This is a genomic window from Streptosporangium sp. NPDC002607 (assembly GCF_053592655.1).
The window spans coordinates 1-45,870 of sequence record NZ_JBSFWD010000064.1; the positions used below are offsets into that span (position 1 = coordinate 1).

The window sequence follows — 45,870 nt, forward strand, 5'->3', positions numbered from 1 at the left end:
CGTCCGGGTTGCCCGAGGTGGCCCGGATGGTTCGCGAGCCTCAGCCCACCGACCGGCGGCAGTTCCAGGAGATTCAACTGCTCGCCCGCAAAGCCCAGGCAGGGGCTGTCTGACCGAACACATGACCGCATCCAACCTGTCGGACGGGGAGCCGTCAGGCTCCAGGCGTCGACTCGTGATCAGGGCTCACCGCCCGTTCGAGCTCCGATTCGGTCGAATGCGGGGACTCCGAGGAACACCTTCGATGACCTGCGCTCCTGGCGGGCATCGAGCTGAGCGATCTTCTCTGCTGCCCCAGCGGGGCTGACCCGTAGCCCTTCGATCTCGTCGAGCCGGCCTTCGCGTTCGGCCTCGGCGGTGCGGCCCTCTGCGGCGGGCGGGCCGATTCCCGCCGCCGTTCGGGACCGGCGCCCACGCCGCACGGTCCGGCCGGCCTGCAACAGATCCAGGACTTTCCGACGGAACTCAGGGGGATATCTCCTTGCCATGCCGACCCTTCCTGAAGGGGGTGGAGGCAGGTAAGTCAACCAAGGCGACTCCACGAAAGCCGGGGTACATCAGGTCCGGAAACCATCCGTGACCTGGGCCTTCTAGCTTGGAGCGGGTGACGGAAATCGAACCCGCGCTGTCAGCTTGGGAATCATCTACTGACCTTGGTGCTCTGAGCTGGGAAAACAGGGGTGCAGGTCAGGGCTGGTCGAGTCCCCCTGAGTGACCGTGGTTCCCCGCTTGTTCTGGCACGCATCTGGCACGTGATCAAGGCTGGGGCGTCTACAGGGGAAAACACGGCAGCGGTATGGATACAGGTCATTGGAGGTGGTCGCTTGCGCCGGTCAGGGCATCTCGGGCGTAGTTCCTCCGTGAGAAACGCACACCAGTGGCGCGGGAGGCGAAGGCGAGAGCCGCGGGGATGGCGTTCTCGGTGAAGTCATCACGGTCGAGGCCCAGTTCGTGAAGGTCGGGGAGAAGATGTTCGGGGACCTCTCCGTAGCGATAGGAGTAACCGTACAAGCCGAATCGGGTGATCAGATCCCCGTCGATGAGGAGGCTGAAATCGTCGCTCTTGATGTTGGCAAACACCGTGGCCATCGTCGTGCCCGACGACAGCAACCCCGGCGCCGGTCCCCCCGACGTGCCCCATCCGTAGTCGATCAGGACTGTTCCTCCGTCGGCTGCGTAAGCTTCGACTCCGAAATCACCGACGGTTCCGGGAACGACGTCGATCCGGTGCAGAACTTCGCGAGGGGGTAGGCCTTGCACGAAGCTGGCACAGAGCCAGGTATCGCCGGCACCATCAGTGAACTCTTGATAGAGCCATTCGTACTCTCCTGCCGCCGCGCCGCTCATCAACATGCCTTTCCTGAAGGATCAAACCCGCGATGATCTTCGCAGAGGAGGCCGACAACTGTCCGGTCTGGGTGCGTTCCGTCCTTGAGCTGGGAGGATGCTGACCTGCGGGGGAGCGCTTCGAGTACCCTTGATCACCCTCCTGGCGGGCATGCAACGGGCACGTGAGGGGCACGGGAAGCGTCTCCACCGTCGATCGCCCCCGACCCCGTACGGTGGCCGACCATAGCTTGGCGATCGTGAGGGCGGTAGGGCAACGGACCGATCTGGAGATCGGCTTTCCGGTGTGCGATCATCGACGCCATGACATCGATCAGAAAGGGCCATGCCGCGTAGGCGCCCTTCCGAGGTCCGCCCGCGACGGTTGCGGTGCGGAACCCACAGACCCTCGATCCACCAGGTCCCCGGCCTCACCTCCCGGCCCATGGCCGCGGTGATCGCCCTGGAACACACCCTTCTGGAACCAGGTGAGGTAGCCGCGGCGCTACGGGCCTGGACGCGGGACGTCATCCCCGGCACCACCACCAGGCTCTTGCCCACGTGTTCATGTCCTGGATGCTCGTGGGAAGACGATCCGCGCGGAGACCTCGAACGGATACTCGTCGCGCTGCCCCGCTGGGCCAGGCCGTACCTCTACACCCTGGTGCTTCCCATCGACAGGAGCTTTCTCGCCCGGACGTCATCGGATCCCCGTGCCTCGCCTGACTGGCCATGGTGGCGGCAACGGCGCCGTCCGTACTTCGGGGACGCCACCGGCTGACCAGGTGGTGGTGTGGCCCCCGTGCGGTGGCGGATGGCCGGGTACGGCGGGTGCTGGGTGCGGCGCGCGGCCCTGAGTCCCGCCGCCGTTCGGGACCGGCTCCCAGGCCGCATGCCCGGACGGCGGGCGGGCGGCGCGCCGCGCCGCCGCCTTGACCTGATCCTTTCGGGTTGGCCTGAGAGAAGTGGTGCATGGTTAGGTCTGTGCGGACAGGCTGCGGCCTTCCTCTGATCGCATTGCTGTACTCGCAGCATAGGGAGCAAGCGGTCTTACGCCGCATACCCCGGCTGTCTGCGCACCCGTGCGCCAATGCCGGGACATCACTCTCTTTGATCTCCAGATAGCCGGTAGACCTTGCCTGTCCGTATGATCGCCCAATGTCTGATGGAAAGTGCACCCAGTGCGGCCACCAGGGCCTGGAGCCAGGTTTTCTCGCCGACCGTCAACAAGCCGGCTTCGGCATCTGGGTGGAAGGTGAGCTGGAACGGGGAATTCTCGGCGGAGCCAAGCTGATGGGCCGCTCCAAATGGGTCGTGGACGCCCGTCGTTGCCCGAACTGCTTTCACTTGGAGCTCTTCGCCCATCACCAGCTGTAATCTTCATGCGCAGGGCTACAGGCCCTTCAGTCAGGCCACAACGGGCAAGCCGGCCCCGTCCGGTGTCTCGACTCAACCGGCTTGTGGGGCGCGTGTTTCCTCACCCCAAGGGCAGGAAGGGCGGGGCGGCCACCGGCGGTAGGCATTCCTCCGGTAAGCGACCGCACCACGTCGTCGTGAAAGCTCGCGCTTACGCCGTTGTCCGCCTGGAAAGCCCCCTTGTCGCCGTCCGCCATCCGCCATGCCTGTCCCTCAACAGCCCGGAGCGGCACGCTGTCTACGGGTAGGAGAGTCGCAACGTGGCCGCCTACGAGAAGGGCGGCCAAGACAACCACACCCAGCCACGCTCGGCCCAATTCGATCGGCTCGGCCAGAGTGGAGGGCTCATGTCCGCACTGTACGGCCCGCGTTCCGGGTTGCCTGCGTCGCTCACGCACCCCGCCCGCCTGATCATCCCGGAGCCGGAGCGTCCCCGCTGGAGGCGTCCCTGGGCAGGGGAAGCCGTCGGGCAGACTAATGGCCCGAGAAGATCGAACAGTCCTGGAAACGACTAAGGCCCGGGTCGGGAATCCACCCCTGACCTGGGCCTTGAAACGTGGAGCGGGCGACAGACGGGAATCGAACCCGCGCTGTCAGCTTGGGAATCGCATGGATCATGCCTCATAGGTGTGCTGAGCTGAGCTTCGGGCTGGTCGTGAGTGACCGTGGCTGACCCCTCGTTACCGGGGTTAATGACACGACGATCAGCTTGTGGCGTGGGTCCTCTTGCTCGGGGGTGCTCGCGCGGTCAGGTTGCCATCTAAGGAGCTGTGATGACGAACTCTTGCTTGCCCGGTGTGCTTGTGCTGGCCGTGGCGCTCGCCTTGTCCTCCTGCTCATCGGATTCCTCTGCCTCTCCGGTCTCCCCCTCGGCTCCGGAGGTGGTGAAGTTACGGGCGCCAGCCAGGAAGGTGCTCGACGGCCGACTTAACCGGACGGTCCGTACTGCGGGCCTGACAAGAGAGATCGGCCGCAGCGGTCTCGATCGATGCAGGAGGGGCAACGACGACGACAAGAACGAAGAGGACTTTTCAGCGAAGTGCGCGTTGACCCTGCACCGGGCCTACTTTTGGGACGGCGATGTCGATGCCTTCCTCGACCGCTTTCGCGGTTGCCCGAGCACGGTCACCGAGATCAGGGACTACTGGCACGAGTTCGGCGGCAAGCCGGAGCCTCGAAATAGCTCGCACGTCTACGATGCCGGCGATCTCCCCGAGTTCGTCTGTGATGGCGTGACGATGGGGTTCGCCACCTCCAGCACCAGGGATCCGCACTTGAACTCCATGCCGGGCGCTCGGCTCTGGGATCCGGATGGCGGAATGTACGAGCCATACCACTGGGCGCCTGAAGGTAAGCCGTGGCTGAAGGACTGGATGAGCATCCGTGACACGAACAAGTTCCTGATTGCCCTGGAGGCATCCGAGGACTACTGGTTACTTAAGAGCGGGTGACGGGAATCGAACCCGCGCTGTCAGCTTGGGAATCGGCTGCTGGTGTTGGCGGGCTGAGCTGGGAAACGGGGGTGCAGGTAGACGGGGTGTGGTTCCCCGTGAGTCCCTGTGGATGACCGGTCTTCCCTGCCTGTTCTGGCACGGATCTGGCACATGATCAACGCCGCCTGGGAGGACCTGGACGAGCAACCAAGATCGAGAAGTGGACGCGGGGCAGGCCTGGTGCTCATTCCCGCCACGGGTTACCATCGAGAGCATATACTATTGATGGTATGCCTCAGTGGGAGATCGACCTAGAGCCGGAGGTGGAGTCTTGGCTGGACGGACTTTCCTTTCCGCTCTACCAACGGGTTATGCGGAACGTAGACGACTACCTCGTCACTGGTGGCATCCCTGATGGGGATCACGTGAAGAAGCTGAAGGATGCCGAAGGTGTGCACGAACTGCGTGTCGCTCTCGACCGCACAACCTGGCGGTTGACCTTCTGGAAGCCATCCAACAAGGTGATCGTGGTCCTGACGGTCTTCCGTAAGACACAGGATGGGACGCAGACCGCCGACATCGACCGAGCGATCGCTGCTAGGAAGCGGTGTGAGGCACAGCATGACCTAACCACCACGCACGTGTTCGAGAGGAGCGCATGATGGGTCACAGCCGTTGGGAAACCTACAAGGCGAAGCGTCTGCGCGAGATGGAAGCGGATGCGCAGTCCCACTCCGAATACGAGCAGGCGGGCCGTGACTTGGAGCTCGGAGACCAGTTGCGTGAGATCCGTAAGCGCCGAGGCTTGTCTCAGAAGGTCGTAGCGGAACGCTCCGGGATGTCCCAACCCGCTCTGTCTCGCATCGAGGGCGGTGGCGGCATTCCGGATATAGCGACACTGCTGCGTCTCGGTGCGGCAATGGGAGTTCGGTTCCGTGTCGAGCTCATCGTCGACGACGACACCACTGAAATCGAGCCTCTAACGGTGCATCACCGACAGCTGGCGAACGCATAAGTTGCAGGCGGCCACTTCGAGGCTCAGTCCGTAGACTTCCGCTGCTCCTTCGGGGGTAGCGGTCTTCAGCCGCGACAGGCTTGCTCGGGAGTCACCAGCGCCAGGGGAACGGGGAAGGCCCAGCTCTAGATCACATTTTGAGCTGGGCCTTTGAGCGTGGAGCGGGTGACGGGAATCGAACCCGCGCTGTCAGCTTGGGAATCATCTACTGATCTCGCTGCTTTGAGCTGGGAAAACAGGGGTGCAGGTCAAGGTAGGGCGGGTGACCGTGAGTCCCCGTGAGTGACCGCGGTTCCTCGTCCGTTCTGGCACGCCGATCATGACGGCCGTCAGTGGAGGAAAGGGAACGGACTCGGATCCGGTCGTGGCGAAGGTGGCGATGTGCTTGGCCGACGGCGAATCTCGCAGGGCAGGTGCCGAGCAGAGCGTGTCGTGCCGTCTTAGGATCAAAATTGAGGCCTACTGCAGGCCACTCATAGAGAGCGAGCCTAACGTGTCTGGTCCCCGGACAACCTCCGACTCTCGCCCTGCCCTGCTCTGGCGAATCCTCATCGTGTTCGCTGTCACTGTCCTGCTTTGGCTATTCGTCTACCATGGCACCCCGCTCGGCTATGACTACGACCGCCTTACCCATGCCGCCAGGGCCGTCCTCACGACGGTTCTCATCGTTCCCATGGTTGTGGCCGCCCGCCGCCTGCTCGACCGTCGTCCCTGGACCGGCCTCGGGCTGCCCTCCTTGCGTGCCGGCTGGCGGCGCCTGTTGCTTGGAATGGTCTGCTGGCTCATCCCCGCCGCTATCGGGTTCGCGCTCTGTCTCGGCTTCGGCTGGGTCGAGATCAGCCTGCGCACCTCCGCTGCGGACGCCCTCCGAGTGACAGCGCTCCTGGTCGTGCTCGTCGTCCTGTACGAGGCGCTGCCGGAGGAACTTGTCTTCCGCGGCTATCTGCAGCGCAACCTTGTCACCGTGTTGCCGGCCTGGCAGGCGGTCATCGGGCAGGCCGCGTTGTTCACCCTGTTCGGATTCCTCGTCGGAGCCGCCACCTCCCCTGACAGGCTCCTTGTCTTCTTCCTCTTCGCCCTCGTCCTTGGTGGCTTTCGCGTCGCCACCGGTGATATCTGGGCGGGCATAGGTTTCCACCTCGCTTTCCAGACCGTTGCTCAGTTGTTCGACGGACCAGGGGCTGTCTTCGACGTCACCGGACTTGGCATTCTGGGAATCGTCGCTCTGGGCGGCCTGCCGTTCTCGCTCGGCTGGGTAGCCATGGAACGTCTCCACCGAGAACGCCTGAACTGGCAGGTCCTCGAACCGGATCCTGTTCGTTGAAGCCGTACTTAAGTGCAGAGCGGGTGACGGGAATCGAACCCGCGCTGTCGGCTTGGGAAGTGCATGGATCACGCCTCGTAGAGGCGCTGAGCTGGGCGTTCGGCCGGTCATGAGTGACCGTGGTTGACCCCTCGTCACCCTGGCTAATGGCACGCTAATGGCGCGAGCGGCAGGATGATCTGGTGAAGCTGAACGAGAAGGTCGCGGCGGGGATCGCGGAGGAGTACCTGGACCAGTGGCGACGTGTCGCGCGCTACGACGAGCTTGCCGTGATGGAAGAGAACGGTGACAAGGACTGGGAGAACGTCACCGGCGAGGATGGCCAGGAGTACAAACTCCTCGCCTACGTGCTTCCGCACGGCGACGAGACGCTTCGGATGGTGATCTCGGTAAACCACCGGAGGAGGGATCATGCGGCTGCTGACCCGCTGATCCGGGAAGCGGTCATGCGCTCAGACGGCATTGTGACCACACCGGCAGATCTGGCTGAGCTGGAGGACCGTTGGCTTCTGCCCTACCGGGGGATGCAGGTGGTTCAAGTTCGGGTGAGCTATCAGTTGACGTTGCTCCTCGACGGTGACGTCCAGGTGAACATCGAGTGCACGGCGACGCTCACCAGCGGCCCACTGAGCGCTCCCAATGCGAAGCCGGTCCAGCTGGCCCCTGAACGCCAGGAGGTGGCACCGGCCCTGGCTCTCTTCGGCGCGACAATCGTGTCGCCGGTTGCCTTCAAGTCTGGTGCGCTGCGGTTGGTCTTCGACACCGGGACGCACCTGAACGTGAAACCCGACTCCCGATACGAGGCGTGGAGCATCCGCGGTCCTGACGATTTACGCTTCGCCTGCTTGCCGGGCGGTGGACTTTCGATTTTTCGATGATCGGAGGAGCCAGCTTGGAAGATCTCGGCACGCAACCCTCCGAGCTGCTGCGGGCCAGGTAAGGGTCGGTTTCGGAACACTTCATACCTCTGAGCTGACCTTACGAGATCTACGCGGCCATGCGCTCAGTGGTCACCCCCGTATAGCCGCTTCGAGCACACTGGTCCCCAGCAGCCACGTGCATGGCTACTCAAGAAACCCAGGTGAAAATCCGACGCTTGAACTGCAATGATCTTCGGCCATGGGTACGAACCAGGCGATCAAGGACCTGAAACGGGCACTGCGATCCCATAAACCTGTCAGGGTCAGTCGCAGCATCAGCGGTGCCGACCGGCTCGACGCCTACGTGGTGGGCATCGGCCAAAAGTGGGTGATGCTCCATACCATCTCCGACGAAACACGTCTCGATGGCTACTCAGCCGTACGGTTCCGCGATGTCGAGCATGCGACACGTTCTGGTTGGAAAGGTTCGGATGTCGCCCACCGTGCCCTCACCCTACGCGGGGAGCACGCCCAACCCCTGACAACCGTCGACCTCGACACGACCACTGGCCTGATCGACACGATGACCAAGACATTCCCATTGATAGGTGTCTACGTCGAGGAGCTCGACCCGTGTTCCTGCTATATCGGCCGCGCCCGTGGGGTCACCAGGAAAAAGAACTTGCGGCTCCAGGAAATCAGCTCCCGAGCAACCTGGGGAAACACCTGCTTCAAGAACCGAACGGTCGATATCACCAGGCTTGATGTCGGCGGCGGCTACCTTGACGCCCTGCACGCGGTCGGCGGAGATCCGCCGGAGCTCTGATGCTAGATATGCGGATTAAGAGATCGACTTTGCGTTGTTCTGGACAGTTCAATGCAGGTCAGCGGACATGTGTGGTCCGTCCTGAACGATTCTGAACGACCCTGTACTGCAACGGGCAGTGCAACTGGAAAACACTCATAACTCCTGTGTCACCAGCTTGGGAATGAGTGGCTCGGTACGGAACGCTGGGTCATGCTTCCGGGACTTCTCTTGGTAGAGCAGGCCCCCAGAACTGAAGCTTGTAGATACCAACTATATGAACAAAAGTGGGGTACTCAATCTTCGGAACGCTCTGCGGCTCTCTCTGCAGCACGCGAACGTGCCATGTGGCGCCTGTTCGTCCAAGGTCAAATGCCTCGAATTCGTCTTCCTGGGGATGGTAGTGACTGAGCTGTATCCGCCCTGTCCGCAGGTAGATCTCGCCCGACCAGGAGTGCTTCCATTCGGGCTCGGCCTGAGGTGGTTCCTCGCTCCACAACTCGTATCGAACGTACGCGATTTTGTCATGGTCGTTAAACATCACAGCGTTGGGACCGATTTGGAACCATCCGTGCCATACTCCCGGCCACTCCTGATCCCAAACTGCTAGCTCATCTCCAATGAGCGCCCCCTGATCGGTCACCATCCATTCGCCGCCCTCCCACTGTCTCGGCTGTATCTCCTGTACCAGGTCTGCGAGTAAATCGGCCACGAATGCTCCCTTTTCATGCCCCAACCGCCGGAGGGCGTCCCTGTTTGTGGAACTGGTGATGATCTAAGCAGAGCAGGACGACAGTTTCCCAACCATGTGGTCGCCCCCCTAATCGCACTGCTGGGCACTGGTAGTGCTGATGGCTTCCGATAGTCTGCGGTGGGGTGAACTGGCCGGCCTCCGGCATCGGGGCATCGATCTATAAGATCATGGAGCGCAGGGGCTATTCCAGTATGCGAGACGACGAGCAGGATACGGATTAAAGTGGACGGCTCTTATTGGCATTCACAACGCTCTGACCTGGCGTTTCGGATGCTGCCTCCCCCTTGCCTGGGGGAGGAAATCCGTGCATAGTCCGGATCTTGATGGCGCCTCCGAAGAGGGGGCTGGGAGACTCTGCGACATGAGTAAGATCGAGCGGCCGCTCGTACGTGAGTTGTTTCCCGATCTCGTCGCGGATCTCATCGCGTGTTTGAGAGAAGAAGGGGAGGAAGATCTTGCCGTCTCCACCTGGGGCATTCGGTTGTACGGGGAGTGTGGATGCGGTGATGACTTCTGCCAGAGCTTCTATACGGCTGAGCGGCCGGCCGGAGCGTACGGTCCCGGGTACAGATGCGTGCCGCTGCTTCCGCCGAGAGGTGATCTGATCCTTGACGTCGTTGAGGGACGGATCATGTACGTGGAGGTCCTGCACTACCCGAAGCTGCCACATCCGGTGAGTTGAAGCTGTCCGCTTGGGAATCATCTACTGATGTTGCTGTCCTGAACGGGGAAAGCGAGGGTGCAGGTCAAGGGGGCGAGTCCCCGTGAGTGACCGTGGTTCCCCGCCTGTTCTGGCACGCATCTGGTACGGGAAGCTCGCTCGTCGTCATCACTTGACGGCAGCCTGGTTGCGCTGCCTCTGATAGCCGATCTTGTCGGTGGCGGAGTCTATGCTTCCCGCCCATGGCCAGAGATGAGACTCCTGTCGTGCAGATCAAGCAGATGGATGTGGAGGTGGATTACAGCCAGGCTTATCTCGTGGACGAGGGGTGTGACGCGTACAGCCAGTTTGATGACGTGCCGAGCCACCCTGTGGGGATCATCCGAGTGGAGAAAGGCAGTGCCCTCCTGATTGTGGGTCCTCAGTGGGGAACGGTTGAGTTCACGGTGGCTGTCGCCGATCGGGATCCGGGTGCTGACCCCGATGGCTACGAAGACATCGTCGAGATCAGCTACGAGTCCCCATCGGGCCGGCTTTCGCTGCAGGAGTGGGGAGGGGGGAGGACGCATCCTCTTCCTCCGCTGCCCGCCGGTCCCGGAACATATCGTTTGCGATACCACATCAGAGGAATGGACGAAGAAAACTGGGTCGAACCAGGTGATCACTACTTCCTGCAGATCTGGCCTGAGCCGCCACGCGATCCCGCCGTACTTAAATCAACGAGTTCATCCTTTCAATGCTGGCTGAACCCTGAATGATCCAGGCAAGCTGGCGTGGAATAGAGTGACCTGCATTATCAGCCTGGGAAGTCTCTAACGCTCTTGGCTGCTGACCTGGGGAGCGCTGACCTGCGGGGGAACGCTTGGAGTAACCGCGATTCCCCGTGAGCCCCCCTTGGTCACTCTACTGACGGGCACGCAACGGGCACGGGGAATGTTCGCTCCGTCGTCGCCCTGGTGTCCGGTGGGCCTGGGCTGAGGAACGAAGCCCTGGACCGTCGATCGCCCCCAACCCTTTGCGGGGATCAGCCACAGTCAGGCGATCGTCAGGGTGGCACCACTAAGGGAAACGTGGCGATATGCGGCTTGCTGTGGTCAGAGCCAGGCATTGCGTGCGACCAAGTTGAGCACCAGGGCGCCGGCATTCCAGGCGTCGTCAACTCCACGGTGTTCTGTGCCTTCCAAGGGAAGGCCGACGAGCCGGAAAGCCTCGGGGCGGTCGGGCCCATGCGAGAGACCGTAGGCGGCGGCAAACTTTTGTTTGGCATTGGTATGAAAAGGGCTGAGAGGGTAAAAGACGCCTGCGGCGGCGCACTGTTCGGTGAACTGCCTGCGATCGAAGTCGCCCCAGCTCGCCCAGTGCCGTGTTCTAGCCTCATGATCGCTGACGAGCAGGGCGCATGCCTCGGAGAAGGAGAGGCCCCGGTCGACCTCGCGCTGGGTAAGACCGGTCAACTCAGTGCAGAAGTCGGTGACCGTCGAACGCTCCGGCCGGATGAGAATCCGGTGCCGGGACACCCGAGTCCGAGTGGTGAGGTCCACGACGCACAGGCCGACTTCGATGATCTCTGTGATCTGACCGGGTGGCGCGACACGACCGGGCCAGCAGGTCGCCTCGACGTCGATGACATTCAGTAACATCAGCACCTCATCCGGATGTTTTCAAACGCACTCTACTGACATTTCGCCCACTCGCTGATGATCAATGAGTTTGCCAGTCGGCTGCGGGCTCAGCAGGAGGACATCCCGGCCATCGTCTGTGCTCTTGCTCGCTGAGGCACAAGTAGTTTCCTTGGTTGCTGAGCTGGTCTTGGCTGATGTACCCCGGCTTTCGTGGAGTCGCTTTGGTTGACTTACCTGCCTCCACCCCCTTCAGGAGAGGTCGGCATGGCAAGGAGATATCCCCCTGAGTTCCGTCGGAAAGTCCTGGATCTGTTGCAGGCCGGCCGGACCGTGCGGCAGGTGGCCTTCGATCTACAGATCAGCGACCAGACGATCTACAACTGGCGCGAGCAGGAGCTAATCGACACCGGCCAGAAGCCCGGCATCACCTCCTCCGATCACATTGAGCCGGTCGCGGCCCGGCGCCGGATCGCCGAATTGGAGACCGAGCTGGCCGTGACCAGGCGTGCCGCCGAGCTGTTGAGAGAGGCGGCGCCCCCAAAAGGCGGTTCGAGGCCATCGCGGTGATGGCCGCCGAAGGACTCCCCATCCAGGTCTGTTGCCGCATTCTGAACGTCTCGGAGTCGGGCTTCTACGCCTGGAGAGACCGGCCACCCTCAGCCCGGGCGCTCCGGCACGCCTGGCTGACCAATGAGATCCGGCAGGTGCACGCCGCATCCAACGGCATCTACGGCGGCCTGCGGGTGCATGCCGAACTCACCTTGGGACGCGGCATCGCGGTCAGCCACGGTGCGGTGGCCATGCTGATGCACCGCGCCGGCATCAAGGGCCTGCCCGGCAACAAGCGCCGCCGACCCGTTCACCAGACACCCACCGCCGCGGACCTGGTCGACCGCCAGTTCGCCCGAGACGCCCCCAACGAGCTGTGGGTCACCGACATCACTGAGCACCCCACCCGCGAAGGCAAGGTCTATTGCCGCGTCGTCTTGGACGTCTACTCCCGCCGGGTGGTGGGCTGGTCCATCGATGCCGGCCAGACCGCCACCCTGGTCACCAATGCACTCGGCATGGCCATCCATAACCGCAGGCCGGCGGCAGGCACGCTGATTCACTCCGATCACGGGGTGCAGTTCACCTCCTGGGCCTTCACCCGCCGTGCCCACGATTCCGATCTGGTTCCATCGATGGGGTCGATCGGCGACTGCTTCGACAATGCAGTCATCGAGTCGTTCTGGGGACGGATGCAGACCGAGTTACTCAACCGCAAGCGGTGGAAGACCCGTATCGAACTGGCGAATGCGATCTTCGAGTACTTGGAGATCTTCCACAACCGGCGGCGACGACACAGTGCCCTGGGGATGCTCACCCCCATCGAGTACGAGATGCTTTACCCGAACGCCCAGCTGGCATGAGAGTCAACCAAACCGACTCCACCGAACTCGGGGTACATCATTTGCGAGTAAGACCGATGCGGATGTCTGGCTTGCTCGGAAAGAGGGCGAGATCCACGCCCAGGAGTGGACCGATCCGGACGCGGGCAAGGTCCCTTTCCGGAGTTACGCGGCCTGGTGGATGACGGAGAGGACGCTTCGTCCCAAGACGGCTCAGCTCTATGAGGGTCTGCTTCGGCTGCACATCGCTCCGACCTTCGGCGAGAAGCTGCTGGCGGAGATCACCTCACGTCACGTTCGGCAGTGGCACACCAAGCTCCTGGAGGGCGGTCCCGGTACCTCCACCGTGGCCAAGGCGTACCGGCTGCTGCGGGGCATCCTGAACACGGCGGTGGAGGATGACCTGATCAAGAAGAACCCGTGCCGGATCAAGAACGCTGGGGTGGAGCGCCCCGAGGAACGTCCCGTGCTGACCGTCTCGGAGGTCTTCGCACTGGCCGATGTCGTGCCTCGGCGGTTCCGCGCCCTGGTGCTCCTCGCGACTTTCGGCAGTATGCGATGGGGTGAGATCGCTGCCCTCCGGCGTCACAACCTCGACCTCAAGGCGCGGACGGTGAAGATCGAGGCGTCGGTCTTGGAGATGAGGACAAGGAAGCTCGTCACCGGCCGGCCCAAGTCGGATGCGGGCGCCCGGGTCGTCACCCTGCCGGAGATCATCATCAGTGACCTGGCCTGGCATCTCCAACGGTTCAGCGAGCCGGAGCATGACGGCCTGGTCTTCGTGGGAGAGAAGGGCGCCCAGCTCCGGCGCAGCAACTTCACGAAGGTCTGGGCGAAAGCCCTCAAGGACGCCGAGCTTCCGCAGATCCACGTTCACGACCTGCGGCACACGGGCAACACCCTGGCGGCGATGACCGGGGCCTCGCTCAAGGAACTGATGACGCGTATGGGCCACTCCAGCACCAAGGCCGCCATGATCTATCTCCACACGGCCAAAGACCGGGATCGGGCCATCGCCGACGCGCTGGGAGAGATCGTCAAGGAAGGGCTCAAGCCCAAGAATGGCGACGGCGACGATCCGCCTCTTGCTGAGGCCAAGATCAACTGATCTGGCACGAATCTGGCACGCGAGTGAGAATGGTCTCCGAAAACAACTAAGGCCCCGGTCCGGATTCACATCCTGACCTGGGCCTTCATAAGTGGAGCGGGTGACGGGAATCGAACCCGCGCTGTCAGCTTGGGAAGTCTCTATCGCATCTGGTCGCTGAGCTGGGAAGATTCTGACCTGCGGGGGAGCGGGTCGAGTGACCGTGATTCCCCGTGGTTCCCCCTTGATCCCCCTCCTGACGGGCACGCAACGGGCACGGGGTCATGCGCCAGCATGTGTCAACGACGCTCGAAAACTGGGTCATGCACCTGCTCGGTGCCCTGGACCTGGACACCGGGAAGATCCGCTACCGGATCCGTGAGCGCAAGCCCTCTCTACCAGACTGTTTTCCTATTTCGGACTTCAATCTGCGGCCCTGTGGCTAGCCCGTAAAATGCTCACTCAAATTGCATACCATCCCCTATGGATATCCACTAAAGCTGTGACTACCATCAAGAAGTAAACATCGACACCGAAAGGGATAACTAATGAGCCGTATCAAGAAGTTCGGCGTTTCGGTGGTCGCGGTGGCCGCGATCGCCGCCGCGACAACTCTAATGTCACCGACTGCCGCCGCCCAGGCGGCAACCTGCGACACTAGCGCGCAGATTGGTGTTAGTGGTGGCACTGGCTGGGCGATGTGCAGCGGTACCGGAGTGACTCAGACACAGGTCGTGCTCTTCTGCCAGAATAGTAGCGGTAGCTACACCACGGTTTACGGCCCTTGGGTCGCTAATTCCGTTAGATCAAATGCCAAATGCAGCAGTAGCTCATGGCCGATATCGGTCGGATATCAAAGAATCTGAGCCGACCACAAGCTCATCCGGTCGCGGCAGAGCATACAGGAACAGCTCGAAGAACCAACCAGGCGACTGAATGAAAGCAAGGCTAAAAGACTCTTCGTCATCACCCGTCTGTGATGCGGCGGACCACTTCATCACAGACGGGTGATGACACTCCTGCCCGACGTCGAGCAGGGCGGCAGCTACCGCGAGGAGCGTGGCTGCGGTCCGGTGGCGGGTTGGGGCGGGTGCGGGGTTGTAGCCGCCGTGTTCCAGGAGTGGGCGGGTCTCGATGAGAACGTTGCCGATCGTGCGGGAGCTGACTTCAAACGGTTCGCTGAGGACTTGCCGTGTGCAGACTTTCCGCTGGTAGAGGATGGCAGCGAGGATCCGCTCGGCATCGGTGATCTTCTGTTGGAAGATGCCGCCTCGGGCTCCGGGGAGTCGTTCACCGCCGCGTCGCTGATAGCGGAGGCGTTCGAGGCGGGCGGCTTGGAGCGAGGTGAGTCGCTCGATCATCTGGCGGAGTTCTTCGCGGCTCATCGCGGTCAGAGCAGGGTGCGAAAGCGTTTCGGAGATTTGGGGCCGCTGGGCGGGGACGTCGTCGTTGTCCAGGAAACTACGCGGCTGTGCGGCGGTGGTAAACCGGATGGTGGTGGCGGAGACCGTGACCTGGTGGTCGGTGAGCAGCTTGCGGGTCTCGGCGACCCAATAGCCGTGGGACCACTCTGGGCCTGAGCCTCCCACTGGACAGCGTTTCAAAACCTGGGCACCGAGATCGCCCGCTATCCCCCACGCAAGATCAACAGCCCTGGAAACGATCAAGGCCCGGCTCCGGATTCATGTCCTGAGCTGGGCCTTCACTCTTGGAGCGGGTGACGGGAATCGAACCCGCGCTGTCAGCTTGGGAATCGTATGGATCACGCCTCGTAGGACGGCTGACCTGCGCTTCGGGTCGGTCGTGAGTGACCGTAGTTGACCCCTTGTTACCGAGGTTAATGGCACGCTAATGGCACGACGATCAACAGATGAGGTGTTGCGGATGGCGTTTACCTACGCCGATGTTGCCTGGCTGGCCGAAGACGACGAGCTGGGCGATCTGTGGTGTCTGACCTTCGTGCGTGGAGTCAGCGAGGTGCAGGCGCTTCGCCGGCTGGGCGCCGACCAGGAGAGCATCCGGCCACTCACCTATGACGAGTTGATAGACGATGGCCTCTTTCCTGAGACGGTGCTCGCGGGGCGAGTGGGCGACTGGACGGTGCTCATCGAGGAGAGCGGGTGGACGTGCACGGAAGCCGACAAGGCACAGGCCCTCTCGGCCGGGACCGTGGCCGTTGCGGTGCTGCGGCACGACTACGCATCCGACGACTTCGTCTACGCGGTGGACGGGGAGCTGGTCACACACTTCAATCCCAAGATTCCAGAATGGCGGCACGGGAGTGATCCCGATCGGCTCAACGACCTGATGAGGCAGGCGGGCCTTGATCCCGATGACGCACCCGGAACCGGCGTTAAGGCGCCGTCGTCGGCATCCGGAGCACTTCTCCTCGCAGCCCGATTGACCGGCGTGGTACTGACCCCGGAGATCGTCAAAGGGCCGCTCATGAGTGGCGTCGTTGGCTGATCCGTCCACGATGCCACGTCCGACGGCCAGCCTGGAGAGGCTGGCACCACATTCCGCTGCCCGGAATCTGCCTGCGCTGCAGCACGGCTCGAACTCAAAACCTGCGGATTAAAGAAGACGCCTCAGCCAAGGTGCAGGGCGCCGACCTGGAGATGCGGTGTCCGTGAACATTCGCTAAGGTCCGCCGTCGTTCGCCCCCTTGGCTGTACTCGTGGCTGTACAGCCAAGGCACCGTCAGCTTGGGAATCATCTACTGACCTTGCCGCCCTGAGCTGGGAAAACGGGGGTGCAGGTCAGGGCGGGTCGAGTCCCCGCGATTCCCCGTGAGTGACCGTGGCTCCCCGCCTGTTCTGGCACGGATCTGGCACGGAAGCCGCTCGATATCCATCGCTCGCAGGCAGCCCGGTGGCGCTGCCCTGATAGCCGAAATTGTCGCTGACGGACTCTATGCTTCCCGCCCATGAGTAGAGATGAGACCCCTGTCGTGCACACCAAGCAGATGGAGGTGGAGGTGGAGGACTGCGGTGCGGTCTATCTCCTGGATCGGGAGGACTACAAGGCCGGCATTGGGTTAGATGACTCCCCGACTCACTCCATTGGGCTCATTGAAGTGGAGGGTAAAGGCATCGTCTGCCTGAATATCGCCGCTCAGTGGGGGGAAGTGCCCTTCACGGTGGCTGTCGCCGATCGGGATCCGGGTGCCCACTTTGACGGCTACGAAGACATCGTGGAGATCAGTTTCGAGTCCACGTCGGGCGAGCTCCTCCTGGCGGGGTGGCAGACGGATTGGGACGATGAAAAGGCGCACAGCCTTCCTCCGTTGCCTGCTGGTCCCGGAACATACCGCTTGCGGTATCACACCCAAGGGGATATGGAGAGCTGGTCCATAGATGGCTACTACCTTCAGATATGGCCTGCGCCGCAGCATGACCCCGCCGTGCTGAAAACTACAAGTCAATTCCTCCAGTACTTGCTGAACCCCAAAGCTTGGAAATCACAATGATCACGGACTTTGGGCCCTGGGACCCCTGGTCAACGACAACCTCGGGCCAGCCGTGAGTGTTCGTGGTTGACCATTCGTCGCCCTGGTTAATGGCCCGATGATGAGCTGTCTACGACTTTGAGAGACGCGGTCGGCGAAATGTCATGGGTGCGCATGGAAGGGAAATCGAACGCCTGACCTACAATTTACAAGATTGTGGCGCGCGGCCCTCCGGCCTGCTGTGTCCAAGGTCAGGGATGGTCTCGCCTTACCCGTGAATCCCCGTAGTTCCCCCTTGGTGACCCTCCTGACGGGCACGCAGCGGGCACGATCCGACGTAGGTCTCCAAACGATGTGCAAGGGCGTTCGAAGCAGATTTCCCCGCTGGGATGTGAACCAGAACCGTATGGTTGACGTTCAATGAACATGACGCGTAAGCGCTGGGTCGTTCTCATTGCCTCCGCTGCCGTGCTGAGCCTGGTGGTGCTGTGGTGGATCGCAACTGAGAACGGCCGACGGCTCGATAGACACGTACAGCGGGCTCTTGAGCGCTATGAGGAGGCCTTCGCGAGAGACGGTGCCCGTGCTACTCCGACACCTCTTCGTCGGGACGGGTTCGGTCCCGCTCTCGGCGTTCCTTCTGCGGAGAAGGTCATTGTCCACCGAGACGGCAGGACGCTCACCGTCGAGTTCATCGGGGGAAAGACCACGGGTCCCTGCGGTGCGGACTACACCGCGCGAGCCGTCGAGTCCGAGCATGCGGCTCTGATCGTGGTGGAGGAGCACTCGCATGAGTGGGGAGCGTCCTGCACACAGGAGGGATACCGCAGGCAGGCGACCGTACAGCTCAGCCGTCCCCTGGACGGGCGCACGGTGCTGGAGGCTATGGGAGGGATGCCCGTTCCCGTCGATCTTCCGAGATGACAGGACCCAGGTGCCGACCGGGTGATCACAGACGCGATCGACAGGCAATGAGAAAAGCGGGACGACGGCGACGCCGATGAGATGCCCGCAGGACGATCGCGGAGCCAATGGTCCGTTAACGGCCCGAGAAGATCGAACAGTCCTGGAAATGACGAAGGCCCCGGTCGGGAATCCATCCCTGACCTGGGCCTTGAAGCGTGGAGCGGGTGACGGGAATCGAACCCGCGCTGTCAGCTTGGGAAGTGCGTGGATCACGGCATGTAGTGGTGCCGACCTGCGTGTCTAGCAGGCCAATAGTGGCCTGGACTGCCCCCTCTTCGCCTCGGCTAATTGCACGCCGGTTGCATGGTAGTCAGGCTGAATGCCTACATAGAGGCAATCGCAGTTGACCATTGCGATGGGGGCGTTCCGGCGTAGCGAAAGCCTGCTGACGTGGGGCCTTAGTCTCCTTACGCGGCCGGGACCAAGGTCAGGGCCGGGGGACGAAGACCTGTCCCGTCGATTGCCCCTAAGACTGCGCAGCGACTACACCACCACCGCAAGTCGATGATCAAGCCATCGACATCACGTGCCTACAAGCCCCTCACGAGCATGTATGCCAATAGCGATCATCAATCGGATCCGGTTCGCGGTGAAGACGGTCTCCATGACCGTGGAGGCGGTGGGTGGCCACCGCACAGGTCTCCGCCTCTCGCCCGGCTCAGGCATCTGGGGTGCCGAGGATAGCGACATCCCCGCCATGTGCGGCGCGCTGCTCGCCGAACTCGCCCCCCTCGACCTGCCCTACATCCACCTTGAGGCCACCACCGACGAGGACGTGCTGGTCGAACTGCGCAAGGCCTGGCCCGGCACGCTCATCGTCAACCCGTCCTCCCCGATGGGCCCGCGGCAAACGGACAAGGCGGCCGCTGATCACTGGCTGGGGCTCGGCACCGATCTGATCAGCTTCGGCCGCGCCTTCATCGCCAACCCCGACCTCGTGGGACGACTGCGTAGGGGCTGCCGATCGCGCCTCACGACGAGTCCACCTGGTACGAGGGCGGCGACGCCGACTATCTCACCTACACCGCCTGCCGGCACACAGCCTGAAAACAACCGGGACGATCCGGCGAAGAACGCGATGCCGGTCGCACTCCTGTCTGGCTGCGCCGGTCGCCCGGCTCCAGGGCGTGCTCGAAGACGTCGCGCAGGAACTCCTCGCGGTGCACGTCGCCGGCCGCGGCCTGGAACAGTGCCTCGAAGGTCGCCGGGTCCTCGTGAGGCCAAGGCTGACAGTGGTCGCACACTATGACGCATGGGGGGGCTTGTGGCAAGACCCGGGTCGTGCTGCAGAATCTCCGACCTAGGCAAGAACCCACGGAAATGAGGAAAGTCATGATTTCGGCTGAAGAACGATATCGGAAGCGTCATATTGAGGTCGAGGGGCTTGAAATGGCATACGTCGAGGAGGGAGAAGGTGATCCGATCGTCTTTCTTCACGGCAACCCGACTTCGTCGTACGTATGGCGGAATGTCATCCCGTATCTGGCGGACAAAGGGCGCTGCATCGCCCCGGACCTGATCGGGATGGGCGAGTCCGCGAAACTTCCGGCAAGCGGGCCGGGCTCATACCGCTTCGTCGAGCATCGCCGCTATCTCGATGCGTTCCTTCAGGCCCTCGGCGTACGTGAGCGGGTGGTCATGGTGCTGCAGGACTGGGGTTCGGCCCTGGGTTTCGATTGGGCGTACCGTAAGCCTTCCGCACTCCGGGGTATCGCCTACATGGAGGCGTTCGTGGCTCCGATCCCCTCGTGGAGCGACTGGCCGGAGCCTGCGGTTGCGCTTTTCCAGACGATCCGCTCCACTGCAGGTGAGGAGATGGTCCTTGACAAGAATTTCTTCGTCGACGACGTCTTGCCTGCAGAGGTGCTGCGAGGGCTGTCGGAGGCGGAGATGGCCGTCTACCGTCGTCCCTACACAGAACCGGGCGAGTCACGCCGACCGACGCTGACTTGGCCGCGCGAGGTTCCCGTTGCCGGCGAACCACGCGATGTTCACGATGTCATCACGCGTTATGCGGAATGGCTCGCTAAGTCTTCGGTTCCCAAGCTGTTCATTGAGGCGGTTCCAGGAACGATGTTTGAAACACACCGGGCCATCGCCCGGTCGTGGCCGAATCAGGCACACATCACGATCACGGGTGGCCACATGGTTCAAGAAGACGCTCCCGATCAAATCGGAGCGGCCATCGCCTCCTGGCTGCGAGATCTCTCCTGAAAGGGGCGGTGGCGCCCGGGCTCCGGGGCGACGTGGTGCTGGTGGAGGGCGACCCGATCACGGACATCACCGCTCCCCGGTAATCGTGGAGATGTGGCGGGGCGGAGTCCGCCAGAGCCGGTCCTGAGCCGGGCCTACGGCTTCTGTCCCGCCTCGTTGACGATGCCCACCTGGGTACAGGTGGGCATCTGCCAGGTTGTCCCCTTCTCGATGCTCCACTCCACATGCGGGGCCATCGGGACGCGCTTGCCGTCCTTCACTGTGAACTTTTCGATGCCCGGCTGCGGGTAGCGCTCCTCGTAATCCCTGATCGCGGTCTCGCGCCTGCCTCTGTAGGCGTAGGTCGTCGGATCCAGCAGGATCTCGAAGTCGCGCCACCCCTCGACTGCGGGAAACCGACAGCACGGCACGGCCGTCGGCGTCGACCACCGATTCGTTCACCATCACGCCGGGCAGTTTGGCGGTCGCCCGGAAGACGGCGGCCTGCAGGTCCGGGGGACGATGTTCTGGGACAGGGAGGTGGCGAACCGCTCGAAGATCCAGTCGTCCTGATCGGCGCTTTCTATCTCGTGAATCTTACGGAACTCGGCCAGTAGCGCGTCGGGGTCGGTCGGCAGTGCGGCCAGCAGGGCATAGATGTTCTCCGGCGCATCCATCCTGGGGCGGAGGTCTGCAGATTGCCGTTCACCTTGTAGCCGACCCGCTTGCCGTCGGCTCGCGTCCAGAACTCGTCGACCGTGTTCAGCAGCGGTGTCTGCGAGGTGAAGTGCTTGCCATCGCAATCGCGCAAGCTCTGCCTCCGGTCCTTGGTGTAGATCCACTGATCGTCGCGGGGCGGCGTGAAGGTCTTGTTCTGTGTAGTAGCGGTCGAAGATGGCGGAGAAGCGCTCAGGCTCCCGCCAGGACTGCTCGATGATCACGGCGTCCGTGGTTTGCGCGGGCAACGCCCGTGTCATCGCGGTCACCTCTCCGTCCTAGGGTTCACGCCTCTGCTTCACCGATGCCCCCGTAAGTGTTCATACCGGGACATGAGCTGGGAGGAGGAGGATCGGGCCGCCGTCAACCCGCTGTTGATGCTTGCCGTCGAGCCAGTTTCAGCTGGTCAGATGGCTACCAAAGGGAATTTGGAAGATCGTTTTTGTGTGGTCTGCCCACGGTATGCCAATGAAGATCGAAAGCTTAAGTAGTGATCAAGGGATCGCCCGGTCAAGCTGAACGAGGGAGTGGAGCGGGTGACGGGAATCGAACCCGCGCTGTCAGCTTGGGAAGCTGATGTTCTGCCATTGAACTACACCCGCAGCGGTGTGCCGCCCCACCACTGTAGCGGAAGTTGGGTGGCTCTCGTCCACTGTGGGAAGCGGGATCGAGGTCTGTGCCGACGCTCCCGGGAGGGCGTGGCGTTGGTAGGTTGCCTCACGTGCTGCTTTCCGATCGTGACATCGTTGCCGAGATCGAGGCGGGGAGGGTGAGGATCGATCCCTTCCAGCCGGAGATGATCCAGCCGTCCAGTGTCGACGTATGCCTGGACCGCTACTTCAGGGTCTTCGAGAACCACCGGTACCCGCACATCGATCCGGCTGTCGAGCAGCCGGACCTGACGCGGATGGTCGAGCCCGACAAGGACGAGCCGTTCATCCTGCACCCGGGGGAGTTCGTACTGGCGAGCACGTACGAGGTCGTCACGCTGCCGGACGACATCGCCTCGCGGCTGGAGGGGAAGAGCTCGCTGGGCAGGCTCGGCCTGCTGACCCACTCCACGGCAGGGTTCATCGACCCGGGCTTCAGCGGGCACGTCACGCTTGAACTCTCCAACGTCGCGACATTGCCGATCAAGCTCTGGCCCGGGATGAAGATCGGCCAGCTCTGCATGTTCAGGCTCAGCTCGCCGGCCGAGTATCCCTACGGTTCGGAGAAGTACGGATCCCGCTACCAGGGGCAGCGGGGACCGACGCCGAGCCGTTCGTACCTCAACTTCCACCGGACGCCGATCTGAGATCCGGGATCAGATCCCGGAGGCGGATTCTCCGCCAAAGATGAACTAACGGTGAATTCAAAGTGAACTTTCACGCCGGGGCGGGTTGTCGTGGCGGGGTGAACCCTCCGAAGAAGGGGAGCGCCCGGGGACTCCGAGGGGCGAGAGGCCGCGGGAGCGGGTCCGTGAGTAGGGCTGCCGTGAGCAGGCAAAATTCGGGTTAACGGGCGATCGTGATGGAAATCACCCTGATTTTTCGCGGGAGGCCGACGAGCCCTGGCGACCTTGGTGAACCGTGCGGGAAGGGCACTGGACGCGGGGGTTTCCGAGGGAGGTACGGGGAAGGTGCCGGATGGCGTTCAGGGGTAGAGAAGTCCCATACTTGGCCTGTCTTCGTCATACTGTGGCCGAAAACCAGCAAAACGGTCAGCGGAAAGATGCCCTCAAGGCTGCCTCAAGCTGTGTGTCGCCGGGTATGCGCCGGGTAGCGACATCGGGAAGAGTGCGTGTCTAGCGGGTGAAGTTCGCATTTCCGCTGGTAACCCGTACCCTTCTCTGCGGACCATCCCCGCACATCTGGAGAACGACGTGCGCCTCCGTCTCACACCAAGTGAGGACAGCTACTACGACTTGTTCGCAGACTCGGCGAACAACCTCGTCACAGCGTCCCGTCTGCTGGTAGAGATCATCAGTGACGGATCGGACAGGGAAGCTCTGGCCGAGAAGATGCGCGCATGTGAGCACGCCGGTGACGAGCGTACTCACGCGATCATGAACCGGCTCAACGAGAGCTTCATCACCCCCTTCGACCGCGAGGACATCTACCGTCTCGCCTCGAACCTCGACGACGTGATGGACTACATGGAGGCGGCCGCCGACCTCATCGTCCTCTACCAGATCGACCACCTCCCCAAAGAGGTGGTCCGGCAGGTCGAGGTTCTGGAACGTGCCGCCGAGCTCACCGCCGAGGCCATGCCACGGCTGCGCTCGATGAAGAACCTCAACGAGTACTGGATCGAGATCAACCGGCTTGAGAACCAGGCCGACCAGGTCTACCGCCGCCTTCTCGCCAAGCTCTTCGGCGGGGAGTACGACGCGTTGACCGTCCTCAAGATGAAGGAGGTCATCGATCAGCTCGAGATGGCCGCCGACGCCTTCGAGCACGTGGCCAACACGATCGAGTCGATCGCGGTCAAGGAAAGTTAAGTGGATCTCACGCTCGCACTCGTCATCGGCGTGGTGGTCGTAGCGTTGGTGTTCGACTACACCAACGGCTTCCACGACGCCGCGAACGCGATCGCGACCTCCGTCTCAACGCGCGCGCTGACGCCGAGGGCCGCGCTCTTCATGGCCGCGGCCATGAACTTCCTGGGTGCGCACCTCGGTACGCAGGTGGCCGCGACCGTCGGCAAAGGCATCATCGACGCTCCACAGGGAAGCCACGGTCTCGTCATCGTCGGCTCGGGCCTGATCGGCGCGATCACCTGGAACCTCATCACCTGGTACTTCGGCCTTCCCTCCTCAAGCAGTCACGCGCTGATCGGCGGTCTGGTCGGCGCCGCGCTCGCCTCGGCGAGCAACGTCCACTGGGACGGGGTGATGGAGAAGGTCGTCATCCCGATGATCCTGTCTCCGGTGATCGGCTTCACCCTCGCCGGGCTCATCATGATCGGCATTCTGTGGGGGTTCCGGCGCTCCCAGCCGTCGAAGACCAACCGGGGCTTCCGGTACGCGCAGACCGTCTCCGCGGCGGCGATGGCGCTGGGTCACGGTCTCCAGGACGCGCAGAAGACCATGGGCGTCATCTTCCTGGCCCTCGTGGTCGGCGGCTACCAGCATGACGGCGACCCGATCCCGCAGTGGGTCATCCTCGCCGCCGCCACGGCCATCTCGCTCGGCACGTACGCGGGAGGCTGGCGGATCATGCGGACGCTCGGCCGCCGGATCATCGCGCTCGACCCCCCACAGGGATTCGCCGCGGAGACGGCCGCGGCGACGGTGCTCTACACCGCGGCCATCGGCTTCGGTGCCCCGATCTCGACCACTCACACGATCACCAGCGCGATCATGGGCGTCGGCGCCACCAAGCGCCTTTCCGCCGTGCGCTGGGGCGTCGCGGGCAACATCGTGACCGCCTGGGTTCTCACGATCCCGGCCGCCGCGTTGGTCGCCGCGCTGTCCTACTTCGCGCTGCACTGGATGATCGAGTAGTACTCCAGGTGGACCAGATCCCTCGGGGGGACCTGGTCCACTTCAAGTCCGTCAGGCACTGCCCTTCCGGTACATCACGTCGACGTCCCAGCGGGTGAAACCCAGCCCCTGGTACAGGCGGATCGCCGCGGAGTTGCTCTCGTCGACGTACAGCATCACGTGGGTCAGGTCTCGCGAGCGCAGGTGGGCCAGGCCCGCCAGGGTCAGTGACCTGCCCAGGCCGCCGCCCTGCTCGGCGGGGTCGACGCCGACGACGTAGACCTCGCCGATCGGCTCGTGCGCGTGGTCGCCGTCGCCGTGCACCTTGGTCCAGTGGAAGCCCACCAGCCGGTCGCGGCCCTCGGGGCCGCCGGGCCGTACGGCGAGGAAGAACCCGGCCGGGTCGAACCAGGGTTCCCGCTCGCGCAGCTTGAGGTCGTCAAGCGTCCACGCGCCCTGCTCGGGGTGGTCGGCGAAGGCCTTGGCGTTGAGGGCGAGCCAGGCCTCCTGGTCTGAGGTGCCGGGCTCGAAGGTGCGGAGCCGTACGCCCTCGGGGAGGTCGAAGCCACCGATGTCGGCGGTGAGGGGGCGGCGCATCTGCCACAGCGACCTCGCCCTTTCGAACCCCTCCGACAGGGCGAGGGCATCGGCCGCCGGGTGTCCGCCGTGCGCCCACAGCCGCAGGTGCCCGCCGGCGCGGTCGAGTACGGCCCGCAGCAGCCGCCGTCCGTATCCCCGCCCGCGGAACGCCGGGTGGACGACCAGTTCCCCGCTGGGCCCCTCGACGGGGTCCGTCGGGTCCAGGTGGGCGTAGCCCGCGAGGTCGTCCCCGGCGTACAGGAGCACGGCTCCGGCCCGCTCGTCGCCGCCGTAGCGCAGGTGCAGCATGACATGTTCGTTGAGTGGCCGGACCCCGTCGGCCTTCGTGGCCGCATCCACCACCGCAAGGACCTCGGACACCTCTTGTTCGCCGAGTAGCCCCCGGTGTTCAACACGCACATTCATGTTCTGGACTCTAGGCGGGTACACGTCCTGGGAGAGCACCGGGGACTGGCAAAAGCCGCCAGCTACCGGTCGGGTGAATCGTTATCTCTCGGACATTCCTTGCACAGATAGTCCCCTTAGTGTCGTGGACCATGATGTCTCGTTCCTTCCTGCGGCTGACCATGGCGTGCGTGCTCGCCGGGGCCGGTGTCACGCTTGCGATTGGGCCAGCCGAGGCGGGCAACAAGCCCGCCAAGACGGTGCCGGTCCGCCTGCTCTCCCTCAACGATTTCCACGGCAACCTTGAGCCGCCGACCGGTTCCTCCGGCCGCATGGTCGACGAGAACGGCGCCACGGTCGACGCGGGTGGCGCCGCTTACGTCGCCACCCACCTCAAGCAGCTGTCCGACAAGAACACGCTGAAGGTCGCCCAGGGCGACCTGATCGGCGCGACCCCGCTGATCTCCGCGGCCTACCACGACGAGCCGTCGGTGGAGTTCCTCGGCAAGATCGGCGTCACCGCCTCCGCCGTGGGCAACCACGAGTTCGACGAGGGGTACGCCGAGCTCAGGCGGATCATGAACGGCGGCTGCCACCCGGTGGACGGCTGCTCGCCCGCGGGCAGGTGGAAGGGCGCGGCCTACAGCTACCTCGGCGCGAACGTCGTCTTCAAGCGGCCGGCGCAGGGCGCGGAGAAGCAGGCGCTGGACGCCCTGGGCGGGACGAACACCCCCTCGCTGCGCGCTCTGCTCAAGGACTACGGCATCCCGGCCCTGCCCCCGGTCGCGATCCGCTGGATGAACGGCGTGCCGATCGGGTTCATCGGCCTGGTCACCGGGAGTACCCCGAGCATCGTCACCTCGGAGGGCATCAAGGACCTCGACTTCATCGACGAGGTGAAGGCCGCGAACGTCGCGTCCAAGCTTCTCAAGATCGTTGGAGTCAAGGCCCAGGTCGTGCTCGTCCACGAGGGTGACCAGGTCACCGCGGGCCAGTCGCCCGACAGTTGCAGCGCCCAGCCGGGCGCGGGCAACCGGATCGCCACGCAGGTCGACGCCGAGATCGACATGATCCTCAGCGGCCACTCCCACCAGGCCTACCTGTGCACGGTGGCCGACCCCAAGGGCGCCAGCCGCCTCTACAGCCAGGGTGGTTCCTTCGGCCGGGTCATCACCAAGGTCGACTTCCAGGTGGACGTCAAGACCCGCGACGTCGTGCGCTCCTCTGTCGTGGCCGACAACCAGGTCGTGACCAGGACCGTCACCCCCGACCCGGAGATCAGCGCGTTCGTCCAGACCTGGAAGGACCGCGTCGCGCCGGTGGCCAACCGGCCGATCGGCAAGATCACCGCGGACATCACCAACGCCGCGTCCGCATCCGGCGAGTCCTCGCTGGGCAACCTGATCGCCGACGGCCAGCTCGCCGCGACCAGGACCGGCGGCAACGCCCAGATCGCCCTGATGAACCCGGGCGGCGTGCGGGCCAGCCTCACCTACGCGGGCTCGCCCGCCGGTGAGGGCGACGGGGTGGTGACGTACGGCGAGGCGTTCACGGTCCAGCCGTTCAACAACCTCATGCAGGCGGTCACGCTCACCGGTGCGCAGCTCAAGACCGTTCTGGAGCAGCAGTTCACCGGCGGCCCCAACGCCCAGCCGTTCACCAAGATCCTGCAGCCCTCGTCGAACTTCACCTACACCTACAGCGCGAGCGCGCCGTGGGGTTCGAAGATCTCCGCCATGAAGATCGACGGTGTCGGCGTGACGGACACCCAGACGATCAGGGTCGCGGCCAACAACTTCCTCGTCGGTGGCGGTGACGCGTTCGCCGCCTTCACCGGTGGCACCGACCTGTGGAGCGGCCCGCTCGACATCGACGCCTTCGCCGCCCACTTCGCGGCGAACCCGTTGATCACGCCCCCGGTTCCCAACCACATCACGGTCGCTCCGTAACAGGGGCGAAAGGCACGACGCACGCGTCAGACCTGCCGGATGCCTCCGGTGGGTCTGGCGTGATGCCGGGAACCCGGGCCCACGGGGCGCGGAGGCACCGGTACGGCCGCGGGCGCGCGAACTCACCGGTCGGCGGCCGACCTGGCACCTTGGAGAGAGGCCAGTGCCGATCGCGGCGGGAGTGCCCGTCTCCCGCTCCCGCGCGGCGATCGTCGCGGGGTGGGAACCGCTCGTCCTACTGGCGGGCGGGCTCGCGCTCCTCGACGGCCTCGTTGCCGCGCTCGGGGACGAACCGGTAACCGACGTTGCGGACCGTTCCGATCAGTGCCTCGTACTCGGCGCCGAGCTTGGCGCGGAGCCGCCGGACGTGGACGTCCACGGTACGGGTGCCGCCGAAGTAGTCGTATCCCCAGACCTCCTGGAGGAGCTGGGCACGGGTGAAGACCCTGCCCGGGTGCTGCGCCAGGTATTTCAGGAGCTCGAACTCCTTGAAGGTCAGATCCAGCGCGCGGCCGCGGAGCCGGGCGGTGTAGGTGGCCTCGTCGATCGACAGGTCACCGTTGCGGATCTCGTCCGGCACCTCCTCGGCGGCGGCCAGGTTGAGCCTGCCCACGGCCATCCTGAGCCGCGCCTCGACCTCGGCGGGACCGGCGCTGTCGAGAATGACGTCGTCGGCACCCCATTCCGCGGTCAGCCCGGCGAGACCGCCCTCGGTGACGATCACCACCAGAGGGCAGGAAACGCCCGTGGTGCGGAGCAGCCTGCACAGGCTCTTGGCCTGGACGAGCTCGCGGCGTGCGTCCACCAGGATCGCGTCGGCGGGCGGGGCGTCGAGCAGGGCGGACGCCTCCGCGGGCACGACACGTACCGAGTGCAACAGCAGCCCCAGCGCCGGGAGCACCTCAGTCGAGGGCTCAAGGGCGTTGGTGAGCAGTAGGAGATTGCTCACAATGCCTCCTTCCCGCGTCATGTCGGCGATAGCCGTACAAACACGTAAGGACCCGGGGGCTACGTTGCCCAGGTCCCGTAGTACGTGAGGATAACCCACGAGGAGTAAGCGTCCAGCGAAGGTCCACCTGGTGAACACCGGTTCTCCGAGTGGATTCGCCGTAATGGTGTGGTAACCCTGTGTGTGTTCGAGGAGTTGATTCACAGGTGGCGACGGGCACTGTCAGATATTGGGCCGCGGCCAAGGACGCGGCGGGCATCGCGGAGGAGCCTTTCGAGGCCGAGACCCTTGCCGAGCTGATGACGAAAATCACACCGGGCCGTGAAGAGCTGGCCCGCGTGCTGAAGCGGTCGTCGTTCCTGGTCAACGGGGATCCGGTGGGCAGACGGGCGCACGAGACGATAGTCCTGGCCGAGGGGGCGACGGTGGAGGTGCTCCCGCCCTTCGCGGGGGGTTGATCGGGTGCTGTCGCCGGCACGGCGTTTCGTACAGGATTGCAGGGGGAGGGCACGCGAACGGGCCCCCTCGGGCCGGAGAATGAACAGGGAGTCGGATGCGCAAGCTGATCGTTTTTCTGGTCCTGCTGCTCGCTCTCGTCGCGATCCTGGACAGGGTCGCCGTCGCCGGAGTCCAGCGTGAGATCGCCACGCAGGCGACGGCCAAGTACGACCTGGAGTCCCCGCCAGAGGTCACCATCGAGGGCATCCCCTTCCTGACCCAGGCGATCGCCGGGCGCTACGAGGAGGTCAAGGTCGCCGCAGGCGCGATGACCGTCTCGGGTGTCGCGCTGTCGAGCGTGGACTTCACCCTTTACGGTGTCACCGCGCCGCTTGCGGACCTGGTGCTCCGCCCCCAGCAGGTCGACATGCGCGCCGAGCGCGTGGTGGGGTCGGTGGTCGTCCCGGTGAAGACGCTCAGCCAGCGGGCGCCCCGCGGGATCAAGGTCGACGTCGTGGGCGACGCGCTCAACGTCAGCGGGGAGATCACCGTGCTGGGGCAGAAGGTGCCGGTGAAGGCGGCGCTGAAGGTCGAGATCGTCGAGGGCGGCCTGCAACTCGTCCCCGGGAAGGTGACCCTGGGCGGCGGCATCCCGGTGCCCGATCCCGAGCGGTTCATCAACTTCCGGATCCCGATCGGGAAGCTGCCGTACGACGTCAAGCTGACCGACATCAAGGTCGCGCCCGAGGGCCTGCGCATCTCGGGTGAGGCCTCCGATGTGCCGCTGAGAGGCTGAACGTGCCCCGTGTCTGAACCGGATCGTCCCGCCGTACGTCGTGGGGATGTGAGTCAAGCCGGAACCGCCGACGAGCAGCTCGTCAGAGCGCTCTTCGACGAGCACGGCGGGCCACTCTACGGTTACGCGCTGCGGCTGACGGGCGACTCGGGGAGAGCGGAGGATGTCGTGCAGGAGACGCTGTTGCGGGCCTGGCGCCATCCGAACGCGTTCGCCGGCCGCTCCATCCGCGCGTGGCTGTTCACGGTGGCCCGCAATCTCGTCGTCGACCAGCACCGGGCACGTAAGGCGCGCCCGCCGGAGACGGGCGACGAGGCGCTCGCCGTGGTGCCCGCCGATGACGAGCTGGAGCGGGCGGTGGAGTCGTGGGCGGTCGCCGAGGCACTGGCCGCGCTGCGGCCCGAGCACCGCGAGGTGCTGGCCGAGGTCTACTACCAGGGGAAATCCGTCGCGGAGGCGGCCGCGTCGCTCGGCATCCCCGCCGGAACGGTTAAGTCGCGCACGTATTACGCGCTTCGGGCGCTCAAGCTGGCGCTGGAGGAGCGGGGGCTCGCGCCATGATGACCTGTGACGAAGTACGGATGTCGCTCGGGGTCTACGTGCTCGGAGCCCTGGAGCCGGACGAGCGCGTGCTCGTCGAGGCCCATCTCGCCGAGTGCGCGGAGTGCGCGGCGGAGCTCGCCGAGCTGAACGGGGTGGCGACGTTCCTCGGCAGGGTGTCCGAGGACGATGTGGCGCAGGTGGCGAGCCCGCCTACGGCGGTGCTGGAGCGGCTGCTCAGCGCCAAGGTCAAGCGGCGTCGCATCACCCGGCTGATGCTCTTCCTGGCGGCCTCGGTCCTGGTGGTCGGGCTCGGTGGCGGGACCTTCTGGGCCGTCATCCAGTCCCCGGGGGACGTCGCGACGGTCGCCGGGTCCGCCGCGCCCGAGTCGGCCGCGGACCTGAGCACTCAGGAGTACGCCGAGCCTCTCTCGGCCTCGGCCTCCGCGCCCGAAGCCAGGGCCAAGGCCTCTCCCACCTCCGCGCCCAGCGCCGACTCGCAGCTCCTGCTCGCCCCGAGCGACCTGCGGGTCACCGGGGGGGACGGCACGATCCGCGCGGTGGTGACCGCGTCCGCCGGACAGGGGGCGACCACGGTCAAGGTCGTGCTCACCGGCGTGGCCAAGGGCACGCGCTGCCGGCTGGACGTGATCGGGGACGGTGGCGTCAGGGAGACGGCGGGCAACTGGACCGTCAACCGGGCCGCCTATGACAAGTCGGGCGCCTTCACGGGCACCACGACGATCCCACCGGAGCGCATCACGTCGTTCGAGATCGCCACCGCCGAAGGACGGGTGCTGCTCACGGTCGACGTCCCCTGAGCCTGTCCGGCGCCGCCGGGGCCGCGCGGCAGGCGAGGGCGTTCGGTGCGGGGGCGTTCCGGGCGCGGAAACGGCGCCGGATGGCTGAGCGGCGCGGGAATGGCTCGGAGCGCCCGCCTGTTGTCGTGTTCCGTGACCGGATTGACGGTGGTGGTCGTCACTCTCGCCCTCGCCACGCTCGTGGGCGTGGTGGCGCGGCGGCGGAACGGCGTGGCGCGAGAGGTGAGGGGCGAGGTGGAGCGGCTCACGTCCGGCGACATCCACGCGGAGCTGGGGGAGCGGGCCACGCTGGTGCAGTTCTCCAGCTCCTTCTGCCAGCCGTGCCGGGCGACCCGGCGGATCCTCGACGAGGTGGCGGGGATGGTGCCCGGCGTCGCGCACGTGGAGATCGACGCGGAGTCCCACCTCGATCTGGTCCGGTCGCTGAACATTCTGCGCACCCCCACCGTCCTCGTCCTCGACGCGTCAGGGCGGGTGGTGCGGCGCGCATCCGGCCAGCCCAGGAAGGCCGACGTGATCGGCGCTCTAGGTCTGGTGATCGACGGATGAACGGGTCACCCTATCGTTCCTCAAATGATCACGTCTCAGAAATTGGACAGGGATGTGACAGATGGCGGGACGCCGGGGTACTGTCGTGGACATGAACCCCACGACAGAGCTGCTCACAAAGCGGCGCGCGGTTGATTTCTGCCGCGTGACCACCGCGCTCTGTCGTATTTCCTAAAGGGCGATCTCAAGCGGCCGTCGAGCCGCACCGATCTGCACAACCCTTCAGGAGCATCAAGCGATGCAAGCTGATCCCCGAGCTCTCCGCTTCACCGCGGCCGTCACAACAGTCGTGCTCGCGCTCGTCCTCGTGACGGGCAGTGCGTGGCTGCTGGTTGCACAGGCCGTGGCGTTCGCACTGGGCACTCTCGGCCTCTCGCCGTACGGGATGGTTTTCAAAGGGATAGTGAAAAGCCCTCCGAAGGAGTTGGAGGACGCCGGCCCGCCGCGCTTCGCGCAGGGAGTCGGCCTCACCTTCGCCCTGGTGGGCTTGGTCGGATACGTCGCACAGATCACGCCGCTGGCCCTCGGGGCCACCGCGGCGGCACTTTTCGCCGGATTTCTCAACGCCGCTTTCGGCTTCTGTCTCGGCTGCGAGATGTTTTTGATCATTCGCCGCCTACTACCCGCCGCACGATGATCCTGGAGGATCAAAATGAGCCGCTCCGCCGTCCTGGTCGACGCTGACTGGGTCGAGGCCAACCTCGATACCCCCGGTGTCGTTCTCGTTGAAGTGGACGAGGACGCCAGCGCATATGACAAGGGCCACATCCGTGGCGCCGTGAAGGTCGACTGGAAGAAGGACCTGCAGGACCCGGTCCGCCGTGACTTCGTCGACCGCGAGGGCTTCGAGGCGCTGCTGTCCGCCCGTGGCATCGCGGGCGACGACACCGTGGTTCTCTACGGTGGCAACAACAACTGGTTCGCCGCCTACGCGTACTGGTACTTCAAGCTGTACGGCCACGAGAACATCAGGCTTCTCGACGGTGGCCGCAAGAAGTGGGAGCTTGAGTCCCGCGAGCTGGTCAAGGACGTTCCCAGCCGCCCCGCCACGGACTACAAGGCCAAGGAGCAGGACCGGTCCCTGCGCGCCTCCCGCGACGAGGTCGTCGCCGCGATCGGCAAGCTCAGCCTGGTCGACGTGCGCTCGCCCGACGAGTTCACCGGCAAGCTGCTCGCCCCCGCGCACCTTCCGCAGGAGCAGGCGCAGCGTGTCGGCCACGTGCCCACCGCCCGCAACATCCCGTGGTCCAAGGCTGCCAACGACGACGGCACCTTCAAGTCCGACGAGGAGCTCAAGGCCCTCTACGAGGGCGCGGGTGTCGACTTCAGCAAGGACATCATCGCCTACTGCCGCATCGGGGAGCGCTCGGCCCACACGTGGTTCGTGCTGCACGAGCTCCTCGACCAGGCCAGTGTCAAGAACTACGACGGTTCATGGGTTGAGTACGGCTCGCTGGTCGGCGTGCCGATCGAACTGGGAGAGGCTCGATAATGACTCAGGGATGCGCTGCTCCGGAACAGACGATTGCCCTTCCGGCCGGGATCGATCTTACGAACCAGGCCGTCATCCAGGGCGTGGTCACGGGCGCGGGCACGGCCTACGCCCGTCTGCTCGACCACTCCGGTGAGTTCACCGGTGAGGTCGTGGTGTCCGAGGAGGGAATCTTCCGCTTCTTCGCCGCCCCCGGTGACTGGACCGTCCGCATCATCGCGGGCGGCGGCGTCACCAAGGACATCCCGGCCCAGGCCCGCCTGGGTGAGGTCACCCAGCTCGCGGTGTCCGTCTGACCCTTCGGTCCGACGCCCGCCGAGCCGGCTCGGTAAAAAGGACCGGCACTCCCTCGGGGGAGTGCCGGTCCTTTTGGTCAGGCCAGGTCAGCCGGCCAGCCGGTGCTCGACGCGCCGGAGGGCGTCGAGGTAGTCGGGCTCTGGGGACATGGCCGCGGCCAGGCGCAGGTGTGGCAGGGCCTCGGGGTGGCGGTTGGCGCGTTCGAGGGTCCTGCCCAGCAGGAATCGGGCGTAGTGGTCACCGGGGGTGCGCTCCAGCAGCGACTCCAGCGTCTCGCTCGCCCGGCCTAGCTGGGCCGAACCAAAGTAGGCGCGGGCCGCCAGCAGGCGGACGGCGGGGTCCCCGCCGTGCTCGGCCATCAACGGCTCCAGGGTCCGCAGGGCGCCGAGGGGATCTCTGACACCCAGCAGGGCCTCGGCCTGGCGTAGCCACCTGACCTCGTCGGGGAGTTCCCGCCGGGGAGCGGCGTGCCGCACCAGGTCGGCGAGGACCTCGGGCGGCTGCGCGCCCGCGACCGCCGTGTCACCCACCACGAAGGTCGGCGAGGTGGCGATGCCGGCGGCCTTGCCGCGCAGCAGCTCGGAGCGGACCTCCGCCGCCCCCTCGCCGCGCTCCAGAGCCTCGGTCATGCCCCCGAGTCCGGCCTCGGCGGCGAGCGCTGCCAGCGTGCCGCGGTCTCCGATGTCGGAGCCCTCGACGAAGTGGGCACGCAGGATCCGCTCCACGACCGCGTCCTGGAGCGCCGCGCCGCCGCGGCCGTAGGCGAGGGCGACGACCCGGTGGGCGTCGAACGTGTTCGCCCGCCAGACCGCTCCCCAGCGCCGCCCGCCGTCGTCGGCGCGCTCGCCGATCCGCTCCGCGGCGGCGACGCGCGAGACCCGGGCCCGGTTCTCGGCCGGGGTCAGGACGGGGTGGCAGGCCCGCAGGGCACCCTCGGCGACCGGGTCGCGAAGGGCGTCCTGCAGCGGCTCGGACCGTGCCGGAGCCATCGGGTCGATGAGGTACGGGCGCCAGACGATCTCCACGTCCGCGCCGAGGTCGGCCTGCTCCAGCCGTCGCTTGCCGATGTAGGCCCACGCGCAGACCATGTCGGCCCAGACTTCGATGCGCTTCATGGCCGCTACAACAAACGACAGGTGTCGTTTATTCGACAGGTGTCGTTTAAAGTTGACGGCGTGCCCGGAGACGATCCCAGAATCCGCAGAACCCGCGCCCGGCTGCGGTCCGCCGCCCTGGAGTTGACCGCCGCGCGCGATCCCGACTCGATCACCGTCGCCGAGATCGCCCAGCTGGCCGGGGTGAACCGGGCCACGGTCTACGTTCACTACCGTGACCGCGACGACCTCGTGCTCGATGCCATGGAGGCCGCGTTCAAGGAACTGGCCGCCGAGGCCGCGCGGTGTCCCTACCGGGAGCCGGGGCCGGTGCCGGCGTCGCTGGTCGCGCTGTTCGAACACGTCGGTGAGCGAGCCCCGCTCTACCGGCGGATGCTCGGACCCTCCGGCAGCGCCCGCTTCTGCGCGCGGCTGCGCGAGGCGTTGGTCGCGGAGCTGCGCGGCCCCTTCGCGGCGGGCTCCCGGCCCCCCGGGCACGACGAGGTGCCACCGGAGATCCACGCCCATCATGTGGCGGGCGCGCTGGTCGGGCTCTTCACGTACTGGCTGGGAGAGCATCCGTCCCGTCCGGCCGAGGAGATCGCGGCGGTGGCGTGGAACCTGATCCGCTGATGTGGACCCCGGTGGCCGGGAGTGGACGACGCCGGTCCGGCGATCCCCGGCGTCGTCAGGAAGGTCGTCACTTTCGGGGAGGGAGCGTGGGCGCCGATGGCGATCGGCGACGTCCATCCCATCCGACTCATCGATCCCTTAAGTGGTGGTAAAACTGGGGAAAATACAGCGGATTGACGGGAACGCTGCCCGAATATGATGTCGAACTCTTACGCTGTCTCAGAGGCTTCCGATGAGCCCGATGGCGGAGGGGTTCCGTGGCGGACGTGCATCCCGAGCATGCGCAACTCCAGGCGGACCGGATCTACCTGGGCTGGCAGTATGCGCTGTTGCACCCGGATCCAGGTCCGGCTCCCAAACGACCCTCGCCGGTGGAGAATCCCGCGGAGCCCGTCGACCCCGAATGGGTGCGCAGGGAACGCCTCAACGAAGACCTCCTGAACCGGCCGGTCAAGATCGTCCGTGCGTTCATGGCCGCACTCGCCACGCTGATCCTCGTCCTCGGCCTCACCGAGATGCTGAGCTGGTCGTTCGCCGTCGTCGGGGTGATCGCCGCCGGTGGCATCGCGGTGTTCTGCAGCTACGCCGTCCACCAGGGCGACCGGGCGGTCCGCCACCGCATCAGGGAGCGGGAGGTGGCCGGTGACCGGCTACGGGAGGAACGGGATCGGGAGCTCTTCGCCGCCCAGGAGGAGCACGCCGCCCGCTACCGGGAGTGGGCCGAGAAGAAGGAGCGCCACGACCGCCAGCTGACCTGGTACGCGGTGGCCGTGCCCGACGAGATCGACCGGATCGACGTGGCCGGCGGCACGCTGCCCGGCTGGTCGGCGCTGATCACACTGCTCGGCGCGACCCGCCTCTACAGCGGTGGCCACCTGACCGTGCTCGACCTGTCCGAGGGCGCGATCGCCAAGGACCTGATCGAGTTGGCGCGCAGGGGCGGTGACGACCCGCTGGTCTGGGTGCTGCCGGTCGACCTCCCCAAGCTCGACCTGGGTGCCACGCTGGCCCCCGAGGCGTTCGCCGACGTCCTCGCCCACGTCGTGAGCGTCAGCGAGGAGCACCGCACGACCAGGGACCTGTCGTTCGACAACGCGATCCTGGAGCGGGTGCTGGAAGTCCTCGGTGAGAGTGCCACGATCAACCAGGTCACCGCCGCGCTGCGCGCCCTGGCCCAGGTCGGCGACCCCCGGGAGGACCTGCGGTGCGGCCTGATCACCGCCACCCAGCTGGAGCGGATCGGCACGCTTTTCGGCCGTGGCGTCAGCGACCGCGTGGTGATCGAGCGGGCCTGGGCGCTGGAGTCGCAGCTGCGCAAGCTGGAGACCCTCGGCTCGGAGGCGGTGCGCCTGCCGCCCGCGCGCCTGCGGGTCGTGTCGATGGACCGCCAGGCGGGCGTGTTCGGTAACCGCGTCCTGGGCACGTACGTGGCCACCGCGCTGACCCACATCCTGCGCCAGTCGCCCGCCTCCGAGCGGCCCTGGTACCACACGATCATCGTCGCGGGCGCGGACAAGCTCCGCGGTGACGTGCTGGACCGGCTCATGGACGCCTGCGAGACCTCCAGGACCGGGCTGGTGCTCACCTATCGCTCGCTGACCCCGACCGTGCGGGAACGGCTCGGGCGCGGGCATGCGGCGGTCACGTTCATGCGGCTCGGCAACGCCGAGGACGCCCGGATCGCCAGCGAGCACGTCGGCACCGAGCACCGCCTGGAGCTCGCCCAGCTCACCGAGACGATCAGTGCCGCCGGGGCCGGTATGGACGGCGGCTACATCTCCACGGTCGGCCAGGCGGAGGAGGGCGACGACGAGCGCGACGTGAGCCGCGCGGACCTCAAGGAGGACATCACCTTCTCCACCGAGTGGGGCCGCCGCGCGACCAAGGCGATGGGGGAGACGGAGCGGGTGTTGCACCGTTCCCGGGAGTTCCTCGTCGAGCCTCACCAGCTCCAGCAGCTTCCCACCACCTCGGTGATCGTCACCGACGCCACCGCCGAGGGGCGCAGGGTCCGTCTCGCCGATGCCAATCCGGCCATACTGACCTTCCCCAAGACGACGCTGGGCGAGTTCGACGAGATCAAGGAAGCCGTGCTGGAGCGCGTACAGGAGAGCAAGGCGGAGCCACGCGAGCCGAGCCCGTTCGAGGACGCGCCGCCCAACCTCGGCCCGCCTCCGGCCAGGCTCGACTGGCGCCGCCGCCAATGAGGTCCGGGCCCGCACCGCCGACGAGCCGGTGGGCGGGGATTCGGCCGGTGGGGATCCGGGTAGCGATGATCCCGTCGGGGACGGTATCGCCGGGCATGCCAACGGGGCGTCCGTATGTCGTAATGGGATGGTCAATGTGGAGGTGCGAGCCCCGAGTCAGGTTCGACCGTGGTTACGGGGGTGACCTACCCCCGATTACGCGTCGGCCGGTATGGCGGAGTGATCCGTGAAGCGTCAACCCTCCGGCCTGGAGCCGGGTCCCCCGGGTGGAGACCAAATGCAGCCAAGTGTGTCCCGTCCGCCCAACGCCCTGACCGGTCCCTGGTACAGAATCCAGGCGATCACAGCGCCCTCGCGCAGTTCCTCCGCCGAGTGGGACTTCGTCACGGTCCTGCCCGCCGTGCTCTCCACGGCCCAGCGCAACCGGCCCTTCGTGGTCGGCTGGCTCTCACGGGGGTCCGGCGCCCCGCTGGAGCTGATCACCAACGCGGGGCCGCTGACTCCGCCGCGCCCGCCCCGCAGGGCCGCCACCGAGGTCGAGCACGCCCCCGGCGGTCCCGAGCCGCTGCTCTTTCCCAGCGGCGCCCGCGGCGTCCGGATCGGTGACGAGTGGCTCCGCGACCTGTCCGACCTGGTGTGGACCATCTGCCCCGGCCGGCAGGCCCCGCCGCTCGGCGGCCGTCGCGAGCCGGACGCCGACGAGATCAGGCGGCCGACGCTTTTCGAGTCGACGCTGGTCACGCTCATGTCCCGGCCGTTCGCCTGGCTGGTGGTGGCCGAGCAGACCGACCTGCTGGACGCCGAGGTCGCGCACCTGCGCACCCAGCTCAACGTGTTGCGGCAGTACGGCGACGCCTCCGAGCGCTCCCGCTACGACGCGGAGCGGGCCGAGCGGCGCATGCAGGAGCTGGACGCCTTCCGCGAGGCGGGGCTGTGGAACGTCCGGTTGCTGGCCGGGGCCGCCGGTCCCGAGGAACTGCGCCAGATCGCCCCGGTGCTCGTCGGCTCCGCCGAGATGAGCCACCACCCCTACCGCCTGCGCAGCGCGCTGTCCGGCCCCGTACACGGTTTCGCCGAGGCGCTGGCGGTGACCCTGCAGGATCCGGCGGACGGTGCCGCCGCCCCGTTCGCGGCCACCGCCGGGGCGCTCGCCGCCCTCGCCGGGCTGCCGCACCGGGAGGTGCCGGGGGTACGGGTGCTCGACGCGGGCTTCTTCGACGTGACCAGCGAGGCCGACACCGCGCCCGGCACGCCGGCCGTCGAGCTCGGGGCCATCCTCGACGGCCAGGACAGGCCGGTCGGCTCGTTCAGGGTCCCGCTGGCCACCCTCAACCGGCACGCGTTCGTCACCGGCGCCACCGGCTCCGGCAAGTCCCAGACCGTCAGGCACCTGCTGGAACAGCTCACCGGCGCGGGCGTCCCGTGGCTGGCCATCGAGCCGGCGAAGTCCGAGTACGCCTCGATGGGCGGCCGGATCGAGCACCTCGCCCCGGTGACCGTGATCAACCCGTCCGCCCCGGAGAGCGTGCCGTTCAGCGTGAACCCGCTCGCTCCCGAACCCGGCTATCCGGTCCAGGCCCACATCGACATGGTCCGGGCGCTGTTCATGGCGGCCTTCGACGCCGAGGAGCCGTTCCCGCAGATCATGTCACTCGCCCTGCAGCGGGTGTACGAGGCCAACGGGTGGGACGTGGTCACCGGCTGGGCCGCTCCCGGCGCCGCCGTGCGGCCCGCCGTGCCGACCCTCGAACAGCTGCAGCGGCACGCGATGGAGGTGATCAAGGAGATCGGCTACGGGCGGGAGGTCCAGGCCGATGTGGAGGGCTTCATCTCGCTGCGGCTGCGGTCGCTCCGGGTCGGTTCCGCCGGCCGGTTCTTCGAGGGCGGCCACCCCGCCGACATCGGCGACCTGCTCCAGCGCAACGTGGTGCTCGCGATCGAGGACGTCGCCAACGACGAGGACAAGGCGTTCCTGATGGGCACGCTGATCATCCGGATCGTGGAGCACCTGCGGATGCGGGCCAGGAAGGAGCGGAGCAGCGGGCTGAAGCACGTCATCGTGATCGAGGAGGCGCACCGGCTGCTTCGCGACCGGGGCGCGGGGCGGGCCAGCACGCACGCCGTCGAGCTCCTGGCGGGCATGCTCGCCGAGATCCGCGCGTACGGCGAGGGCATCGTGGTCGCCGAGCAGATTCCCACGAAACTGGTCTCCGACGTCGTGAAGAACACCGCGCTGAAGGTCATCCACAGGCTCCCCGCCGAGGACGACCGCCGGCTGGTCGGGGCGGCGACGAATCTGAGCGAGGAGCAGTCCCGGCAGGTCGTCTCGCTCCCGCCCGGTGTCGCCGCGGTCTTCGCCGACGGCATGGACCGGCCGCTCCGCATCCAGGTGCCGCTGGGCGAGGACCGCGAGCGCCCGGTCCCCGGCCACACGCCGCCCATCTGCGGCCGCCGCTCGGCGGCGTGCGGGCAGGAGTGCCGCAACGGCCGGGCGTGCACGCTGGTCGAACTGCGCGAGGCGGACCTGCTCGCCGAGGCGCCCGAGTGGGCCTGGCTGCGGATCTGGACGGACACGCTGGTGCTGGCGTTCTGTACCAACAGGCCGGCGCCCGGGGTGCCCCGGGCGCTGGCCGACCTCTGGGCGGAGCTCCCGGCACGGCGGCGCGAATGCCTGCTGGCCACGACCGCCGAACGGTGCGTGGGCCGCCGCGCGTGGTCGTTGCGGACCGTCCACGACCCGGCCAAGCTGACCGAGCAGGTCGCCGCGATCGCGACCAGGCTGCTCGGTCCCGATCGCGACCCCGGCGAGCGGCCCGGACCCGCCTGGGTCATCCCGCAGGTGCGGTGGCTGCATGAGGTGGACCGGCTCTTCCCGCACGGCCAGCCCGCGCCCAACCCGCGCGGCTCCGCGCCGGTCATGGAGTACGCCCTGTTCAACCGGCCCGCGGGCGGCTCCGAGCTGCTCGGCCACCGGGCCAAGGCGCTCCGCCACCACCCGCTCTCCATGGAGGTGGACCGCAACCGGGAACTGGCCTGGCGGGTGATCCTCGGCGACGACGAGCGCGAGAGTGTGGAGCGCGACATCCTCACGGTCACCATCGGCATCGACCCGGCCGAGCGGCTCCGGCACGTGGCCCAGACGATGGGGGCAGGCTGGCTGGAGAGCGTGCTGTCGTGGCCGCACCGGTTCGTGCTGCCGTTCGACGCCGATTCGCAGGAACCCGTCGAACTCGCGTTCGCCGAGCAGTGAGGCGTGGCCGGGAGGGATATCCGGCCACATCTCCCGCTGCGAGCCTGTGGAGTTCGTTCCCGCCGTATGGTGAGAGCGGTCTGGTCTGCGGCCTTTACGCTTGACCATCACCGGCCGGGGTGTGTGACGTGCCGTCCGGGGGTGGGGGTGCCGAAGCCCGGCTAAGATCTGCGGCATGAACGATTCGGCGATTCCGGCCCCGCGGCCGGGCCGGCCGGCCGCCGGGTCGTCCCGCGAACGGTCGCCAAGCGAGGAGACGGCATGACTCAGCTTCCGCTGCGGGCGCAGCTCGCCACCGCTCTCGGCCGGACGGCCGCGACCCTGTCCCGGGTCACCGGACGCGGAGACGGGTCGGTGATCGGAGGCCGGGTCAGCATGCTCCTGGAGCCCGACCTGCTGCGCCAGCTGGCACGCGACCGCAAGCTCGCGCTGGTGAGCGCGACCAACGGCAAGACCACGACGACCCGCCTGATCACCTCCGCACTGTCGGATCTCGGCGACGTCGCCACCAACGCCTTCGGCGCCAACATGCCCGCCGGGCACGTCTCGGCACTGTCGTCGGCCAAGCACGCCCCGTACGGGGTGCTTGAGGTCGACGAGAAGTACCTGCCCGAGGTGATCGACACCACCGGCGCCGGGGTCATCTGCCTGATGAACCTCAGCCGGGACCAGATGGACCGGGCGGGCGAGATCTGGCTGCTCGCCCAGAAGTGGCGGCGGGCGCTGGCCGGCAAGAACACCCATGTGATCGCCAATGCCGACGACCCGCTGGTGACCTGGGGCGCCTCCACCGCGGCCTCGGTCACCTGGGTGTCGGCCGGGCAGCCGTGGAAGGAGGACTCCTGGTGCTGCCCCGAGTGCGGCGGCCCCCTCGACCGCAAGGGCATGGAGTACGTTCCGCCGGGCAGCCTCGGCTCCGGTGCCTCCTCGCAGGCCGGGGAGAACGACTGGGCCTGCCGCGAGTGCACCTTCCGGCGGCCTGAGCCGTCCTGGGTGCTCGACGACGACGCGGTGATCGACCCGCGCGGGCAGCGCTGGGTGCTGGACATCCAGCTCCCCGGGCGGGCCAACCGGGCCAACGCGGCGATAGCGCTGGCCACCGCCGAGGCGTTCGGGCTGCCCGTCGAGCGGGCGCTGCCCCGGCTGCGCGAGGTCAGGTCGGTCGCCGGCCGCTACACCACCGTGGAGCGCGACGGACGGCACGCCCGGCTGCTGCTGGCCAAGAACCCGGCCGGCTGGCTGGAGGCCTTCGACGTGCTCGACTCCTCGCTACCGGTGATCCTCTCGGTCAACGCCCAGGGCCCCGACGGCCGCGACACCTCATGGCTGTGGGACGTCGACTACCGCGTGCTGCGCGGCAGGCCGGTCTTCGTGACCGGTGAGCGGCGGCTCGACCTCGCCCTCCGGCTGGATGTGGCGGACGTGCCGTTCCAGCTGGCCGGATCGTTCGAGCAGGCGCTCGGCGCGCAACCGCCGGGCAAGGTCGACGTGATCGCCAATTACACCGCCTTCCAGCAGATTCGATCGGAGTTCGGTCGTGCAGTCTGACAGCGCTCTACGCCTTGTCTGGATTTATCCGGACCTGTTGAGCACGTACGGCGACCAGGGCAACGTCCTGGTCCTGGAGCAGCGCGCCCGGCGCCGCGGCATCCCGGTCGAGACCGTGCACGTGCGCTCGGCCGACCCGGTCCCGGAGAGCGGTGACATCTACCTGATCGGCGGCGGCGAGGACCGGCCGCAGATCCTGGCTTCCGAGCGGCTGCGGCGTGACGGCGGCCTGCACCGGGCCATCCAGCGGGGCGCGGCCCTGCTGGCCGTGTGCGCGGGCTACCAGATCATGGGCACCACCTTCGGCGGCGAGGAGGGGCAGCCGGTCGACGGCATCGGCCTGATCGACATCTCCAGCGGCCGCGGTGCGGGCCGGGCCGTCGGTGAGCTGGCCGGGGAGGCGGACCCGGCGCTCGGCATCCCGACGCTGACCGGCTTCGAGAACCACATGGGCGTCACCCGGCTCGGGCCCGGTGTCCGGCCACTGGCGCGTACGGCGGTCGGCACGGGTAACGGCGACGGTACCGAGGGCTGCTACACCGGCAAGATCGTCGGCACCTACCTGCACGGTCCGGCGCTCGCCCGTAACCCAGGCCTCGCCGACCTGCTGCTCACCTGGGCGGTGGGCGCCCAGTTGCCGCCGATCGACGACTCCTGGTTCGAGCGCCTCCGCGAGGAGCGCCTGGCCGCGGTGCTGCCCGGCTGACGCCGGAAACCGGCCGTCCGGCCTTGCCGGGCGGCCGGAGGGCGTGCCTCACCAGGCGGCGTTCAGTAGACGAGAGCCTGGACGCCTTCGCCCAAGACCTCCTCGACGAACGTGGGGGCGCCCGCGATGCGGATGCCCTCGATCACGTCGTCGACCGTTATGTCGCGCCGGGCCGCGCACTGGGTGCACAGCGTCACCCTGCCGCCGGCGAGCACCGCGTCGAGCAGGTCGCCGAGCTGGGCGGCGTGCGGGAGGGTGAACTCCTTCGCCCGTCCGGGGAGGGCGAACCACGCGGACTCGCCGGTCAGCCAGAGCGAGACGGGGACTCCGCTCGCCAACGCCGCCGCGGCCACCGTGAACGCCTGGTTGCAGCGCTCGGGTGAGTCTTCGCCGACGGTAACCTTGATCACCAGTGATCGTGCCATGCCCGAAGCCTATGCGGGTCCGCCTCGCGGGCGCGAACCATATCAGGGCGGTTCCAGGTCCTGTTTCCTGGATCTTTTGCCCACCGCGGTCGGTCGGGCGGCGCCGCACCGCGTTGCCGCCGCTCCCTCCTCCGTCCCGCCGGTGCTGTGGCCGGAAACGATCAACGGGTTCACGGGTAGCCGTTCGCACCGGCTGGATGTGCGGTGGTGGAGCCGGTCAGGAAGGGCAGAGGTCGCGGCGGATCGTGCGCCGTTGGGGCGGCCGATCACTCTCACCCACACCGTTTCGGTGACGGCACCGGCGACGCGCGGCCGCCGCGTTCCGCGCGAAACGCGTTGAACAGGTGGTACGCGCACAATCATGATGAACGTCATGGACCTCATCTCCTCCCTGCCCGCCTTCATCCTGGCCGTGGTGCTGATCTCCGCCTCGCCGGGGCCGGCGATGGCGCTGATCCTGCGCCGTGCGGCCCTGCGCGGCTTCTCCGGCGCGGTGCCCACCGTGCTGGGCCTGGAAGCCGGTCTGTACCTGTGGGCGTTGCTCGCCGCCGCCGGGCTCGCCGCCCTGGTAGCCGCCTCCGAGGTGGCCTTCCTCGTCCTGCGCGTGGTGGGCGCGGGTTTCCTGCTGTACCTCGGGGTCAAGGCCTGGCGCTCGGCGTGGCGCGGGCGGGAAACCGGCGGGGTGGCCGAGGAGGTCGCGGTCGGGGAGCCGGTGCCCGGCTCGGCGCTGACCTGGTGGAAGGCGTTCGGCGAGGGATTGGTGGTGATGCTGGCCAACCCGAAGGCCGCCGCCTTCATGATCGCGTTCTATCCGCAGTTCGTACCGGCCGACCAGCCGCTGTTCGCCACGACCGCGCTGCTCGCCGTGCTCCAGGTGGTCATCGAGATCGTCCTGTATCTGGCGCTGGCGGCCGTGGTCGGGCGGGCCGGCGCGTGGTTCCGCCGCCCGGTGATCCGGCGTCGGCTGGACGCGGTCAGCGGTACGGTCCTCGTCGCGCTGGGGCTGCGGGTGGCCGTCGAGGGCCGTTGACGCGCCGGAGCCGAGCGAGTGTCTGCCCGGCCCTCACCACGGCGAGCGTCGTGCGACAGGGCCTAGGCTCGGACCCATGGACGTTCCCGAACTGCATCCCGATCTTGAGCCGATCGCCTTCCTCGTGGGCGTGTGGGAAGGCGCCGGCGTCGGGGGATATCCGACGATCGAGAGTTTCAACTTCGGCCAGGAAATCGTCTTCGGCCACAACGGCAAGCCGTTCCTGACCTACAACAGCCGCACCTGGCTGCTCGACGAGGCGGGTAACAAGGTCCGCCCGCTGGGCGTCGAGACCGGTTTCTGGCGCCAGCTCCCCGGGCGTCAGCTGGAGGTGTGCCTGTCACATCCCACGGGCATCGTGGAGGTCTACGTCGGTGAGGTGGTCTTTCACAAGATCGAGCTGCATACCGACGTGGTGGCCCGCACCGCCACCGCCAAGGAGTACACCGGAGGCCACCGCCTCTACGGCCTGGTCAACGGCAACCTGATGTGGGCGTACGACATGGCGGCCATGGGCCAGCCGATTCAGTCCCACATCTCGGCCGAGCTCAAGCGGGTCGGTGACTTCGTCCCCGACGCCGGGTGAATTCCCGAAGGGGCGCGAGCCGGGTACCGGATGAGCGCTCCTGCTCGCACCCGGGGGCGACAGCGGCAGGGCGCTGACTACGCTCTGTGGAGTCAACGACCCCCTCCTGAGGGAGGGGGCTTGAGGCGCGGTGATGCGCTTCGAAGCCCCGTGTTGACCAGCCCTGGCCATCACGAACTGGAGGTGTGATCCAGATGGCTACGTTGAACACAAGAGCGCAGACCGACCTTGGGGTGCTTCCTCAGCTCCAAGCTCTCGAATCCGTGGGAGCAGACACGCCCGAGGGTGGGCACGAAACGGCTCACGGACACCGCCTCGCGGCGGTACCTGGTGTTCACCATGGGCGAGGGGAGACCGGTCCGGCCGCACCGCCGCACCGGCGTCACCCCGAGGGCGCTTCGGCGCCGGAGGGAGCGAACCTTGCGGTTCACCCGGCCGTGTTCGTCCTCGACAAGCGCGGCCACCCACTCGACCCCTGTCACCCTGCCCGTGCCCGCCGCCTACTGGCGGCCGGGCGAGCGGTGGTTCACCGCCACACCCCGTTCGTCATCCGCCTCAAAGACCGCGATACGGCGACCTCGACCATCAAAGGCGTACAGGTCGGCATCGACCCCGGCTCCAAGCACACCGGCCTGGCCGTGTTCACCGATCATGACGGGAGCCGGGCCGGACGGTATGCGATCCAGCTCGACCACCGGGGCATGCTGATCCGCGACAGACTCGCCTCGCGGGCCGCGTACCGGCGAGGTAGGCGGTCGCGGAACCTGCGCTACCGCGCCCCCCGGTTCCTCAACCGCACCAAGCCGAAAGGGTGGCTCGCGCCGTCGCTACGCCACCGCGTCGACACCACCGTGTCGTGGGTGGCGCGGCTGACCCGGTGGGCGCCCGTCACCGCCGTGCATGTGGAAAAGGTCTCTTTCGACACCCATGCCCTGTCGGCCGGGCGGCCGCTCGAAGGAGTGGAGTACCAGCGGGGCACTCTCGCCGGGTACGAGGTCCGCGAATACCTGCTGGCCAAGTGGGGGCGCACCTGCGCCTACTGCGGCGCGAGCGGCCTACCGCTCAACCTCGACCACATCCACCCCCGCAGCC

At 66.4% G+C, this 45,870-nt stretch carries 46 protein-coding genes, 1 tRNA gene and 2 pseudogenes; 38 read left to right on the forward strand and 11 right to left on the reverse strand.

All coding sequences use genetic code 11. The features are described from left to right. Positions 1-807: 807 nt before the first annotated feature. Complete coding sequence (locus ACWD3H_RS41165) at positions 808-1,353, reverse strand: DUF6461 domain-containing protein (RefSeq protein ID WP_451958875.1); 546 nt, start codon at positions 1,351-1,353, stop codon at positions 808-810. Between the two features lie 418 nt (positions 1,354-1,771). Here ACWD3H_RS41165 and ACWD3H_RS41170 point away from each other — a divergent pair, with 418 nt between their 5' ends. The 8 genes from ACWD3H_RS41170 to ACWD3H_RS41205 all read left to right on the forward strand — a co-directional run bounded on the left by ACWD3H_RS41170 (position 1,772) and on the right by ACWD3H_RS41205 (position 8,200). Continuing rightward, entirely contained in the window at positions 1,772-2,107 is a 336-nt protein-coding gene (locus ACWD3H_RS41170; protein ID WP_451958876.1) for a hypothetical protein, read from the forward strand. Positions 2,108-2,484: 377 nt separating this feature from the next. Next, positions 2,485-2,703: a hypothetical protein gene (locus ACWD3H_RS41175; RefSeq protein WP_451958877.1), complete on the forward strand. Its 219-nt coding sequence runs from the start codon at positions 2,485-2,487 to the stop codon at positions 2,701-2,703. Between the two features lie 812 nt (positions 2,704-3,515). Continuing rightward, positions 3,516-4,193: a hypothetical protein gene (locus tag ACWD3H_RS41180; RefSeq protein ID WP_451958878.1), complete on the forward strand. Its 678-nt coding sequence runs from the start codon at positions 3,516-3,518 to the stop codon at positions 4,191-4,193. Between the two features lie 272 nt (positions 4,194-4,465). Next, positions 4,466-4,837, forward strand: coding sequence for a type II toxin-antitoxin system RelE/ParE family toxin (locus tag ACWD3H_RS41185; RefSeq protein WP_451958879.1), 372 nt, complete (start codon positions 4,466-4,468; stop codon positions 4,835-4,837). Next, positions 4,834-5,190 (forward strand): helix-turn-helix domain-containing protein, encoded by a 357-nt coding sequence (locus tag ACWD3H_RS41190; RefSeq protein WP_355623990.1) that lies wholly within the window; start codon positions 4,834-4,836, stop codon positions 5,188-5,190. The genes ACWD3H_RS41185 and ACWD3H_RS41190 overlap by 4 nt, the downstream gene beginning before the upstream one ends. A gap of 553 nt (positions 5,191-5,743) precedes the next feature. Beyond that, on the forward strand, positions 5,744-6,514 hold the full coding sequence (locus tag ACWD3H_RS41195; RefSeq protein WP_451958880.1) for a CPBP family intramembrane glutamic endopeptidase: 771 nt from the start codon (positions 5,744-5,746) through the stop codon (positions 6,512-6,514). A 182-nt stretch (positions 6,515-6,696) separates the two neighbouring features. Beyond that, entirely contained in the window at positions 6,697-7,392 is a 696-nt protein-coding gene (locus ACWD3H_RS41200; protein ID WP_451958881.1) for a DUF6188 family protein, read from the forward strand. Between the two features lie 241 nt (positions 7,393-7,633). Next, entirely contained in the window at positions 7,634-8,200 is a 567-nt protein-coding gene (locus ACWD3H_RS41205; protein ID WP_451958882.1) for a hypothetical protein, read from the forward strand. Between the two features lie 190 nt (positions 8,201-8,390). On the opposite strand, the gene ACWD3H_RS41210 is transcribed toward ACWD3H_RS41205, so the two are convergent. Beyond that, a complete protein-coding gene (locus ACWD3H_RS41210) occupies positions 8,391-8,891 on the reverse strand; it encodes a hypothetical protein (protein ID WP_451958883.1) in 501 nt (166 codons plus the stop codon). Positions 8,892-9,294: 403 nt separating this feature from the next. On the opposite strand from ACWD3H_RS41210, the gene ACWD3H_RS41215 reads away from it, so the two are divergent. Further along, positions 9,295-9,615: a hypothetical protein gene (locus tag ACWD3H_RS41215; protein ID WP_451958884.1), complete on the forward strand. Its 321-nt coding sequence runs from the start codon at positions 9,295-9,297 to the stop codon at positions 9,613-9,615. Between the two features lie 245 nt (positions 9,616-9,860). Then, complete coding sequence (locus tag ACWD3H_RS41220; RefSeq protein WP_451958885.1) at positions 9,861-10,352, forward strand: hypothetical protein; 492 nt, start codon at positions 9,861-9,863, stop codon at positions 10,350-10,352. A 336-nt stretch (positions 10,353-10,688) separates the two neighbouring features. Here the strand turns inward: ACWD3H_RS41220 and ACWD3H_RS41225 are convergent, their stop codons facing one another. Then, the gene (locus tag ACWD3H_RS41225; RefSeq protein ID WP_451958886.1) at positions 10,689-11,234 is read right to left on the reverse strand and encodes an exonuclease domain-containing protein; all 546 of its coding nucleotides are present in this window, start codon (positions 11,232-11,234) and stop codon (positions 10,689-10,691) included. A gap of 246 nt (positions 11,235-11,480) precedes the next feature. On the opposite strand from ACWD3H_RS41225, the pseudogene ACWD3H_RS41230 reads away from it, so the two are divergent. Together ACWD3H_RS41230 and ACWD3H_RS41235 are read left to right on the forward strand one after the other, a co-directional pair. Then, a pseudogene (locus ACWD3H_RS41230) lies at positions 11,481-12,628 on the forward strand (IS3 family transposase). Then, the gene (locus tag ACWD3H_RS41235) at positions 12,513-13,715 is read left to right on the forward strand and encodes a tyrosine-type recombinase/integrase (RefSeq protein ID WP_451958902.1); all 1,203 of its coding nucleotides are present in this window, start codon (positions 12,513-12,515) and stop codon (positions 13,713-13,715) included. The pseudogene ACWD3H_RS41230 and the gene ACWD3H_RS41235 overlap by 116 nt, the downstream one beginning before the upstream one ends. Positions 13,716-14,743: 1,028 nt before the next feature. On the opposite strand, the pseudogene ACWD3H_RS41240 reads toward ACWD3H_RS41235, so the two are convergent. Continuing rightward, positions 14,744-15,265, reverse strand: a pseudogene (locus ACWD3H_RS41240) (ISAzo13 family transposase); the annotation flags it as partial. Between the two features lie 313 nt (positions 15,266-15,578). Here ACWD3H_RS41240 and ACWD3H_RS41245 point away from each other — a divergent pair. From ACWD3H_RS41245 to ACWD3H_RS41265, 5 genes are all read left to right on the forward strand, one after another. After that, positions 15,579-16,160 carry a DUF6461 domain-containing protein gene (locus tag ACWD3H_RS41245; protein ID WP_451958887.1) on the forward strand — a complete coding sequence of 194 codons (582 nt, stop codon included), beginning with the start codon at positions 15,579-15,581 and terminating at the stop codon, positions 16,158-16,160. Between the two features lie 484 nt (positions 16,161-16,644). Then, positions 16,645-17,163: a hypothetical protein gene (locus ACWD3H_RS41250; RefSeq protein ID WP_451958888.1), complete on the forward strand. Its 519-nt coding sequence runs from the start codon at positions 16,645-16,647 to the stop codon at positions 17,161-17,163. A gap of 399 nt (positions 17,164-17,562) precedes the next feature. Further along, positions 17,563-18,066 carry a hypothetical protein gene (locus tag ACWD3H_RS41255; RefSeq protein ID WP_451958889.1) on the forward strand — a complete coding sequence of 168 codons (504 nt, stop codon included), beginning with the start codon at positions 17,563-17,565 and terminating at the stop codon, positions 18,064-18,066. Positions 18,067-18,712: 646 nt separating this feature from the next. Continuing rightward, positions 18,713-19,357, forward strand: coding sequence for a hypothetical protein (locus ACWD3H_RS41260; RefSeq protein WP_451958903.1), 645 nt, complete (start codon positions 18,713-18,715; stop codon positions 19,355-19,357). Positions 19,358-19,440: 83 nt separating this feature from the next. Further along, positions 19,441-20,322, forward strand: coding sequence for a haloalkane dehalogenase (locus ACWD3H_RS41265; protein WP_451958890.1), 882 nt, complete (start codon positions 19,441-19,443; stop codon positions 20,320-20,322). Positions 20,323-20,456: 134 nt separating this feature from the next. Here the strand turns inward: ACWD3H_RS41265 and ACWD3H_RS41270 are convergent, their stop codons facing one another. The 3 genes from ACWD3H_RS41270 to ACWD3H_RS41280 all read right to left on the reverse strand — a co-directional run bounded on the left by ACWD3H_RS41270 (position 20,457) and on the right by ACWD3H_RS41280 (position 21,620). Further along, positions 20,457-20,732, reverse strand: coding sequence for a hypothetical protein (locus tag ACWD3H_RS41270; RefSeq protein WP_451958891.1), 276 nt, complete (start codon positions 20,730-20,732; stop codon positions 20,457-20,459). A gap of 33 nt (positions 20,733-20,765) precedes the next feature. Further along, entirely contained in the window at positions 20,766-21,287 is a 522-nt protein-coding gene (locus tag ACWD3H_RS41275) for a hypothetical protein (RefSeq protein ID WP_451958892.1), read from the reverse strand. Between the two features lie 259 nt (positions 21,288-21,546). Next, positions 21,547-21,620 (reverse strand) — tRNA-Gly (locus ACWD3H_RS41280). A gap of 119 nt (positions 21,621-21,739) precedes the next feature. Here ACWD3H_RS41280 and dcd point away from each other — a divergent pair. From dcd to ACWD3H_RS41295, 3 genes are all read left to right on the forward strand, one after another. Then, entirely contained in the window at positions 21,740-22,315 is a 576-nt protein-coding gene (gene dcd / locus ACWD3H_RS41285; RefSeq protein WP_350911147.1) for a dCTP deaminase, read from the forward strand. 567 nt (positions 22,316-22,882) lie between these two features. Then, entirely contained in the window at positions 22,883-23,500 is a 618-nt protein-coding gene (locus ACWD3H_RS41290; protein ID WP_030924556.1) for a DUF47 domain-containing protein, read from the forward strand. Further along, a complete protein-coding gene (locus tag ACWD3H_RS41295; RefSeq protein ID WP_355557199.1) occupies positions 23,501-24,505 on the forward strand; it encodes an inorganic phosphate transporter in 1,005 nt (334 codons plus the stop codon). It begins immediately after the preceding gene. Positions 24,506-24,556: 51 nt separating this feature from the next. Here the strand turns inward: ACWD3H_RS41295 and mshD are convergent, their stop codons facing one another. Then, positions 24,557-25,489 carry a mycothiol synthase gene (mshD, locus tag ACWD3H_RS41300; RefSeq protein ID WP_355557202.1) on the reverse strand — a complete coding sequence of 311 codons (933 nt, stop codon included), beginning with the start codon at positions 25,487-25,489 and terminating at the stop codon, positions 24,557-24,559. A 131-nt stretch (positions 25,490-25,620) separates the two neighbouring features. On the opposite strand from mshD, the gene ACWD3H_RS41305 reads away from it, so the two are divergent. Next, the gene (locus ACWD3H_RS41305) at positions 25,621-27,417 is read left to right on the forward strand and encodes a bifunctional metallophosphatase/5'-nucleotidase (RefSeq protein ID WP_451958893.1); all 1,797 of its coding nucleotides are present in this window, start codon (positions 25,621-25,623) and stop codon (positions 27,415-27,417) included. Between the two features lie 235 nt (positions 27,418-27,652). Here the strand turns inward: ACWD3H_RS41305 and ACWD3H_RS41310 are convergent, their stop codons facing one another. Then, positions 27,653-28,366 carry a response regulator transcription factor gene (locus ACWD3H_RS41310; RefSeq protein ID WP_355557207.1) on the reverse strand — a complete coding sequence of 238 codons (714 nt, stop codon included), beginning with the start codon at positions 28,364-28,366 and terminating at the stop codon, positions 27,653-27,655. Positions 28,367-28,572: 206 nt separating this feature from the next. On the opposite strand from ACWD3H_RS41310, the gene ACWD3H_RS41315 reads away from it, so the two are divergent. From ACWD3H_RS41315 to ACWD3H_RS41355, 9 genes are all read left to right on the forward strand, one after another. Further along, the gene (locus tag ACWD3H_RS41315) at positions 28,573-28,824 is read left to right on the forward strand and encodes a MoaD/ThiS family protein (protein ID WP_350951827.1); all 252 of its coding nucleotides are present in this window, start codon (positions 28,573-28,575) and stop codon (positions 28,822-28,824) included. 95 nt (positions 28,825-28,919) lie between these two features. Beyond that, positions 28,920-29,600, forward strand: a complete 681-nt coding sequence (locus ACWD3H_RS41320) for an LmeA family phospholipid-binding protein (protein WP_451958894.1) — start codon at positions 28,920-28,922, stop codon at positions 29,598-29,600. A gap of 48 nt (positions 29,601-29,648) precedes the next feature. Further along, complete coding sequence (locus tag ACWD3H_RS41325) at positions 29,649-30,161, forward strand: sigma-70 family RNA polymerase sigma factor (protein ID WP_030924537.1); 513 nt, start codon at positions 29,649-29,651, stop codon at positions 30,159-30,161. Next, on the forward strand, positions 30,158-30,961 hold the full coding sequence (locus ACWD3H_RS41330; RefSeq protein ID WP_451958895.1) for an anti-sigma factor family protein: 804 nt from the start codon (positions 30,158-30,160) through the stop codon (positions 30,959-30,961). Before ACWD3H_RS41325 ends, ACWD3H_RS41330 begins: the two co-directional genes overlap by 4 nt. Before the next feature lie 132 nt (positions 30,962-31,093). Then, a complete protein-coding gene (locus tag ACWD3H_RS41335) occupies positions 31,094-31,510 on the forward strand; it encodes a thioredoxin domain-containing protein (RefSeq protein ID WP_433372241.1) in 417 nt (138 codons plus the stop codon). A gap of 91 nt (positions 31,511-31,601) precedes the next feature. After that, positions 31,602-31,685 carry a putative leader peptide gene (locus tag ACWD3H_RS41340; protein ID WP_350911956.1) on the forward strand — a complete coding sequence of 28 codons (84 nt, stop codon included), beginning with the start codon at positions 31,602-31,604 and terminating at the stop codon, positions 31,683-31,685. Between the two features lie 63 nt (positions 31,686-31,748). Then, positions 31,749-32,147 (forward strand): DUF4395 domain-containing protein, encoded by a 399-nt coding sequence (locus ACWD3H_RS41345; RefSeq protein WP_355557217.1) that lies wholly within the window; start codon positions 31,749-31,751, stop codon positions 32,145-32,147. Positions 32,148-32,162: 15 nt separating this feature from the next. After that, positions 32,163-33,002 (forward strand): sulfurtransferase, encoded by an 840-nt coding sequence (locus ACWD3H_RS41350; protein WP_451958896.1) that lies wholly within the window; start codon positions 32,163-32,165, stop codon positions 33,000-33,002. Next, entirely contained in the window at positions 33,002-33,298 is a 297-nt protein-coding gene (locus ACWD3H_RS41355) for a DUF1416 domain-containing protein (RefSeq protein ID WP_350911168.1), read from the forward strand. Before ACWD3H_RS41350 ends, ACWD3H_RS41355 begins: the two co-directional genes overlap by 1 nt. Positions 33,299-33,385: 87 nt before the next feature. Here ACWD3H_RS41355 and ACWD3H_RS41360 read toward each other — a convergent pair whose 3' ends face one another. Continuing rightward, positions 33,386-34,414 carry a DsbA family protein gene (locus tag ACWD3H_RS41360; RefSeq protein WP_451958897.1) on the reverse strand — a complete coding sequence of 343 codons (1,029 nt, stop codon included), beginning with the start codon at positions 34,412-34,414 and terminating at the stop codon, positions 33,386-33,388. A 60-nt stretch (positions 34,415-34,474) separates the two neighbouring features. Here ACWD3H_RS41360 and ACWD3H_RS41365 point away from each other — a divergent pair, with 60 nt between their 5' ends. From ACWD3H_RS41365 to ACWD3H_RS41385, 5 genes are all read left to right on the forward strand, one after another. Further along, on the forward strand, positions 34,475-35,026 hold the full coding sequence (locus ACWD3H_RS41365) for a TetR/AcrR family transcriptional regulator (RefSeq protein WP_451958898.1): 552 nt from the start codon (positions 34,475-34,477) through the stop codon (positions 35,024-35,026). A gap of 257 nt (positions 35,027-35,283) precedes the next feature. Next, on the forward strand, positions 35,284-37,233 hold the full coding sequence (locus ACWD3H_RS41370; RefSeq protein WP_350911174.1) for a hypothetical protein: 1,950 nt from the start codon (positions 35,284-35,286) through the stop codon (positions 37,231-37,233). A 277-nt stretch (positions 37,234-37,510) separates the two neighbouring features. Further along, the gene (locus tag ACWD3H_RS41375) at positions 37,511-40,483 is read left to right on the forward strand and encodes an ATP-binding protein (RefSeq protein ID WP_355557230.1); all 2,973 of its coding nucleotides are present in this window, start codon (positions 37,511-37,513) and stop codon (positions 40,481-40,483) included. A gap of 261 nt (positions 40,484-40,744) precedes the next feature. Next, a complete protein-coding gene (locus ACWD3H_RS41380; protein WP_355557233.1) occupies positions 40,745-42,031 on the forward strand; it encodes a MurT ligase domain-containing protein in 1,287 nt (428 codons plus the stop codon). After that, positions 42,021-42,737, forward strand: a complete 717-nt coding sequence (locus tag ACWD3H_RS41385) for a type 1 glutamine amidotransferase (protein ID WP_355557236.1) — start codon at positions 42,021-42,023, stop codon at positions 42,735-42,737. The genes ACWD3H_RS41380 and ACWD3H_RS41385 overlap by 11 nt, the downstream gene beginning before the upstream one ends. Positions 42,738-42,799: 62 nt before the next feature. Here the strand turns inward: ACWD3H_RS41385 and ACWD3H_RS41390 are convergent, their stop codons facing one another. Then, positions 42,800-43,162, reverse strand: coding sequence for a DsrE family protein (locus tag ACWD3H_RS41390; RefSeq protein ID WP_451958899.1), 363 nt, complete (start codon positions 43,160-43,162; stop codon positions 42,800-42,802). Between the two features lie 361 nt (positions 43,163-43,523). Here ACWD3H_RS41390 and ACWD3H_RS41395 point away from each other — a divergent pair, with 361 nt between their 5' ends. The 3 genes from ACWD3H_RS41395 to iscB all read left to right on the forward strand — a co-directional run. Continuing rightward, the gene (locus ACWD3H_RS41395) at positions 43,524-44,192 is read left to right on the forward strand and encodes a LysE family translocator (protein ID WP_451958900.1); all 669 of its coding nucleotides are present in this window, start codon (positions 43,524-43,526) and stop codon (positions 44,190-44,192) included. A 76-nt stretch (positions 44,193-44,268) separates the two neighbouring features. After that, positions 44,269-44,778, forward strand: a complete 510-nt coding sequence (locus ACWD3H_RS41400; RefSeq protein WP_355557248.1) for an FABP family protein — start codon at positions 44,269-44,271, stop codon at positions 44,776-44,778. A gap of 437 nt (positions 44,779-45,215) precedes the next feature. Continuing rightward, the coding region (gene iscB / locus ACWD3H_RS41405) for an RNA-guided endonuclease IscB (RefSeq protein WP_451958901.1) at positions 45,216-45,870 on the forward strand (655 nt) is incomplete at its 3' end.

Coding starts and splice junctions, on each gene's coding strand:
- ACWD3H_RS41360 (WP_451958897.1), bottom strand. CDS start 34,414: ATGAAGCGCATCGAAGTCTGGGCCGACATGGTCTGCGCGTGGGCCTAC.
- ACWD3H_RS41345 (WP_355557217.1), top strand. CDS start 31,749: ATGCAAGCTGATCCCCGAGCTCTCCGCTTCACCGCGGCCGTCACAACA.
- ACWD3H_RS41235 (WP_451958902.1), top strand. CDS start 12,513: ATGCGATCTTCGAGTACTTGGAGATCTTCCACAACCGGCGGCGACGAC.
- ACWD3H_RS41190 (WP_355623990.1), top strand. CDS start 4,834: ATGATGGGTCACAGCCGTTGGGAAACCTACAAGGCGAAGCGTCTGCGC.
- ACWD3H_RS41215 (WP_451958884.1), top strand. CDS start 9,295: ATGAGTAAGATCGAGCGGCCGCTCGTACGTGAGTTGTTTCCCGATCTC.
- ACWD3H_RS41165 (WP_451958875.1), bottom strand. CDS start 1,353: ATGTTGATGAGCGGCGCGGCGGCAGGAGAGTACGAATGGCTCTATCAA.
- ACWD3H_RS41185 (WP_451958879.1), top strand. CDS start 4,466: ATGCCTCAGTGGGAGATCGACCTAGAGCCGGAGGTGGAGTCTTGGCTG.
- ACWD3H_RS41265 (WP_451958890.1), top strand. CDS start 19,441: ATGATTTCGGCTGAAGAACGATATCGGAAGCGTCATATTGAGGTCGAG.
- ACWD3H_RS41350 (WP_451958896.1), top strand. CDS start 32,163: ATGAGCCGCTCCGCCGTCCTGGTCGACGCTGACTGGGTCGAGGCCAAC.
- ACWD3H_RS41170 (WP_451958876.1), top strand. CDS start 1,772: ATGGCCGCGGTGATCGCCCTGGAACACACCCTTCTGGAACCAGGTGAG.
- ACWD3H_RS41355 (WP_350911168.1), top strand. CDS start 33,002: ATGACTCAGGGATGCGCTGCTCCGGAACAGACGATTGCCCTTCCGGCC.
- ACWD3H_RS41375 (WP_355557230.1), top strand. CDS start 37,511: ATGCAGCCAAGTGTGTCCCGTCCGCCCAACGCCCTGACCGGTCCCTGG.
- ACWD3H_RS41245 (WP_451958887.1), top strand. CDS start 15,579: ATGGCGTTTACCTACGCCGATGTTGCCTGGCTGGCCGAAGACGACGAG.
- mshD (WP_355557202.1), bottom strand. CDS start 25,489: ATGAATGTGCGTGTTGAACACCGGGGGCTACTCGGCGAACAAGAGGTG.
- ACWD3H_RS41205 (WP_451958882.1), top strand. CDS start 7,634: ATGGGTACGAACCAGGCGATCAAGGACCTGAAACGGGCACTGCGATCC.
- ACWD3H_RS41390 (WP_451958899.1), bottom strand. CDS start 43,162: ATGGCACGATCACTGGTGATCAAGGTTACCGTCGGCGAAGACTCACCC.
- ACWD3H_RS41255 (WP_451958889.1), top strand. CDS start 17,563: ATGAACATGACGCGTAAGCGCTGGGTCGTTCTCATTGCCTCCGCTGCC.
- ACWD3H_RS41305 (WP_451958893.1), top strand. CDS start 25,621: ATGATGTCTCGTTCCTTCCTGCGGCTGACCATGGCGTGCGTGCTCGCC.
- ACWD3H_RS41395 (WP_451958900.1), top strand. CDS start 43,524: ATGATGAACGTCATGGACCTCATCTCCTCCCTGCCCGCCTTCATCCTG.
- ACWD3H_RS41260 (WP_451958903.1), top strand. CDS start 18,713: ATGACCGTGGAGGCGGTGGGTGGCCACCGCACAGGTCTCCGCCTCTCG.
- ACWD3H_RS41225 (WP_451958886.1), bottom strand. CDS start 11,234: ATGTTACTGAATGTCATCGACGTCGAGGCGACCTGCTGGCCCGGTCGT.
- ACWD3H_RS41400 (WP_355557248.1), top strand. CDS start 44,269: ATGGACGTTCCCGAACTGCATCCCGATCTTGAGCCGATCGCCTTCCTC.
- ACWD3H_RS41320 (WP_451958894.1), top strand. CDS start 28,920: ATGCGCAAGCTGATCGTTTTTCTGGTCCTGCTGCTCGCTCTCGTCGCG.
- ACWD3H_RS41180 (WP_451958878.1), top strand. CDS start 3,516: ATGACGAACTCTTGCTTGCCCGGTGTGCTTGTGCTGGCCGTGGCGCTC.
- ACWD3H_RS41330 (WP_451958895.1), top strand. CDS start 30,158: ATGATGACCTGTGACGAAGTACGGATGTCGCTCGGGGTCTACGTGCTC.
- ACWD3H_RS41380 (WP_355557233.1), top strand. CDS start 40,745: ATGACTCAGCTTCCGCTGCGGGCGCAGCTCGCCACCGCTCTCGGCCGG.
- ACWD3H_RS41175 (WP_451958877.1), top strand. CDS start 2,485: ATGTCTGATGGAAAGTGCACCCAGTGCGGCCACCAGGGCCTGGAGCCA.
- ACWD3H_RS41340 (WP_350911956.1), top strand. CDS start 31,602: ATGAACCCCACGACAGAGCTGCTCACAAAGCGGCGCGCGGTTGATTTC.